Raw genomic sequence first — 56,188 nt, 5'->3', positions numbered from 1 at the left:
GCAGTCGTCGCCGCTGCCGATGAGGATCATCTCGCGCGCCGCCAGCGGGCGCAGCGCACCGGCATGCAGGCCCGAGACCACGCGCAGCACCTTGTCGACCCCGCCCTCCGTCCCGTTGTCCCGTGCCACGTTCATTGCCGACCCTCCCGTCTTCCATCCTGCGACTGCATCGTTGCCCGGCGGCGGAGCAGCCCGACGGTCATGCGTTGACCTGCCCGGCCTGCACGATGCGCAGGTCGGGTGCGAGTTCCTGGTACGACAGCACCGGCAGCTCGAAGAAATCGACTTCCATCAGCTTGCGCAGGTGGCGGCGCACATCGAGCGAGCACAGCAGCACCGGCTGGACGCCGGGCGCCTGGCGGGCGAGGTGCGCGCGCACTTCGTTGCCCAGCCGCGCGGCGAGCTCGGGCGAGATGGCCAGCTGGCTCGCGCCGCCGGCCACGCGCACCGACTGGCGCAGCTTGTCCTCGAGTTCCGGATGGATCAGCAACACGTGCAGCGTGCGTTCGACATCGGCATGGCGTTCAGCGATCTCGCGCTTGAGCGCGACGCGCACGTATTCGGTGAGCAGCACCACGTCCTTCTCGCGGCCGCCGACGTCGGTGATCGCCTCGAACACATCGCGCAGGTTGCGCACCGGCACGCCTTCCTCGGCCAGCCGGCGGAGCACGTCGGCGACGCGTTGCGGCGCGACCACGCGCAGCATTTCCTTGACCAGGTCCGGGTAGTCGCGCTGCATGCGCGCGAACAGGTTGGCGGTCTCCTGGATGCCGATGAATCCGCCAAGGCGGCGCTGCAGCGCGGCGCTGCAATGCGATGCAAGCAGGTCGTCGGGTGCCAGCGCGCCGGCCTCGCCGCGGGCGACCCAGTCACCGGCGAGCGTGGGAAAGAAGCCGGGCTGGCGATTGCCGTCGGTGGGCACGGCCGCGCGGCGGAAGTCCTCGTCCATGCGCAGGTGGCCCGCCGCCAGGCGCGCGCCGAACGCGGTCAGGCGGTATTCGCCAGGGCCCAGGGCTTCGGAGACGCGCAACTGCGGCACGGGGACAGGCACGCCGTATTCCTCGCGCATGCGCTGCGCCACGCCGGCCACGCGTGCGAACAGCGCGTCCTTGCCGGTCGCCGCGAGCAGCGCCGGTGACAGTTCGAGCTGCAGCGGCGCGGGTGGCGCCAGGTCGTCGACCGGCGGCAGGCGGTCGGCTTCGGCGACTTCGTCCTCGGGCACGCGGAACGCGCGGCGCAGCACCACGAAGCCGTGCCGGTAGCGCCAGGCGCTGATACCAAGCAGCGAGACGCCGAGCGCGGCGAACACCATCTTCGGGAAACCCGGCACCAGCGTCATGAGCAACGCGAGCAGGCCGGTGATCAGCAGCACGCGCGGCTGGCCGCTGACCTGGCGGGTGATGGCGTCGCCGAGGTGGCGGTCGTCGACCTCGCCGGTGGTGCGCGTGACCACCAGGCCCGCGGCGATGGTGGCGAGAATGGCCGGGATCTGCGAGACCAGGCCGTCGCCGATGGTCAGGATGCTGTAGGTGCGGGTGGCGTCGGCCAGTGACATGTCGCGCTGCATGACGCCGATCGCCAGTCCGCCGAGCAGGTTGATGATGATGATGACGATGCCGGCGATCGCGTCGCCCTTGACGAATTTCATGGCGCCGTCGAGCGCACCGTGCAGCTGGCTCTCGGACTCCAGCAGGCGGCGCCTGCGCTTGGCCTCGTCCTTGTCCATCAGCCCGGAGCGCAGGTCGGAGTCGATCGACAGCTGCTTGCCGGGCATCGCATCAAGGGTGAAGCGCGCCGCCACCTCGGCGACGCGTTCGGCGCCCTTGGCGATGACGATGAACTGCACCACGGTGATGATCATGAACACCACGAGGCCGACCACCAGGTTGCCGCCGGCCACCAGGCTGCCGAAGGTCTCGACGATGTGCCCGCCTTCGGCATCGAGCAGGATCGAGCGGGTGATGGCGATCGACAGCGCCAGGCGGAACAGCGTGGTCAGCAGCAGCACGCTCGGGAAACTGGAGAACGCGACCGGCGTGGGGATGTAGATCGCCAGCAACAGCAGGCCGAAGCCGATGGAGATATTGACCGCGACCAGCGCGTCGATCACCACCAGCGGCAGCGGCAGGATCATCACGCTGATGATCATCACCGCCGCGAACGCAAGGATGATGTCGCTGTAGCCGAGCTTGACGCGCGGTGCCGCGTTGCCCGGTGCCGCGAACAGCGAGCCGATCAGCGCACGCATGTCACGCACCACGCACGGCGCGCAACCGGCGTGCAACTGCCGTGCGTCCGTCCGCTGTTATCGATGCATCGCCCTCGCCACATCGCACTGACCCCATGCGTCACTTTGTGGCAAATTACGATAGTCTCGACACAAGAGCAACGTGGGAAATATTGCAGGACGCGATGGCGGCGAAGGCGTTGCCGATTCAGTGAAATGAACGCAAGCCGCTGTAATTGAGGCGTAATTTTGCCGTCACGGAAATTTCGCCAGTGCGGTGCATCACTTGATCGAGGTCTGCGGCGTGGCCGCTGGATGGATTGGCGCGACGTCGTCGGCGTCCAGTTCGGTGACGAAGTTCACGCTTTGCGCGCTGACTCCAATCGTGAATACGCGACCGGAGCGCAGTTTCACCAGCACCAGGCGCTCGCGTGGCCCGAGCGGCAGGATTTGCAGGATCGACAACGGGGCATCGGGACCGGTGAGGCCATAGCGCCGACGGAGCAGGCGCAGCACCACCAGCAGGCCCACGATGATGAAGGCCAGGGGCAGCAGGATGGCCATCAGTTCGGCGCCGAAGGACGAGGCGGCGGGCGCGGCATCGGCAACCACGGGCTCGGCCGACATGGCGCGGCCACAGGCGAGGGACAGGATGGCGGGTATGGCAGTCAGCGATCGCTTGGACATGGCGGGATGGAAGGCCCTGGGGATTGGCGCGGGACGCGCGGCGTCAGCCTACAACAGCGCTCCCGCCCGCCAGCGCCGTGGAATGCGCGCGCGATGACGGCGAACGGCGCGGTCGCGGCCCTGCTCGAAGCGATCCCGGTGCCCTGCGCCGCGTTCGCGCGAGGCGACGGGCGGCTGCTCGCCAGCAACAGCCCTTACCGTGACGCGTTCAGCGGACTGCCTGGCCATGTGCATCGCACGCGCCTGCTCGCCGAACTCGGCGACGACGACCACGACAGCGGCAGCGGCGGTGCCGCGCCGCGCGAAGTCCATGCCGCGCACAGCAATCGCTGGTATGCCCTGCACTGGGGCGAATCCGATGCCGGCGGCGAGCCGCTGTCGCTGCTGACCGCGGTCGACATCAGCGCGCGCATCGAGGCGCTGGATTCGCACCGCAGCCGCCAGGAAAAGCTGCTCTTCACGTCCCGGCTGATGTCGGTGGGCGAAATGGCGGCGATGCTCGCGCACGAGTTGAACCAGCCGCTGGCGGCGATCGTGAACTACCTCAACGGCAGCCTGCGCCTGGTGGACCAGGCCGGCGGACCGGTGCAGGTGGAGCGCGCGCTGCTGGCCGCGCGCACCCAGGCCGAGCACGCCGCCGCGGTGATTTCGCGCGTCCGCGAGTTCATCCGCGCCCGCGAACCCCGGCGCGACGCGCGCGACCTGGCGCAGATCACCGGCACCGTGCTCGAGCTGCTGCGGCTGGAGGCGGACCGCCAGCAACTGCGCATCGAACTGGCACTGGCGCCCGACCTGCCCGCGGTCTACGCGGACCGGGTGATGGTCGAGCAGGTGCTGCTGAACCTGGTGAAGAACGCCATCGAGGCGATGCGCGAGGTGCCGGCGGCGAAGCGCGGGCTGCGCATCGAAGGCCGCGTGAATCTGGACGGCGAGGTCGAGGTGCGCGTCTGCGACCGGGGCGAAGGCCTCAGCGCGGAGCAGGGCCAGCAGCTGTTCTCGCCGTTCTTCACCACCAAGAGCGACGGGCTGGGCATCGGGCTCGCCATCTGCCGCTCGATCATCGAATACCACGAGGGGCGGCTGTTCTTCGAGCCGCGCGACGGCGGTGGCAGCGTGTTCGGCTTCACGCTGCCGATCGCGGACGGAAGGGGATGAGGATGCCGGCTACGCGTGTCTACCTGGTCGACGACAACGACGGATTCCGCGATTCCACCGCCTGGCTGCTGGAGACCTCCGGCTACGAGGTGCTGCCATTCGCCTCCGGCGCGGCGTTCCTGGCGGCCTATGCCGGCAATCGCCACGGCGACGTCGCCGAGTGCCTGGTGTCGGACATCCGCATGCCGGAAATGAGTGGGCTGCAGTTGCAGGACGAACTCATCCGCCGCGGCATCCACCTGCCGCTGGTGTTCGTGACCGCGCACGGCGATGTGCCGCTGGCGGTCGAGGCGATGCGCAAGGGCGCGTCGAACTTCCTCGAGAAGCCGTTCAGCGAGGAGGCGCTGGTCGGCGCGCTGCGCACCGCGCTGGCCAGCGCACGCAGCCGCGGCAATGGCGGCGGCGCGATGGCCGGCGAACTCCTCGCCCGGCTCAGCCCGCGCGAACGCCAGGTGCTCGACCTGGTGGTGGCCAGCAAACCGAACAAGATCATCGCCGACATCCTCGGCATCAGCATCAAGACCGTTGAACTGCACAGGGCGAACATGATGGCGAAGCTGGGCGTGCGCTCCGTGCCGGAGCTGATGAAGGTGGCGCTTGGCCACGGTTGAGCGCGGCGCGCGCAAGGCCCGCGCGCGCACCGGCGACGCCGTGCGCGTGCCGGCAGCGGTTGTCGCGGCACGTTCACCGCGCGGCCTGCTTCCGGTGCTCGACGCGCCGGTGGCCGAAGCGCTGCGCGCGTTCTTCGCCGAACCGCGCTGGTGGATGCTCGCCGACCGCAGCGCGGTCGAGGTGCGCTTCGGCCGCGCGCCGAGCGCCGCGTTCGAGATCGACGCCGAGGGCACGCGCCTGGCGCTGCACGTCGAGGGTGCGGCGGGCGACGCCGACGACGGCCGCATGCGCTGGAGCGACCACAGCGGCCGCGCGCGCGTGCTCGCCTGGAGCCTGGCCCACGAGTCGCTGCTGATGCGGCTGAGCGAATGGCTGGGCGTGTCGCTGCTGCCGGTGGTGGATGACGCCCCCGGCGACGCCACGACAGCGCTGGCCGCGCCCGGGCTGTGGCTGGACGTGGCCATCGAGGACGATGCGCCGCTGCCGGACGACGCGGCGCCCGCGGCGCCGCCAGCGCGCACCCGCGCCTGCCTGTGGCTGCCGGCCGCCTGGCTGCACCGCCTGGCTGCCCGCGCCGAACCCGCGCATGACGGCGAGCCGCCGAAGGGCGCAGGGCGCTGGCGCGCGCTGCCGGTCGCGGTATCGCTGCTGCTCGCGGCGCCCCCGCTTTCCGCTGGCGACTGGCGCGCGTTGCGCCCGGGCGACGTGATCGTCGCCGGCCGCAGCAGCCAGCCCCACGTGATCGCGCGCGCCGCCGGCCAGGACTGGCCGCTGGCCCCGGCCGCCGGCGGCTGGTCCGTGCGCGGCACACCTATCCCGACCGCCATGTACCAGGAGGACAGCACCATGACCGATCACGAGGGCAGCCCGACGGCGGCCGATGCCGACCCCGCGCGGCGCCTGCCGGTGCGCCTGGAGTTCGAACTCGGCCGCAGCGAACTGAGCGTCGGCGAACTCGCCGACCTGCAGCCCGGCCATGTCTTCCCGCTGGCAACCGCGCTCGAGGGCGCGAACGTCGCGATCCGCGCCAACGGCCGCGACGTGGGCCGCGGCGAACTGGTCGCCGTGGGCGACACCCTCGGCGTGCGCCTGGTGTCCTGGAGCTGACCGGGCATGGACTTCACCACGTTCTCCCCCGCGGTTGTCCTTGTCACCGTGGTGTTCATCGGCCTCGCGCCCTTTGTCGCGGTGATGGTGACCTCGTTCACCAAGATCGTGGTGGTGCTGAGCCTGCTGCGCAATGCGCTCGGCCTGCAGCAGGTGCCGCCCAACGTGGTCATCAACGGCCTGGCGATCGTGCTGTCGATCTACGTGATGCATCCGGTGCTGCTGGAGACGCATGCATCGGTGACGGCCTACATGGAAGGCAAGCCGCCGCCGGCATCGGTGCAGGCGCAACTGGAGGCACGCGCGGCGGGACGCGCGCAGCGCGCGGCGAACCGCGAACTGGAACGCCTCCGCGCGGAGCGGGCGGCGGGCGGTCCCGCGGCGGCGCCCGCGGCCACAGCGGCCGAACCGCCGCCCGCCAGCCCGGCCGCGGCGGATGCGCTGCGTGCCGAGGCCGAGGCGATCGCCGCGGGCACGGCCGCGCAGGGCGCCGCGGAGCCTGATGCCCAGGCGCCACCCGCGCCACGGCGCGGCCCGCTGTTCGCCAACGTGCGCAACGGCAGCGAGGAACCCGGCGCCGGCGAGCCTGACGGAAGCGGCGACGCGCAGGCCGGCGACGGCGGGCCGGTGGTGGTAACCGCGGTCGGCACGCCGGCAGCGAAGCCCGCCGCCGACGGCCCGATGGATGCGGCACGCATGCTGGGCATCCTGGATGCCGGCAAGGAGCCGCTGCGCGGCTTCCTGATCAACCACTCCAATGATGCCGAGCGGGCGTTCTTCCTGCGCAGCGCGCAGCGGCTGATGCCCGCCGAGCGCCGCGACGAGCTCGACGTCGACGACTTCATCGTGGTCGTGCCGGCGTTCACCGTCAGCGAGCTGGCGGCGGCGTTCCAGATCGGCTTCCTGATCTTCCTGCCGTTCCTGGTGATCGACCTGGTGGTGGCCAACATCCTGCTGGCCCTGGGCATGATGATGCTCTCGCCGACCACCATCTCGCTGCCGTTCAAGCTGCTGCTGTTCGTGCTGATCGACGGCTGGGCCAAGCTGGTGCACGGCCTGGTGCTGACCTACGGGAGCGCCTGGTAGTGAACGAGGTCCTGGAGCTCACCAGGGAGGCGCTGTTCCTGACCATGCTGCTGTCGGGGCCGCCGATCGGCGCCGCGGCGCTGGTGGGGCTGGTGATCGCGTTCCTGCAGGCGGCCACCCAGCTGCAGGAGCAGACGTTCGCCTACGCCTGCAAGTTCCTGGCGATCGTGCTGATGCTGTTCGTGACCGCGGCGCTGATCGGCGGCTCGCTGTACAGCTACGCCGACCGGATCTTCCGCGACTTCCCGGGACTGGTGCGGCAGTAGCGCGTGTTCGACTTTCTCGGCAATCCCCTGCTGGCGCTCGCGCTGACGCTGCCGCGCGTGGTGGGCGCGTTCGTGGTGCTGCCGCTGATGACCCAGCAGACGGTGCCGGCGATGGTGCGCAACAGCTTCATGGTCAGCCTGGCCATCATCGCCCTGCCCGTCGCGCTGGCCGGCATGCCGATGGAGTCGCTGGGCGCGGCCGAGTGGCCGGTGATCGTGCTCAAGGAGCTGTTCATCGGCGTGGCGATCGGCTTCTGCTTCGGCATCGTGTTCTGGGCGATCGGCGCGGTCGGCAACGTGGTCGACACCCAGGTCGGCATGTCGATGGCGTCGGTGTTCGATCCCATCCAGGGCCACACCGTCACCGTGCACGGCGAGTTCCTGTCGCAGCTGGCAGCGTGGCTGTTCATGGCCAGCGGCGCGTTCCTGGTGTTCCTCGACCTGCTGATGTCGAGCTACCTGCTGTGGCCGGTCACGTCGTACTTCCCCGACCTGCCGGCCGCCGGCATGAACCTGTTCGTCGGCCAGTTCAGCTACATGATGACGGCGGTCCTGGTGATGGCCGCGCCGATCATGGTGATCCTGCTGATCATCGACCTGTCGTTCGGGCTGGTGAACCGCTACGCGCCGCAGCTCAACGTGTTCGCGCTGACGCTCCCGATCAAGGCCTGGCTGGCCACGGCGCTGATCCTGATGCTGCTGGGCGTGTACATCGAGATCGTGCTGGAGCGCCTGGGCAGCAACCGCCATCTGCTCGGCGTGCTGCAGCAGGCCTTCGGCACCTGACCTGACCCGCGCCGCCGGGCTCAGTCGCCGCGACGGATGCCCTCGGCCCAGTGCAGCACCTCGGCCACGGCGTCGAAGAACTCGCCGCCGATGTACTCGTCCAGCGCGACCTTCTCGTTGAGCCCGCGCGCCAGCGGGATGTTCTGCAGGATCGGCACGCCGGCCTCTTCGGCGGCGCGCTTGATCTCCTCGGCCTGGTGGCCCTCGCCCTTGGCGACGACCACCGGCAGGTCGTTGACCCCGGACTCGAACTGCAGCGCGACGGCGATGTGGGTGGGATTGGTCACGACGACATTGGATCCTCGCACGGCATTGAGCATCGTCTGCTGCGACCACTCCTGGTGCAACTGCTTGCGGCGCTGCTTGATGTAGGGGTCGCCCTCGTTCTCCTTGACCTCCTGGCGGATGTCACGGCGGCTCATGCGCAGCTGCTTGAGGTAGGAGAACTTCTGGTACCAGGCGTCGAGCACCGAGACGAAGAAGAACACGAAGATCGTCCAGATGCCGATGCGCAGCAGGCCGTGCCAGATCGCGGTGGCCATCGCCTCGGGCGGGGCATGCGGCAGCAGCAGCAGGCTGTGGCGCATGCCGTACAGCACGAAGCCGCCGATGAAGATCAGGCCTGCGCTCTTGAAGAACGCCTTCACCAGCTCGACCAGGTTGTCCATCGAGAACATCTTCTTGATGCCCTCGACCGGGTTCAGCTTGGCCAGGTCCGGGGTGAGCTTCTTCATGCTCGCCACCGGCCCCGTCTGCAGGAACTCGGTCACCAGGCCCAGGAACACCGCCAGCAGCAGCAGCGGCAGGCACAGCCACAGCAGGGTCCAGACGGCGAGCATGCCGACATCGGGCAGCGCCTCGGCGAACGGGCGGCCGATCGAGGCCACGCTGGCCTCGAACAGCTGGCGCATGCGGTCCCACATGAAGTCGAGCATCATCCACGCGCCCACCAGCCAGCCGAGCACCAGCACGGTGCTGGTCAGCTCCTTGCTCTTGGTGACGTTGGCGTCCTTGCGCGCGTCACGCAGCTTCTTGGAAGTGGGCTGCTCGGTCTTGTCGGCGCCCTGATCCTTCGCCATCCCGTTCCCTGCCTGCAGTGCCGGTGCACGCTACCATGCGCGCCCGCCAGGCCCGCGCCATCTAGGGTTGCCCCGAGCTGGCATGCGCGGGGTGGGGGCGTAGAGTTCCGGCATCGCCCCTCGTCCGTGCAGGTTCCACGCAGCGCAATGAGCATCACCGGCCCCGATTCGCGCCTCGACGTCGCCTCCGCCCTGCACCGGATCGACAGCCCGCTCGACGACCTCCGTCGCCAGCAGGGCGGGGACGCGCATGAGGTCCAGGGCACCGTACCGCTGGTCGAAGCCGAGGTTGCACCGACCCCGCAGGCCGATGCCGGCGAGTACATGCTCAATGCCCCGGCGTGGGAGTCCGGCCACGACCGCCTGCTGGCCGGGGACCTGGCGCTGGAGGCGAGTCTGGGCGGCATGCCGCTGGCGCAGGCCGCCGAACACGCCGTCGACGCCGTCCTCGACGCCTTCGCCTGAATCCCGTGCACGGCGGCGACTGGCTGCCCGCCGCGCCAGGCCGTGATAATGCCGGCGCCATGACCGACCCCCTGCCCACCCCGGCCGCCCTGCGGACCGCGGCCGACCGCCTGGTCTCGGCGCTGGCCGCGCACGCCGATCCGGAGTACCGGCTGGCCGTGCTCAAGCGCCTGGTGCGCCGGCTGGGCGAGGAGCAGTACCCGCTGTTCCTGCGCCTGGTGGGGGTGGTGGCGGAGAGCGACGACGAGCGCGCGCAGCGCATCCTCGCCGAGACCTTCGGCACCGCCCTGCGGCGCATGGACCTCCCCGGCGGCGCGCTGAGTTCGTGGGGCGCGACCGGCCTCCCCGACCATGGCGCGCCCATGGCGGCCAGCGCGCTGTCCGGGCATTTCTTCGGTGCCACGCCACGGCGCATGCTGGGGCCGGTCGAATACCTCACGGTCTGGCACCTGCAGCGCACCCAGCGCACGGCGCTGTCCGCAGACACGTTCCGGAACAGCCTGGCGCGCATGATCACCATGCTCAACCGCAGCGACGATGCGCGCACGCTGTACCCGCAGAAGCTCGCCGCCGACGCGCAGAACGAGCTCGAGGGCGCCTACACGCGCGTCACCCGCGAGCGCCTGGCGGCGATTGCCGCGGCCTGGGCCGCCGGGTACCCGCCCGACAGGGTGGCCGAGGCGGCCATCGACAGCGGCGCCGCCGCCAACCCGCATGGCTGGGTCGTGCGCGACCTCTGAGCCGTCCGCGCTTGCCGCCGGCGTCGGCGCGCGGCCAAGATGCCAGCAGCTTCCGGGGAGGGACGCCACGTGCCGCCACCACGAACCATCCTGCTGCGCGTGTTCGCAGCCGCCGCGCTGGCCTGCGCGGTCTCGGCCTGCAAGCCCGCGGCTGAGGCACCCGCCACGGCGGCCGGGCGCGGCGATACCAGTCGTCCGGTGCTGGCGGTGCAGCTGCTGAGCCGGCACCTGCGCGACAACGATTTTGCCGCCTTCGCGCGTGACGCCGTGCCTCCCGCGCTGCACACCCGCCTGGAACGGGCCTGGCGCGACGGCCGCAGCCGTTGGCCGCTGGACGAGCTGCCCTTCAATGACCGCATCCCGTCGGTGCTCGCCGCGCTCGCCGCGCCGGACGCGGACACCGCGCTGCGCAAGGACTTCGACCGCCAGTTCTCGGGTGCGGGCGGTGAGATCCGCGCCGCCGCGACCACGCTCGGGGTGTTCGGCGTTCAGTACGTGGATCACCAGGGTGATTTCAGCCCCGCCGAACGCGCCCACTACGCGCAGCTGGTGACCGCCGCGGCACGCTGGGCACAACGCGCGCCGCTGGCCGACCGCGCACGCGCGCACGCGGCCATCGCGCGCCTGGCGGCCGCGGCCCGTGCGGCGGAACTGGACAACGCCGACAAGGAGGCCTGGTCGGCGCTCGGCATGGACGCCACGCTGCGTCGCATCGGCCGCTTCAGTGGCGAGGCGAAGGCGGTGCTCGCCGGCTACGGGCTGGGCGTTGACGACAGCCTGGACGGGCTGGAGGCGAGCCTGCACATGCAGGCCGGCGATTACGCCGAGGTCCGCCTGCGTTACCTGCTCGCCGGCGACCCGATCGATGCGCTGATCCCGGTCGAACGCCTGGGCGGCCAGTGGTACGTCAGCGACTTCCTGCGCCACGCCCAGGCCGCCGCGGGCGTCCCGGCCCGCCCCGCCAGCCCGCAGCGGACCGCGCCGCTGCCCGACGGCCCGGCCGCCGCACCCTGAACGCGGGCGACCGGGCGATCGGCGCGCTTGGGCATAATGCCGAAGATGCCTGACCAACCTTCCCTGTTCGACAGCAGCCCGGAGCCCGCAAGGCCCGACAGCACGGATGTCCCCGGCGCTGCGGCGCAGGAGGATCCCGTGCCTGGTGCCGCCGCGCCGGACACACGCCACGGAAGCGACGCGCGCGACACGGTGCAGCCCGGCGATGCGGACGTCCTGCGCGCCCCCGCCCGCCCGCGCGCCGCGCCGCGTGCGCAGCGTTCGCTCCGGGCGCGGCTGCTTGGCGGCATGCTCGCGCCATGGATCGGGCTCAAGATCGAGCCGGCGTCCCCGGGCGCCGGCATCGACACGCGCCTGGTCTGCTATGTCCTCGAGGATTACGGCCTGTCCAACGCCCTGATCCTGGACCGCGCCTGCCGCGAGGCCGGCCTGCCATCGCCACTGCGGCCGCTGCCGGGCGATCCGCTGGGCCGCAAGCGTGCCTACGTGGCGCTGTCGCGACGCAATGCCGGCAATGCCCTGGCGCTGGCGACGCAGATCGCCACCCAGCAGCCGAAGCCGCCGAAGAAGAACCATTCCGACTCGCTCGCCCGCCTGCTCGCGGCGCACCGCCTGGATCCCTCCCTCGACGTGCAGCTGGTGCCGGTGTCGATCTTCGTCGGGCGCTCGCCGGACAAGAACAGCGGCTGGTTCTCGGTGCTGTTCTCGGAGAACTGGACCATCGTCGGCCGTTTCCGCAGGCTGCTGGCGATCCTGCTCAACGGCCGCGACACCCTGGTGCGGTTCTCGCCGGCGATCGACCTGCAGGGCGTGATTGCCGAAGGCCTCGATGCCGAACGCGAGGTGCGCAAGCTCTCGCGCGTGCTGCGCACGCACTTCAACCGCATCCGCGCGGCGGTGATCGGTCCGGACCTCTCCACGCGCCGCCTGCTGGTCGACAAGGTGCTGTCCGCGCAGCCGGTGCGCGACGCGATCGCCGACCAGGCGCGGCGCGAGGGCGCGCCCGGCGACAAGGCCCAGGCCGAGGCCTGGAAGAAGGCGCACGGCTATGCCTACGAGATCGCGGCCGACTATGCGCATCCCGTGGTGCGTTCCGCCAGCTTCCTGCTGTCCACGGTGTGGAACCGGATCTTCCGCGGCGTGCTGGTGCACCACCTCGACAACCTCAAGGCCGCGGCCCCGGGCCATGAAGTGGTCTACGTGCCCTGCCACCGCAGCCACATGGACTACCTGCTGCTCAGCTACCTGCTGTACACGCGCGGCATCGTGCCGCCGCACATCGCCGCGGGCATCAACCTCAACCTGCCGGTGATCGGCACCATCCTGCGCAAGGGTGGCGCGTTCTTCATCCGCCGCAGCTTCCGCGGCAACGCGCTGTACTCGGCGGTGTTCACGGAATACGTGGCGCAACTGGTGGCCGGCGGCTACTCCATCGAGTACTTCATCGAGGGCGGGCGTTCGCGCACCGGGCGCCTGCTGCAACCCAAGGGCGGCATGGTGGCGATGACGGTGCGCGCGTTCCTGCGCCAGCCGACGCGGCCGGTGCTGTTCCAGCCGGTGTACATCGGCTACGAGAAGCTGATGGAGGGCAACAGCTACCTCGACGAGCTGTCCGGCAAGCCCAAGCAGGGCGAGTCCATCTGGGCCCTGCTGTGGGGCATCCCCAAGGTGCTGCGGCAGAACTACGGCCAGGTGGTGGTGAATTTCGGCCAGCCGATCGCGCTCGCCGACATGCTGGCCGAACACGCCGCCGCCTGGGACGGCAAGCCCCTGCCCGACGAGGAAAAACCCGCCTGGCTGTCGACCACGGTCGATGCCACCGCGCAGCGCATCCAGGAGCGCGTCAACTCCGCCGCCGACGTCAACCCGATCAACCTGCTGGCGCTGGCCCTGCTGTCCACGCCCAAGCACGCGATGGGCGAGGCCGACCTGGTCGCGCAGATCGTGCTGTCGAAGAAGCTGCTGGCCGAGGTGCCCTACAGCCCGCTGGTCACCGTGACCCCGCACGCGCCGGAGCAGATCATCGCCCACGGCGAGGAGATCGGCGTGCTGCACCGCGTGGCGCATCCGCTTGGCGACGTGCTGCGCGTGAACGGCGATACCGCGGTGCTGCTGTCGTACTTCCGCAACAACGTGGTGCATCTGTTCACTGCTTCGGCGTGGATCGCGTGCTGCTTCCTGCACAATCGGCGCATGGCGCGCGACAGCCTGCTGCGCATCGGCCGCGCGATGTACCCGTTCCTGCAGGGCGAACTGTTCCTGCCCTGGGACGAGGACGGCTTTGCCGCGCGCATCGACCAGACCATCGCGCTGTTCATCCGCGAGGGCCTGCTGGAGCGCGTCGGCGACGACGACGGCGGCATCCTCGCCCGCCACCCGGGGCAGTCCGACGAGGTCTTCCGCCTGCGCGCGCTCGGCCATCCGCTGCAGCAGGCGTTCGAGCGCTACTACATCGCGATTTCGGTGCTGGCCAAGAACGGCTCCGGCGCGCTCGGCACCGGCGAACTGGAAACCCTGTGCCAGCTGGCGGCGCAGCGCCTGAGCCTGCTGTACGCGCCGGCGGCACCGGAGTTCTTCGACAAGACGCTGTTCCGCGGCTTCATCCAGAAGCTGCGCGAGCTCGGCCTGGTGAAGCTGGACCACAACAGCAAGCTCGCCTTCGACCAGCGCCTGGACACCTGGGCCAAGGACGCCAAGGTCATCCTCGGCCGCGAGCTGCGCCACACCATCGAGAAGATCAGCCCCGAGGCGGTCAAACCCGTGCCGCAGCCGGGCCCGGCTGCGCCGGAGCCCGCCGCCGCGACGGACGACCCGCCCGCGCGCTGACCGGCGCGCACTCTCGGCGGCGCGGGGGCGCCGGCACCTCGACGCCGATGCCTGTCGCTACTGGCGCAGCAGCGCTGCCCTGACGCTGCGCTGGTGACGGCCCGCCGCGGCTCAGGCGGGTTGGTCGGGAATCAGCGCCGACTCCATCCGCTCGATGCAGTCCTTGATCTGCAGCTTGCGCTTCTTCAGGCGCTTGAGGACCAGTTCATCGGTCTGGATGTCGATGTGCAGGCGCTCGATGGCCAGGTCGAGGTCACGGTGTTCGACGCGCAGCGCGACGAGGCGTTGCGTGAGGCGGGCCAGTTCGGTGGTGTCCGGCGGATGCATCTGCGCTCGAGATTACACGGCGGGCGGCGCCGGCGCGACGGCCGCGGCCCGACGGTGGGCAGCCGGTAGAATGGCCCGCTGATGAGTACCGTCCTGCCCCTCGCCACCCCGACCCCGCGCAAGCCGCGCGCCGACGCACCGGCAGCGCAGCTGGCCAGCCGCCTGCGCCACCAGGTCGGCCGCGCAATCGCCGATTTCGGCATGATCGGGGACGGCGACCGGGTGATGGTGTGCCTGTCCGGCGGCAAGGACAGCTACACCCTGCTGGACATCCTGCTGCAGCTGCAGAAGAAGGCGCCGGTGTCGTTCTCGCTCACCGCGGTCAACCTCGACCAGAAGCAGCCCGGGTTTCCGGCGCATGTGCTCCCCGCTTACCTGCGCGCGCGCGGCGTGGACTTCCACGTCATCGAGCAGGACACCTACTCGGTGGTCGCGCGCGTGGTGCCGGAAGGCAGGACCATGTGCGCACTGTGCTCGCGCCTGCGCCGCGGCGCGCTGTACGCGCACGCGGCCGAGCATGGATTCACGCGCATCGCGCTGGGCCACCACCGCGACGACATGGTGGCGACGTTCTTCCTCAACATGTTCTTCCACGCGAAGCTCGCCGGCATGCCGCCCAAGCTCCTGAGCGACGACGGCCGCCACGTGGTGATCCGCCCGCTGGCCTACGTGGCCGAGGCCGACATCGCCGCGTATGCGGACGCCATGCGCTTCCCGATCATTCCCTGCAACCTGTGCGGCTCGCAGGAGAACCTGCAGCGCGTGCAGGTGCAGCGGATGATGGCGGACTGGGAGCGCGCGTCGCCCGGCCGCATCGACCAGATCGCGCGCGCCCTGGGCGACGTCCGCCCCGCGCAACTGGGCGACCCGGCGCTGTTCGACTTCGCCGGCCTCGGCTGCGGCGATTCCGGGCCCGCACCCCGTACCGAGCACTGACCCCACGCACGATGGCCGGCTTCCCGCACACGCGGGAACGACGCGCCATTGCCCCCGACACACCGATCCTGGATTGCCCCCGCATGTTCTTTCGCAACCTCACGCTGTTCCGCTTCCCCACCTCGCTCGATCTTGCCGCACTCGATGACGCGCTCGCCGCGCAGCCGCTGAAGCCGGTCGGCCCGCTGGAACTCTCCTCGCGCGGCTTCGTCGCGCCGCTCGGCCGCGACACCGAAGCGCTCGCGCACCGCGTGCCCGACGCCATCTGGGTCGCCGTGGGCGGCGAGGACCGCCTGCTGCCGTCGGCGGTGGTCAACGACATGCTCGCGCGCAAGCTCGACGAGCTGGAAGAACGCGAAGGCCGCCGTCCGGGCGGGCGCGCGCGCAAGCGCCTGAAGGACGACCTGGTGCACGAGCTGCTGCCGCGCGCGTTCGTGCGCCCGACCCGCACCGACGCGATGATCGACCTGCGCAACGGCCTGTGCATCGTCGACTCCTCGTCGCGCAAGAGCGCCGAGGCGGTGGTGTCGCAGCTTCGCGAGGCGCTGGGCAGCTTCCCGGCACTGCCGCTGAACGCGGAAGTCGCGCCGCGCAGCGTGCTCACCGGCTGGATCGCCGGCGAGACGCTTCCCGACGGCCTGACGCTCGGCGAGGAATGCGAGATGAAGGACGCCAACGACAAGGGCGCGGTGGTGAAGTGCCAGCGCCAGGACCTCGGCAGCGACGAGATCACCCACCACCTGGAGGCCGGCAAGCAGGTCACGCGCCTGGCGCTCACCCTCGACGACCACGTGTCGTTCGTGCTCGGCGAAGACCTGGTGGTGCGCAAGCTGAAGTTCCTCGACGGCGTGGTCGACCAGCTCGACAGCGGCGACCGTGCCGACCAGCGCGCCGAACTCGACGCGCAGTTCGCGTTGATGTCGGCGGAGGTGCGCCGCCTGTTCGAAGTGCTGGAGCCCGCGCTCAAGCTGTCGCGCGTCGACGCCTGAACGCGTGCATCGCAACGGCGCGCGCGCATCCGTCGCGCGTGCGCGTTGCGTGCGCGCACCGGTAGAATGCGCGCATGTCGTCCCTGCTCCGCCTGCTGCTTCCGAAGTCCATTGCACCGGGCACCCGCAACGTCCAGCGCGACACCGTCGCGCTCGCGATGGACGATGGCAGCTCCATCGATGTGCTGCGCGTGCGCGATCCGCGCGCGCGCCGCGTGCGCCTGTCGGTCGATGAACGCGGCGCGCGCCTGACGCTGCCGCCGCGCGCCAGCCTGGACGCGGGCGAACGCTTCCTGCGCGAACACAGCGACTGGCTGCAGGCGCAGCTGCGGGCGCACGCCATCGACCACATCACGCCGCTGCAGCGCGGCGTCACCGACACGCTTCCGTTGCGGGGCGAACTGCTGCCCCTGCGCTGGGAGCGCGGACGCTTCGCCTGCGTGGTGCGCGATGCCGACGGCCTCGTGTTCCGCGATACCGCGCGTGGCGGCGGCACCGCGCTGCGCCGCGCACTGCGCGAGTTCTACGAGAGCGAAGCGCGCGCCGACGTCGGCCGCTGGCTGCCCGGCTACCTGCCCGGACTGCCGCGCGCGCCCGCGCGCCTGCGCCTGAAACCGATGTCCTCGCAGTGGGGCTCGCTGGCGCCGGACGGCACGCTCGCGCTCGACCTGGCGCTGGTGCTCGGCCGTCCCTCCGCGTTCGAATACGTGCTGGTGCACGAGCTCTGCCACCTGCTGCGCGCCGATCATTCCCCGGCGTTCTGGCACGAGGTCGAGGCGCGCTGCCCGGGCTGGCGCGCCGAGCGCGACTACTTCCGCAGCGAGGGACGCCAGCTCAAGGCGGCGCTGCGCGTGCTGCTGTCCGTGGACACCATCTCCCTGCGTTGACGGGCGGCAGCGGCGCGCTCAACGGACGAGGAAGTCGCCGATCGCGTCGGCCACCGCCTGCGGGTCTTCCATGTGCAGGTGGTGGCTGCCGGCGATGATGGTCACGTCGCCATCGGGCAGGCGCGCTGCGCGCGCGCGGCGCAGCGCATCGGGCAGGTAGGCCTGCGCGGGGTCGGCGAACACCACCCGCGTCGGACAGGTGATGCCGGCCACCAGGTCGTCGACCTGCGCCTCGGTCATGCGCACCATGGTCGGCAGGGTCAGGCGCGGATCGCTGCTCCAGCTCCAGCCACCCTCCACCGCCACCACGCCGCGCTCCACCAGCAGCCGCGCCACCGGCTCGGTGAGGCCGTTGGCCTGCATGCGCGCGCGCACCGCGACTTCGAGGTCGGGGAACACCCGCAGGCGCTTGGCGGGCAGCGCGCGCGTCGCGCCCACCGCCTGGCGCAGCCGGGACACGGTGTTGTCCGGGGTTTCCGAGAGCGCACCCAGCGCCTCGATCGCCACCAGCCGCGTCACCCGCTCCGGGCATGCCGCCGCCACGAGGCTGGCGATACCGGCACCCATCGAATGGCCGAGCAGCGCGAAGCGCGCCCAGCCGAGCGCGTCGGCGATGTCGAGCACCGAATGCACGGCACCGGCGAACGAATAGTCGGCGCCCGCGCCGAGGTGGTCGCTGGCGCCATGCCCGGGCAGGTCGACCGCGCGCAGGTCCACGCCGGGAACGTGCGGTGCGAGCGGGATGAAGCTCGCGGCGTTGTCGAGCCAGCCATGCAGCGCCAGCACCGGCGGCGCACCGGGCGTTCCGGCGCGCAGGCCGCGCACCTTGCCCAACGGCACGTCGAGTTCGAAGGCTTCCATCAGCGCCAGGTTGCCAGTTCGCGCGCGGCGATCGCCGCGATCGCGTCCGCATGCGCCGGCGCGTCGTTTAGGCAGGGGATATAGGCGAGTGTCTTGCCGCCATGTTCGCGGAACAGCTCCGCGTTCTGGATCGCGATCTCCTCGAGCGTCTCCAGGCAGTCGGCCGAGAAACCGGGGCAGACCACGTCGACGCGGCGCGTGCCCGCCTGCGCCAGCGCGCGCACGGTGGCGTCGGTCGCCGGCTTCAGCCACGCGCCCGCGCCGAAGCGCGACTGGAACGCCGTCTTCCATTCGCCGTCCTCGAGTCCGAGCGCGGCGACGATCGCCCGTGCACCGGCGTGGCACTGGCGTTCGTAGGGATCACCGGCATCCACCAGCCGCTGCGGAATGCCGTGGAACGAGAACAGCAGCAGTTCGCCGCGGCCGTTGGCCTGCCAGTGCGCACGGATCGATGCGGCCACCGCGTCCACCCAGCCGGGATCGACGGAATACTCGTCCACCACGCGCACCTGCGCGGCCGGCATCACCCGCTCCACCACGTCGACCACCGAGGCGGTGGTGGTGGTGGAGTACTGCGGATACAGCGGCAGCACCAGCGCGCGTCCACCGGCATCACGCACGGCAGCGAGTGCGTCGGCCAGCACCGGCGCGCCGTAGCGCATGGCGTGCACCACGCGCACGCCGGGCATGCGCGCCTGCACCGCTTCTGCCAGCCGGCGCGTATGCACCGCCAACGGCGAGCCGCCGTCCATCCACACCTGTTCGTACTTGTGCGCGACCGCCTTCGAGCGCCGTGGCAACACCGCCAGGCGCAGGATCGGCTGCCACAGCCAGCGCGGCAGCGCGACCACGCGCGGGTCGGACAGGAATTCGCCGAGGTAGGTGCGGATCGCTTCGGGCGTCGGCGCGGCGGGCGTACCGAGATTGACCAGCAACAGCGTGTCGCCGGCGGCGGGATGGGATTCGGTCATGGGGGATGGCTTCGCGGGATGCGCGTGGCGTTCGGCAACAGGCTGCAGTTTACGGGTTCGCCGCCTCATCGCCGATTCATCGCCGCGCGCATAGCCTGACGGCCTGCGCGACGCGGTCGACATCGTGCGCCGCCCGCCGCATCCTCGTGCCATCCCTTTCCGGAGTCCGCCATGTCCGCCACGCGTAACCAGCTCCGCTTGCCCGCGCTTGCCGCCGCGCTCGCGCTCGCCCTCGTCGCCGCGCCCGCCGTTGCCGGGCCGGACCAGGATGCGCGCGCGCTGAACGCCGTGCGCGTGCTGACCGACATCCAGCAGATTCCGGAGTCGGGGATCCCGGACAAGCTGTTCGACGAGGCCCGCGCGATCGTGGTGGTGCCCGACACCATCAAGGCCGGCCTGGTGCTCGGCGGCCGCCGCGGCCGCGGGCTGATGTCGGTCAAGAATCCCGACGGCACCTGGTCCAACCCGAGCTTCGTGACCCTCACCGGCGGCAGCATCGGCTTCCAGGCCGGCGTGCAGTCGGCCGACGTGGTGCTGGTGTTCCGCAGCGACCGCGGCCTGGAATCGATCGTCAACGGCAAGTTCACCCTCGGCGCCGACGCCGCGGTGGCTGCCGGCCCGCTCGGCCGCAATGCCTCCACCGCCACCGACGGCGAACTCAAGGCCGAGATCTGGTCGTGGTCGCGCGCGCGCGGCCTGTTCGCCGGCGTGGCGCTCGACGGCGCGGTGCTGTCGATCGACGACTCCGCCAACGAGTCCGTCTACGGCCGCGACACCACGCCGCGGATGATCTTCGAGGGCCGTGCCAGGGGCCAGCCGTCGGCCGCGGTCGTGGATTTCCGCGACCGCCTGGAAGAAGCCACCGCGCTGGCGCGCAGCAACCGCGGCACGACCGCGGGCGCGCCCCGCACGGCCCCGGCCACCCTGCCGGCCGCTGCCGGCACCGCGGTGGTCGACACCCGGCCCATCGACGCGGGCAACACGCTGGCGGCGCCTTCCGCGTTCGAACCGGTCGAGGACAGCCCGGTGCTTGCCGAGCCGCTGCCCGAATCGCTGCCCGAGCCGCTCCCCGAACCGGGCTGGTGAGCGCGCACGCCCCGCCGGCACGCGTCGCGCGGGGCGTCTTGTTATCCTGAGCGCCCGACGCATTCCAGGTAGAGCAGCATGGGCAGTTTCAGCATCTGGCATTGGATCATCGTGCTGGTGGTCGTGCTGCTGATCTTCGGCACCAAGCGCCTGCGCGGCGCCGGCCGCGACCTGGGCGAAGCGGTGAAGGGCTTCAAGAAGGGCATGTCCGACGACGACGACAAGCCGGCCGGCCAGCTCGGCGACCAGTCGCGCCCGAGTGACCAGTCGCGCGAAAGCGACAAGGCCCCCGACCAGCACGACGACAGCGTCAAGCGCTGAGCCCCCGGGCCGGCGCTTCGCGAACGCACACATGTTCGACCTCGGCTTTGGCGAGTTGCTGCTGATCGCAGTGGTCGCCCTGGTGGTCCTCGGCCCCGAACGGCTGCCCAAGGCGGCGCGCTTCGCCGGGCTATGGGTGCGCCGTGCGCGTGCGCAGTGGTATTCGGTGAAGTCCGAACTCGAGCGCGAACTCGCCGCCGAGGAGCTGAAACGCAGCATCCACGAGACCCGCGAAGCCGCGGGCAGCCTGCGCGACCGCGTGCGCGCCGGCGGCGACGAGATGCAGCGCGATTTCGAACGAATGCGCGATGAAGTCAGCGACGCGATCGAGCCGTGGGCACACCCCGCAGCGCCCGCTGCGGCCGCCGACGCGGACCCGGAGCCGGCGGATGCGCACGGGCCCGCACGCGACGTCGCCCACGACGGGCCGGTGCGCGGAGACGACGCGTCGGATCCGGGCGCCAGCAACGGCGACGCGCCCCCTGCCGCGGGAGACGCGCATGTCCGCGGAGACCGATAGCGGCGAAAGCCAGCTGTTCGACCACCTGCTGGAGCTGCGCGCGCGCATCATCCGCGGCCTGGTCGGCTTCGGCGTGGCGCTCTTGGCGTTGCTGCCGTTCGCCAACCGCCTGTACGCATTGCTGGCGCAGCCGCTGATCGACAAGCTGCCCGAAGGCGCGCACCTGATCGCGGTCGAAGTCGCCTCGCCGTTCTTCGCGCCGCTGAAGCTCGCGTTCTTCGCCGCGCTGGTGGTGAGCATGCCGTGGCTGCTGTACCAGGCCTGGGCGTTCGTGGCGCCGGGTCTGTACCGCCGCGAGAAGCGCCTGGCGCTGCCGCTGCTCGCGACGTCCCTGCTGCTGTTCTATACCGGCTGCGCGTTCGCGTTCTTCGTGGTGCTGCCGTCGGTGTTCAGCTTCCTCACCGCGGTGACGCCCGAGGGCGTGGCGATGATGACCGACATCAACGCCTACCTCGATTTCGTGCTGGTGATCTTCCTGGCGTTCGGCATCAGCTTCGAGCTGCCGGTGGCGCTGGTGATCCTGGTGCTGCTGGGCTGGGTGACGCCGGCGCAGCTGCGCGAGTCGCGCGGCTACGCGATCGTCGGCATCTTCGTGCTGGCGGCGGTGATCACCCCGCCGGACGTGATCTCGCAGCTGATGCTGGCGATCCCGATGTGCCTGCTGTACGAGGCGGGGATCCTGGCGGCGCGCGCGGTGTCGCGACGCGCGCCCGCGGCGGGCGACGGCAGCGGCTGATGCGACCCGCCGGCTTCTGGCGGCGCGCCGCGGCGTGGAGCCTGGATGCCGCGCTGGTGGCGTTGCCGGTGCTGGGCGTTGTCTGGAACCCGCTGCGGCGTTCGATCGGCGCGCTCGGCGCCGCGACCGACACGCTGCTCGAAGCCACTGTCCTGCGCATGGCCGACGCGCTGCAGACCCTGGAGTCGCCGCTTGCGCTGGCCCAGGGCTGGTTGCGCGACCCGGAACTGCTGGCCGCGGCACACGGGGTGGAGTCGGCCCTGTCCGCGATGCTGCTGCCGCCGCTGGCGGCGTTCGTGGTCGCCTGGCTGGCGTGGTGCGTCGGCTTCGAGCGCACGCCCTGGCAGGCGACGCCCGGCAAGCGCGCGCTCGGCCTGCGCGTGGTGGATGCGGCGGGCCAGCCGCCGGGCATCACGTCCCTGCTGGTGCGCTTCCTCGCCGGCGGCCTGTCCTGGCTCACGCTCAACCTCGGCCATCTGCTCGCGGCGCTGCCGCCGCGCCATGCCGCGCTGCACGACCGCATCAGCCGGACGCGCGTGTGCCTGGCCGACGACGCACCGGCGCGCATGCCCGGTTGGGCAGGCGCATGGCTGTGGTTGCTCGCGGCCGCGACGCTCGCGGCGAACATCTGGCTGGTGTCCGCGGCGGGTGGCGTGCTGCGCGCCGCGCTGCAGCGCGCGCCGGGTTGAGCCGGCGGCTCAGGCGGCGACTTCGTGCCCGCCGCCGGCCGCCGTGTCCACGCCGCCACCGCAGATGTCGCGCCACATCGCATAGATCACGCCGAACATCACCACGTACAGCGCGACCATCGCCGCGAAATACAGCGGTGCCGCCAGCACCATGCCCAGCGCCGGATTGATGAACGAACCCAGCGCCATGAGCAGGGCCACGCCCAGCGCCAGCACGAACAGGGCGATCAGCCCGGCCACCAGCACCGCCACGGTCAGCACCAGCAGCGGCAGCAGGTTCTTCAGCGCGCCCAGCAGGCCATCGGCCAGCGACTGGCCCACGCCCGCGCGGCCCAGCGCGGCCTGGCCCAGGGCGAGCGAGTACAAGCCGTTGAAGAACACCCCGACGATGAACAGCAGCGCGAACAGCGTGCCGGTGCCGCTGGGCAGCGCCGGGATCACCGGTGCCTCGCCCGGCTCCGCCGACTCAAGCGCCTGCATCACCACCGCCATCTCGGCGAAGAAGTCGCCGCCGAACGCCAGCGCGATGGCGCCGAACAGCAGCAGGCCGAGCACGAGCACCAGCAGCAGCACCCCGATCACCCGGCCCGCGCCCTGGCCCGCCTGGAAGATCTGGAAGATCGAGGTGGCGTGCACCGGCGCGCCGGACTCGTTGGCGTGCAGCAGGCGCAGGTAGCCGGCGAAGAGCGGGCCCATGACCAGCAGCGAATACAGCACCGAAAAGCCGAGCAGCCCCACGGTCGCCGTCGCGCTGACCGCACCCATGCCACCCTGCACCACGATCTGCACCAGGGTGGGGACCAGCGCGACCAGCATCAGCAGCCCGGCGCCGCCGAACACCGCCTTTGGGTTGCCACCCCCCTGGTTGATCGCCTGCTTCAGCCAGCCGAAACCCGCAACCGGGCCCATCGCGCGCGTGGTCATGCCTTTCCCCGTCCCCAGCGTATCCGTGGCGGTCGCCACCCAGGCGACATTCTACTGGACGGCCGCCTGCCCGACGGCCGCGCCGCGCCGCGCGTGGCGCACGAAGCGACGCAGCACGTCGCGCGCGCGCGGTGCCGCCCTGACCGCGTCGCGCACCGCCACCGGGTCGTGGCCCTCGCCGGCCAGCGCATCGCGGCGGGCATGGATGTAGCCGCGCATGTGGGTGCCGCTGAACTCGGGGTGGAACTGCACGCCCCAGGCCGCATCGCCCCAGCGGAACGCGTGGCAATCGTCGAGCGCGGACGCAGCCAGCACGGTGGCGCCGTCGGGCGGCGCCAGCACGCTCTGCAGGTGCGTGGCCTGGGCGAGGATGGTCGGCGGCAGGCCCGCGAACAGCGGGTCGTCCGCCGCCTGCGGGTGCAGGTCCACGGCCACGGTGCCCATCTCGCGGCCGCGCGGGTTGTCGCCGACCGCGCCGCCCAGCGCGTGCGCCAGCAGCTGGTGGCCATAGCAGATGCCGAACACCGGGGTACCGGCGCGCGCCGCGGTGCCCAGCCAGTCGGCGCTGCGCTCGCTCCAGTCCTCGCGGTCGCTGACCATCGCGCCGGACCCGGTGACCAGGATCCCGGCAAAGCCGCGGTGCGACGGCGGCGTGGCACCGGCCTGCACGTCGACCACCGTCACCTCGCCGGGCGCGAGTCCGGCCGCGGTGCGGATCCAGTGCGGGAAGCGGCCGTGGCGGCGCATCGACGCGACCGGGCGGCCGGTCTCGAGGACCAGGAAGGGGGCGTGGCGGCGACTCATCGGCATTGATCCATGGACACGCCGCTACTCGCGCGGCGGCAGCACCGAGACGACCTCGGCAATCGTGGTGAGGCCCTGCGCGACCTTCTCGGCGCCGGCCATGCGCAGCGTGCGCAGGCCTTCCGCGGCACCCGCGCGGGCGAAGCCGGCGAGGTCCATGTCGGCGCTGATCTTCGCGCGCAGGGCGGGTGACACCGGCATCAGTTCGTACAGGCCAACCCGGCCGTAGTAGCCGGTGTTGCGGCATTCCAGGCAGCCGACCGGGCCGAACGGGGTGCCCTCGGGGATGCGCGCGCCTTCGCCGAGCAGCGCGCGCCAGTCGTCCGCGGGCACCTCCGCCGGCACCTTGCAGTGCGGGCACAGCGTGCGCACCAGGCGCTGCGCCAGCACGCCGTTGAGCGTGGACGCGATCAGGTAATGCGGCAGGCCGAGGTCGAGCAGGCGCGTGACCGCCGAGGGCGCATCGTTGGTGTGCAGCGTGGACAGCACCAGGTGGCCGGTCAGCGAGGCCTGCACCGCCATCTGCGCGGTGTCGAGGTCGCGGATCTCGCCGATCATGATGATGTCCGGGTCCTGGCGCAGCAGCGTGCGCACGCCCTGCGCGAAGCCCAGGTCGATCGCGTTGTGCACCTGCATCTGGTTGAGCTCGGGCGCGATCATCTCGATCGGATCTTCGACGGTGCACACGTTGAGGTCCGGCGTGGCCAGGCGCTTGAGCGTGGAATACAGCGTCGTGGTCTTGCCCGAGCCGGTCGGCCCGGTGACCAGCACGATGCCGTGCGGGCGCGTGGTGAGGTCGTTCCAGGCCGCGGCCTCGCCGGCGTCGAAACCCAGCGCCTCGAGCGGCTTGAACGCGGTGTCCGGGTCGAAGATGCGCAGCACGCACTTCTCGCCGAACGCGGTGGGCATGGTGGAGAGGCGCATCTCGACCTCGCGCCCGCCCGGCGAGCGCGTCTTGATGCGCCCGTCCTGCGGGCGCCGGCGCTCGGCCAGGTCCATGCGCCCGAGCACCTTGACCCGGCTCACCACGCCCACCATCACCGGCGGCGGCAGTTCGAACACCTTGTGCAGCATGCCGTCGATGCGGAACCGCACCTGGCTGGCCTCGCGCCGCGGCTCGAGGTGGATGTCGCTGGCGCGCTGCTCGTAGGCGTACTGCAGCAGCCAGTCGACGATGTGCACCACGTGCTGGTCGTCGGCGTTGACGTCGCCGGCGCGGCCCAGCTCCACCAGCTGCTCGAAGCTCGGCAGCCCGGCGTCGCCACCCTCGCGGTTGTCGCGCGCGCCGCGCACCGAACGCGTGACGCCGTGGAACTCCATCGCATAGCGGCCGATGTCGAGCGGGTTGGCGACCACCAGCGAGACTTCGCGGCGCAGCAGGCGTTGCAGGTCCGGCAGCCAGGCGGTATCCAGCGGCTCGCTGGTCGCGAGCACCGCGTGTGTCGGGGTGACTTCGACGGCAAGGATGCGGTGGCGCCGCGCGTAGGCCTGCGACACCAGCGCCGTGGTCACCGCCACGTCGACGCGGGTCGGATCGATGCGCAGGTAGGGCAGCCCACACACACCGGCCAGCCACTGCGACAGCCGTTCGAGGCTGAGGTCGGTGCCCACCGGCACGCGCGCGGGCAGCTTGAGGTTGGCGAGCAGCACGAGCGGATGGATGCCGTCCAGCGCGCGCGCCTGGCGCGACGCGGTGCGCGCGCGCTCGGCATCGTTCTCCGCAAGCAGGCCGTCGGCGACCAGCGCGGCAAGCACCGGCTCCAGTGCCAGGCGCCCCTGCGGCAGGCGTGCGGGCGAGGGCGTGGCGGCGTGTTCGCGAAAGGGAGAAGGCGGCTGCAACATCGCTCCGGCATCCGCATGGGGGCGTGCGGGGGCGCCGCTATACTAGCGCGCCCCGCCACGCGGCCTTTCCCCGGGCACCGAACGCGCATGACCGCACCGACCTTCCAGCAGCTGATCCAGCGGCTCAACGAATTCTGGGCCGCGCAGGGCTGCGTGCTGATCCAGCCGCTCGACCTGGAGGTGGGTGCCGGCACCTTCCATCCCGCGACCTTCCTGCGCTCGCTGGGCCCGGAGCCGTGGAACGCCGCCTACGTGCAGCCCTGCCGCCGCCCGACCGACGGCCGCTACGGCGAGAACCCCAACCGCCTGCAGCGCTACTACCAGTACCAGGTGGCGATGAAGCCCAGCCCCGACAACATCGTCGAGCTGTACTTCGACTCGCTGAAAAGCCTGGGCGTGGATCCGCTGGTGCACGACCTGCGCCTGGTCGAGGACAACTGGGAGTCGCCCACGCTCGGCGCCTGGGGCCTCGGCTGGGAAGTCTGGCTCAACGGCATGGAGGTCACCCAGTTCACCTGGTTCCAGCAGGCCGGTGGCCTGGAGTGCCGGCCGGTGCTTGGCGAAATCACCTATGGCCTCGAGCGCCTGTGCATGTACCTGCAGAACGTCGACAACGTGTTCGACATCGTGTGGACGCACGGGCCCGACGGCACGCCGGTGACCTACCGCGACGTCTACCACCAGAACGAAGTCGAGCAGAGCACCTACAACTTCGAACACGCCGACGTGGCCGAGCTGTTCCACCGCTTCGACGCCTGCGAAGCCGAGGCGCTGAAGCTCGTCGCACTCGACCTGCCGCTGCCGGCCTACGAGCAGGCGATGAAGGCCAGCCACAGCTTCAACATGCTCGACGCGCGCCGCGCGATCGGCGTCACCGAGCGCCAGCGCTACATCCTGCGCGTGCGCCGGCTGTCGCAGGCGGTGGCCGAGAGCTACCACGCACAGCGCGAGAAGCTGGGCTTCCCGGGCCTCAAGCAGGCCCCGGCTTCGGCCGCCTGACGCACCAAGGCACAGCAATGACCGATACCGCACCGCTGCTCATCGAACTCGGCACCGACGAACTCCCGGTCGCCGCACTGCCCGGCCTCGCGCAGGCGTTCCTCGCCGGCGTGCAGGATGCGCTCACGCGCCGCGGCATCGCGTTCACGGCCGGCGCGCGCCCGCTGTACTCGCCGCGGCGCATCGCCGCACTGCTCGACGGCGTGGCCGTGCTGCAGCCGGAACAGGCCAGCGAGGTGCCGGGACCGTACCTCAACATCGCGCTCGACGCCGACGGCCAGCCGACGCGCGCGTTGCAGGGCTTCGCGCAGAAGGCCGGCGTCGACTGGACCGCGCTCGAGCGCACCAGCGACCAGAAGGGCGAGCGTTTCGTGCACCGCGCGGTCACGCCCGGCGCGGCCACCCGCGACCTGCTGCCCGCGGTGCTCGCCGACGCCCTCGCCGCGATGCCGATCCCCAAGCCGATGCGCTGGGGCGCGCATGGCCACGCGTTCGCGCGCCCGGTGCACTGGCTGGTGGTGCTGCTCGGCGACGCGGTGGTGCCCGCCCAGGCCTTCGGCATCGATGCCGACCGCATGAGCCGCGGCCACCGTTTCATGCATGACCGGCCGGTGTGGATCGGCCAGCCGGGCGACTACGTCGACGCCATGCGCGCGGCCAAAGTGCTGGTGGACCCGGTGGAGCGCCGCGCGCGCATCGTTGCCGAGGTCGAGGCCGCGGCCACGGCGGCCGGCGGCCGCGCGCGCATCGAGCCCGGCAACCTCGCCGAGGTGGAATGCCTGGTGGAGTGGCCCAAGGCGGTCGCGTGCTCGTTCGACGCCGGGTTCCTGGCGGTGCCGCATGAGGCGCTGATCGCGACCATGGAAGCCAACCAGAAGTTCTTTCCGGTGCTCGACGCCGATGGCCGGCTCGGCGAGCACTTCATCGGCATCGCCAACATCGAATCGAAGGACGAGGCCGAGATCCGCAAGGGATACGAGCGCGTGATCCGCCCGCGCTTCGCCGACGCGCGGTTCTTCTTCGTCGAGGACATGAAGCAGGGCCTGGCGTCGATGAATGCCGGCCTCGCGGGCGTGACCTTCCAGGCGCGGCTGGGCAGCGTGGCCGACAAGGCCGCGCGCGTGGCGGCGCTGGCGCGCGACATCGCGCGCCCGGTGGGCGTGGATCCGGATCTGGCGGCACGCGCGGCGCTGCTGTCCAAGGCCGACCTGCAGTCGCGCATGGTCAACGAGTTCCCCGAGCTGCAGGGCATCGCCGGCCGCTACTACGCGATGCAGGACGCCTCGCTCGACGACCTCGCGCACGACGATCGCCTCGCGCTCGCGCATGCCATCGACGAGGCCTGGCAGCCGCGCCATGCCGGTGACGCCATCGCGCCGTCCGCGGCCGGCCGGGTGCTGGCCATCGCCGAGCGCCTCGACACCCTGGCTGGCGGCTTTGCCGCGGGCCTGAAGCCGACCGGCAACAAGGATCCCTTCGCCCTGCGCCGCGCCGCGCTGGGCCTGGCGCGTACCGTCATCGAAAGCGGGCTGGAGCTCGACCTGCCGGCGCTGGCCGCGCTCGCGGCGCGCCACGTGGTCGACGGCATGGCGGCGGTCGATGCCGCGCAGCTCGCCGCCAAAGCCGACGCCGGTGGCGACGCGGCCAGGGCCGGCAAACCCGCCGCGCCACCACCGGCGCCGGACGCGCTGGCCACGGAGCTCTACGACTTCATCCTCGAGCGCCTGCGCGGCTACTACGCCGACCGCGGCGTGCCGCCGCAGCACTTCGCCGCGGTGGCCGAGCTGCGCCCGGCATCGCTGCGTGACTTCGACCGCCGCATCGCCGCCATCGGCACGTTCGCGGCACTGCCCGAGGCCGAGGCGCTGGCCGCGGCCAACAAGCGCATCGGCAACATCCTGAAGAAGGCCGAGGGCACCCGCCCCGACCAGGTCGATGCGTCGCTGCTCGCCGAGCCCGCCGAGCGCGCGCTGGCCGAAGCGGTCGCCGAAGCCGAGGCCGACACCGCGCCAGCACTGGCCACCGGCGACTACGTCGCGGCACTGGAGCGCCTGGCGCGCCTGCGCCCCCAGGTGGACGCGTTCTTCGACGAGGTGATGGTGAACGTCGACGACACCGCGCTGCGCGACAACCGCCTCGCCCTGCTTGGCCGCCTGTCGGCGCGCCTGGGCGCGGTGGCCGCGATCGAGCATCTGTCGAGCTGACGCCCGGCGCCGTTAATCGTGGCTTGACGCCGGACCGGTATCCTCGCGCGATGCATCCAGCCTCCCGCGCCGCCATCGCCGTCTTCCTGTTGTCGATCGGCGGCCTTGCGCATGCGGTGAAGGTGTCGTCGGTGGAGATCCGCGGCCTGGACGAGGAGCTCGAGGACAACGTGCGCACGGCGCTGTCGCTGGGCGGCGCGATCGGCAGCGACGTCACGGCGCGGCGCCTCGGCTACATGCTGCGCGCCGCGGGCGACGAGACGCGCGAGGCGCTGGAGCCATTCGGTTACTACTCGCCGCGGATCGTGGTGGAACGCGAGCGCGACGGCGCCCGCCGGGTGGTGCTGGATACCGCCGCCCCGCCCGAAGACGAGGCCGAGAGCGTGGCCACGGTGGCGCGCGAGGTGCGCGCCGGCGATGGGGCCGGCGCGGACAGCCGCGGCCCGGTCGCGGTGGTGATCACCGTGGAACCGGGCGAGCCGGTGCGCGTGCGCCGCGCCGACATCGCCATCCTTGGCGAGGGCCACGACGACCGCTACCTGGAAGAGGAGCTCGACGCCTTCCTGCCGCGGGAGGGCTCGATCTTCCACCACCCGACCTACGAATCCAGCAAGACGCGCATCAGCCGCCGCCTCGCCGAGCGCGGCTACTTCGACGCCGACTTCTCCGCGCGCCGCGTGGAGGTCACCCGCGCCGATCACGCCGCCGACATCGAACTGGTGTGGACCAGCGGCGCGCGCTACGACATGGGCGCGACGCGTTTCCTGCAGCAGCCCAGGGGGGTGGTGCGCAACGACCTGCTCGAGCGCCTGATGTACTGGAACGAGGGCGACTACTACCACCAGGGCCGCCTCGACCGGCTGCGCACCTCGCTGGCGCGGCTGGACTACTTCAGCCGCATCGACATCCAGCCGCGCATCGAGGAAGCGGTGGATGGCGCGGTGCCGGTGGACGTGGTGCTCACGCCCGCCAAGCGCGACGTGTACACGGCCGGCCTGTCCTACGGCACCGACAGCGGCCCGGGCGTGCGCCTCGGCCTGGAGCGCCGCTACGTCAACGACCGCGGCCACAAGGCGCTGGCGCAGCTCGACTACGCGCGCAAGCGCAAGACGCTGACCCTGCAGTACCGCATCCCGGCCTTCCTTTGGCTTGACGGCTGGTACACCGCCAGCCTGCAGGCCGCCGACGAGCAGACCGACTACATCGACACCCGTCGCGTCGAGTTCGTGGCCAGCCGCAGCGGCCAGTACAACCGCAACCTCAACCTGGTCGCCGCGGTGCACGCACTGCGCGAGCGCTGGGCGTACGAATACGAGGACGACAACGATCCCGGCACGCCGGCGCTGTACCGCTACGCCACCTTTACCTATCCCTCGCTGCGCGCCAGCTACGTCGACCTCGACGACCCGCTGTTCCCGCGCAGCGGCTACAGCGGCCACCTGCTGCTGCGCGGCGGCGCCGAGGGCCTCGGCTCGGAGGCGAGCTTCGCCCAGGTGCACGCGCGCGGGCACTGGTACCTGGGGTTCGGCGACCTCGACCGCCTGATCCTGCGCGGCGAGTTCGGCCAGACGTCGACCAGCGCGCTGGTCGACATGCCGCCGAGCCTGCGCTTCTACGCCGGCGGCGACGGCAGCGTCCGTGGCTACGAATGGCGCGAGGTCGGCCCGCGCGTGGTCGATGCCGATGACGACAGCTTCGCGCTCGGCGCGCGCCACGTGTTCACCGCGAGCGCGGAATACGAGCACTATTTCCGCGGCAGCTGGGGCGTGGCCGCGTTCGTCGACGCCGGCAGCGCCTACGACAGCTCACCCGACATCCGCACCGGCGTCGGCATCGGCCTGCGCTGGCGCTCGCCGGTCGGGCCGCTCCGCCTGGACATCGCACGCGGCCTCGACGATCCGGACTCACCCTTCACCCTGCACCTCAACATCGGCGCGGACCTGTAGCCATGGCGCAGGCACCCGACGTGACCGGCGAGGACCGCGAGGCGCGCATCGCCGGACTGCGCGCGCGCCGCCGCGCGCGGATGCGCGTGCTGGCACGGCGCAGTGCAATCGGCACCGCGGCGCTGGTGGTGCTGCTGCTGGTGGGGGGGTACTGGCTGCTGTCCACGTTCGGCGGCCGTGATTTCCTGCTCGCCCAGGTGGTGGCGCGATTGCCGGCCGGCACCACGCTCGCCTGGCGCGCGGCCGAGGGCCCGGCATCCGGCCCGCTGACCATGCATGACGTGGTGTTCGAGCAGCTGGTCTGCCCGGACATGGACGGCGAACAGGTGCCCTACGGCGGCTGCGCTGCGCCACGCGCGCTGCGCTTCAGCGCGCGCCGGGTCACCCTGGACCCCGACATCCGCCCGCTGCTCGGGCGCCTGCTGCGCCTCGACCGGCTGGAAGTCGAGGACGCGGTGCTGGAACTGCCGCCGGCTGTCGACGAGCCGTTTTCGTTGCCGCAGTGGCCCGAGGTGTTGCCGCAGGTCAATCCGCCGATCGGACTGCAGGCGGACGCGATCGCGGTCGACGGCTTCCGCGTGCTGCGCGGCGGCGAGGCGCTGGTCGACGTCGCCACGCTGCGCGGCAGCCTGGATGCACGGCGCGGCGCGCTCAAGCTGGGCGACGTGGTGGTGGAGAGCGACCGCGGCCGCTTCGCCGCCAGCGGCGAGTACGCGCCGGGCGACGACTACCGCATGGATCTGACCGCGTCCGCGCTGCTGCCGGCACCCGCCGGCCGCACCCGGCCGCGCTTCGGGCTGGTGGCACGCGGCGACGTGGCGGCGCTCGACATCGCGCTGACCGGACACGCCCCGGCACCGCTGCGCGCGCGCCTCACCCTGCGCGGCGCCGGTGCGCCGCGCTGGTCGCTGGCCGCGGCCAGCGAGCAGCTCGACCTGGCGCTGCTCACCGGCACCGGCAGCAGCGCCACGCCGCTGTCGTTCGACCTGCGCGCCGACGGTACCGGCGGCTCGGCCACGCTGCAGGGGCGGCTGGCGCAGGGCACGCTGCGCGCCGTGCTGCAGCCGTCGCAGTTGCGCCTCGAGGAGCAGGTGCTGGCGTTCGAGCCGCTGGTGCTGGACGTGTTCGACGGCCGCGTCACCGTTACCGGCCGCGGCGACTTCAAGGACCCGCAGGCGGCGACGTTCCGCTACGCGGTGATCGCGCGCGGCCTGTCGTGGGCGCCGACACCCGAAGCCGGCGCCAGCGCCGACCCCGCGGCCACCGTGCGCGGCGATGCCGACTTCGGCATCGCCGGGCGCAGCGATGCCTGGGCGCTGACAGGTACCGCGGCGCTGCAACGCGGCACGCAGTCCGCCGGGCTGGAGCTCAAGGGCCGCGGCGATCACGGCCACCTGCAGCTGCAGACGCTGCGCGCGAGCATGCCCGGCGGACGCCTCGACGGCACTGGCGACCTGACATGGGCACCGGCACTGGGCTGGACGCTGGACGCCACCCTCGCCGGCTTCGACCCCGGCTACTTCATGCCGGCCTTCGACGGCGCCATCGACGGGCGCATCGCCAGCACCGGCACCACCCGCGGCGATGGTGGCCTTGACATCACCGTCGACGCCCGCGACCTCGGCGGCCAGCTGCGCGGCCGTCGCCTGGCCGGCAACGCGCGCTTCGCGATGCAGGGCGCGGCGAGCGCCGCCGCCGAGGCACGCTATGAAGGCGAGGCCGCGCTGACCGTCGGCGCCAGCCGCATCGACGCCAGCGGCCGCCTCACCGACACCATCACCGTCGACGGCGCGCTCAGCCCGCTGCGGCTCGACGACCTGCTGCCCGGTGCGTCCGGCGAGCTGCGCGGCACGTTCGCCGTCAATGGCGCGCGCACCGCGCCGGACATCCGCGCCGACCTGACCGGTACCGGCCTGCGCCACGGCGACTACCGCGCCGACCGCCTGCGCCTGCAGGGCCAGCTGCCCTGGCGCGGCGGTGGTGGCGAACTCGCCATCGATGCCGGCGGGCTGCAGGCCGGCATCGCGTTCGACACCCTCGCGGTGCGCGCGCGCGGCGCGGTCGAAGACCTCGAGCTCGACGCCGAAGCACAGGGCGAGATCGGTCGCATCACGCTGGCCGGCAGCGCGCAGCGCGCGGGCAGCGGCCAGTGGCGCGGCGCGCTGGCATCGCTGGATGCCGCGCCGGCACGTGGTGCCAGCTGGCGCCTGCAGGCGCCGGCGACGTTCGCGCAGGCCGGCAGTGGCTGGACGCTGTCGCGCACCTGCCTGGCGTCCACGGCCGGCGGCAACCTGTGCGCCAGCGCCGACTGGCCACGCCAGGGGCTGGCGGTCAGCGGCGAAGGCCTGCCGCTGGCGCTGGCGCTGCCCTACCTGCCGGAGCAGGACAACGGCCGCCCCTGGGCGCTGGACGGCAACGTCGACCTCGACGGCCGCCTGCGTCCGGCAGGCCGCGCCTGGCAGGGCCATGTCGACCTCACCTCGGCCAGCGGCGCGCTGCGCACGCGGCCGGGCGCGCGGCGCAGCGTGCTGTCGTACGAGCGCCTGGCGCTGGCGGCGACGTTCGACGCCAACCGCATCGACGCCACGCTCGGCAGCGCGTTCAACGGCGACGGTCGCATCGACGCGCGCCTGCGCACCGGCTGGGACGCCTATGCGCCGCTCGACGGCGAGATCGCGCTGGCCACCAGCGAGCTCACCTGGATGGAACTGTTCTCGCCCGACATCGTCTCGCCCACCGGCAGGCTGACCGCCGACATCCGCCTCGGCGGCACGCGTGCGCAGCCCGCGCTCGGCGGCCAGGCGGCGCTGAGCGGCTTCAACGCGGAGCTGCCGGCGCTCGCCATCGCGATCGTCGACGGCAGCGCGCGGCTGGATGCCCTGCCCGACGGCTCGGCGCGCATCACCGGCACGCTCGGCACCGGTGGCAGCGGGCGCCTGGCGATCGACGGCAGCCTCGGCTGGCGGAACGCGGACGCACCGCTGCTGCTGCGCGTGCGCGGCAACGACGTGCTGGTCTCCGACACACGCGACCTGCGCGCCGTCGCCAGCCCCGACATCGAAGTGCGCTACGCCGCGCGCCAGCCGCTGCGCGTCACCGGCACGGTGACCGTACCCAGCGCGCACATGGACCTGGAGCGCCTGAGCGACGGCGTCTCCACGTCGCCCGACGTGGTCATCCTCGACCCGGTGGACCCCGGGAAGGGCCCGGCGATGGCGATGGAACTCGACCTGTCGCTGGTGATGGGCGACGACGTGACGCTCAACGGCTTCGGCCTCGAAGGCACCCTCGACGGGCGCCTGCGCGTGCGCTCGCGCGCCGGCCGCGAAATGACCGGCGACGGCATGCTCGAGGTCGGTGGCCGCTACGAGGCCTACGGCCAGGAACTCGACATCACCCGCGGGCGACTGGAGTGGTCGAACACGCCGGTGGCCGACCCGGTGCTCGACATCCGCGCCGAGCGCCGCGTGGGCGAGGTGACCGCCGGCATCGACGTCGACGGCCGCGCCTCGGCGCCGCGCGCGCGGGTCTGGACCGATCCCGCCAGCGATGAAGCCGAAGCGCTCGCCTACCTGGCGCTGGGCCGGCCGCTGTCGAGCCTCAGCGGCAGCCAGGCGCGCGACCTCGACGCCGCCTCCGCCGCCCTCAACGCCGGCGGCAGCCTGCTGGCCTCGCAGCTGGGCAAGCAGATCGGCCTGGACGACGCCGGGGTGATGCAGTCGCGCGCGCTCGGCGGCAGCGTGCTGGGCGTGGGCAAGCAGCTGTCGCCGCGGCTGTACGTCGGCTTTGGCGTGTCACTGCTCGGCACCGGCCAGGTGCTGACGCTGAAGTACCTGCTGCGCCGCGGCTTCGACATCGAGATCGAATCGAGCACGCTGGAAAGCCGCGGCTCGATCAACTACCGCCACGAGCGCTGAGGCGAGACGCCAGGGCGACTTCCGCACGCGCGCTCAGCGTGCCAGCACGCGTGCCCCGCGCAGCTGCGCCACGCCGTCGACGACGTCGGTCCACACCACGTGCGCCACGCCGTTGGCCACCTGCAGCTTCGGGAAGCCGGTGCCGCGGCCGCGGCCGGCGACCCGGGCCACCTGCAGGCGCTGGTATTCGGTGGCGAGGTCCGGCGAGCGGCGTGACAGCCACAGCGACTGGCCGTCGCCGTCCTCGCGCAGCCACAGAAGCCAGGCCTGGCCGTCGCCGAGCGCGACATCGACGCGGCCCTGCACCGCTTCGCCGCGGTCGAGTTCCACCGGTAGCGCGAACGTGGTGCCGGCATCATCGCTGTACGCGGCGCGCAGCTGCACCACGCCAGCGGGCGCGGTGTACCAGGCCACCACCGCCGAGTCGCCTTCGGCGGCCACGGCCGGGCCGTTGACCGGGCAGGCCGGCATGGTCCAGTTGTCGGCATGCACGCGCACGGGCGTCGTCCACGCATCGCCGATCAGGCGCGTGGTCATGATGTCGCGCACTTCGCCGGCGGTGCGGCCGCGGTACACCAGCAGCGCGCCGCGCCCGGTCACTGCCACCGAGGTCTGGCAGCAGTCGCAGACGCTGGCGTCGATCTCCGTGTCCAGCGTGCGACGCAGCGTGGGGCCATAAACGGCGGCGCGCAGGGTCATCGCGCCTCCCGCGACCGCGCCGTGGGCATCGGCGTGGCCAGTGCCAGCCGCGTCCCCGCCGGGCGCATCCCCGCCGGCCGCCGCCGCCGCGCTGTTGCGGCCATCCAGCCAGGCGATGCCGAGGCTGTCGGGCGACTGCGGCCACAGCGACACGAAGCCGTGCTCGCTGGCGGTGCCGTCGTCGTGCGGGCTGAACGGCGTGCTCCAGCGCATGCCGCCGTCGCGCGAGTTGCTGAGCGCCACATCGTAGGCGTGCGGCGCCGTGCCGTTCTTCTGCAGCCAGTGCGCCCACAGCGTGCCGTCGGCGGTGGCGGTGATGTGCGGCGTGTCGGCCCAGTTGACGAACATGCTCTGGCCGATGGCGATGGTGACCGGCGCGGTCTGCCAGCGCAGGTCGCCGGGGTGGTAGCTGGAGAACTGCAGGATGTGGCGGCGCCCGGGCTGCGAGTTGGTCCACGCCAGCAGCAGGCGGCCGTCGGCGGCGCGTGCGAGGTCCGGCAGCGCCGAGCCCGGCTGCGTGGCCGGCAGCGGCCAGTCCTCGACCACGCGCGCCACGGCGGGATCGATGCCCGACGACGGCGCGGCAGCGGCGGGAGCCTCGGCCCCGCCGCCACATCCGGCGGCAAGGCCCAGCACGGCAAGGGCGAGGATGGCGATGCGCATCACCGCAGCGTACCGTGGGCCGCACCATGTTCACCACCGTCGCCAGCTACAGCGATCCGCTCGAGGCGCACCTCGCCTGCGGGCTGCTGCAGGCCGAGGGCCTCGACGCGCGCCTGGACGACACCGGCACCGCGATCGCCAACTGGGAATGGCGGCTGGCGATCGGCGGCATGCGCCTGCGGGTGCCCGACGCGCAGGCGATCCACGCCCGGCGCGTGCTCGCCGAACTCGATGCCGGCGCCTACGCGCTCGACACCGCCGAAGACGAGGCCACCGACGCGGCCGAGGCGGCCGCCGACGACGCGCGCCTGCTGCCGCCCGACCGCGAATCGGTTTCCAGCCGCCTCGCCTGGGCGGCACTGATGCTGCTCGGCCTGCCGCTGCCCTGGCGCCGGCGCCGCGGCGCTGCCGACGAGGTCGTGCGCAAGGCCTGAGCGGCCGGCGCTGTCAACGGGTTACGCGCACCCGCGACGCGGGGGACAATCACCGGTCCGCGGCGCTGTGCAGCCGCTGCATGCAGGACACGACGCTGGACATCACGCCCGCGCTCGCGCGCAAGATCGCCGCCACCATCGCCGACGAGATCGGCGCCCGCCCCGCCCAGGTCGACGCCGCCACGGCGCTCCTCGACGGCGGCGCGACCGTGCCGTTCATCGCGCGCTACCGCAAGGAGGCCACCGAGGGCCTCGACGACACCCAGCTGCGCAACCTCGAAACGCGCCTGGCCTACCTGCGCGAGCTCGAGGAGCGGCGCGCGGCGATCCTGGCCAGCATCGACGAGCAGGGCAAGCTGGATGACGCGCTGCGCGCCGACATCGACGCCGCCGACAGCAAGGCGCGGCTCGAAGACCTCTACCTCCCGTACAAGCCCAAGCGCCGCACCCGCGCGCAGATCGCGCGCGAGGCCGGGCTTGAGCCGCTGGCCGACGGCCTGCTGGCCGACCCGACGCAGGTCCCGGAGGAGTTCGCGCTGCGCTTCGTCGATGCCGACAAGGGCATCGCCGATGCCAAGGCCGCGCTGGAAGGCGCGCGCGCAATCCTGATCGAACGCTGGGGCGAGGACGCGGCGCTGATCGGCGAGCTGCGCGAATGGCTGTCGACGCAAGGCGTGATCCGGTCGAAGGTGGCCGAGGGCAAGGAGGCGGCCGGCGAGAAGTTCCGCGACTACTTCGACCACGCCGAGCCGCTGGCAAAGATCCCCTCGCACCGCCTGCTGGCGCTGTTCCGCGGCCGCCGCGAGGAGTTCCTGCAGATCGAGCTGGAACCCGGCAGCGATGTCGAGGCCGGCAACGCCTACGCCGAGGGCCGCGTCGCGCTGCGCGCCGGCATCCGCGCCGCGGGCCGCGCCGCCGACGCCTGGCTGCTCAATGCCTGCCGCCTGGCGTGGCGCGCCAAGCTGCAGCTGCACCTGATGCTCGACCTGTTCGCGCAGGCGCGCGAGAAGGCCGAGGCCGAGGCGATCACCGTGTTCGGCGACAACCTCAAGGATCTGCTGCTGGCGGCGCCGGCCGGGCCGAAGGCGGTGCTCGGCATCGATCCGGGCATCCGCACCGGCTGCAAGATCGCGGTGGTCGATGCCACCGGCAAGCTGGTCGCCACCGACACGATCTATCCGCACGAGCCACGCAAGCAGTGGGACCAGTCGGTGCACGTGCTGCGCAAGCTGTGCGCCGAGCACGGCGTGCAGCTGGTCGCGATCGGCAACGGCACCGCCTCGCGCGAGACCGACCGCCTCGCCGCCGACGTCATCAAGGCCGCGCCGGAATTGAAGCTGCAGAAGATCGTGGTCAGCGAGGCCGGCGCGTCGGTGTATTCGGCATCGGAGACCGCGGCCCGTGAGTTCCCCGGCCTGGACGTGTCGATCCGCGGCGCGGTGTCGATCGCGCGCCGCCTGCAGGATCCGCTGGCCGAGCTGGTCAAGATCGAGCCGAAGGCGATCGGCGTCGGCCAGTACCAGCACGACGTCGACCAGTACCGGCTGGCGCGCGCGCTGGATGCGCGCGTCGAGGACTGCGTGAACGCCGTCGGCGTGCACGTCAACACCGCGTCGGGCGCGCTGCTGGCACGCGTCGCCGGGCTGTCGGCCACGGTGGCCGAGAACATCGTCGCGCACCGCGACGCCAACGGCCCGTTCAAGCGCCGCAAGGACCTCCTGAAGGTGCCGCGCCTCGGCGAGAAGACCTTCGAACAGTGCGCCGGCTTCCTGCGCATCGCCGACGGCGACGAGCCGCTCGATGCCTCGGCCGTGCATCCCGAGGCGTACCCGCTGGTCGAGCGCATGGTGCAGGCCTGCGGGCGCGAGGTGAGAGCGCTGATCGGCGACGCCGCGTTCGTGCGCACGCTGAAGCCCGCGCAGTTCACGGACGCGCGCTTCGGCGAGCCGACCGTGCGCGACATCCTCGCCGAACTGGAGAAACCCGGCCGCGACCCGCGCCCCGAATTCAAGGCCGCGACCTTCGCCGACGGCATCGAGGACATCAAGGACCTGCGCGAGGGCATGATCCTCGAGGGTGTGGTCAGCAACGTCGCCGCCTTCGGTGCGTTCGTCGACATCGGCGTCCACCAGGACGGCCTGGTGCACATCTCGGCGCTGGCGGACCACTACGTGAAGGACCCGCGCGACGTGGTCAAGGCCGGCGACATCGTCAAAGTGAAGGTGCTGGAGGTCGACGTGGCGCGCAAGCGCATCGCGCTGACGCGGCGGCTGGATGATGCGCCGGCGCCGCGCGAGGAACGGCAGGACGCGCGCCGCGATGGCGGTGCCCGCGACCCGCGATCGCGCACCGGCCCGCGCGGCGCTGGCGGACCTGGCAATGGTCCACGCAGCGGCGCCCCGCGCGCAGACGCCCCGCCAGCGAACAGCGCACTGGCCGACGCCTTCTCCCGCGCGAAGCGCAGCTGAGGATTTCGGCCTCCGGCCACGTCGGCCCGCCACGCCGGACGTGGCGGGCGCGACGCGTGCACGCTGCTGGCACGCCATGTTCAGCGCGGCGGAACCTTCGCCCGGGCGCTGCGTGGGACAATGGCGGGCGATGAAAACGCTCCATCCCGTCCCAGACCGCGACCCGCGCCCGGTGCCGCCCGAGCCGCCGCTCCCCAGCGACTGCTGCGACAGCGGCTGCGACCCGTGCGTGAATGACAGCTACAGCGACGAGCTGCAGTTCTACCGCGAGCAGCTCGTACGCTGGCTCGAGCGCCACCCCGACGCCGGCTGACGGCGGCGCATCAGCGCCTGATGGCCCGATGCCGCAACGCGCGGCACGCGCCCGGTTGACGCGGGTCAAGGACCCGCCGCAGGCGCGTATCCATACTCCTCCCACGATCCGGCGCAGCCTGTTTCCGCCCTGCCCCGGCACCCGCATGGCCCGGAGGTCGACGACGTGCACGCGATTCAAGGCCGGCTCGCCCGGCGAACCCCGGCACGTCACGCCGGACGCACTGCCCTGGCGCTCGCCCTGGCACTCGCCGCTGGCGGCGCGCAGGCCAGCGACGCGTGGCAAACCAGCGGCGACGTCCGCTTCGGCTACGTCGGCTCCGAAACGCGCGCCCGCAGCGGCGCCACCGCCGACGCCGACAGCGTTCGCGCCAGGGTGCGCTTCCGCGTGCGCGGCGACCTCGGCGGCGACTGGCATGCCAGCGGCCGTGTGGTCGCGCGCCTGGACAGCGACCAGGACAGCGAGGAGTTCTGGATGCGGACCTACGCCCCGGGGCCCTCGGGTCTCGAGGACGGCCAGGCGACCATCGACGAGGCCTACCTGGAATACCGTCCCGCGGAATCGCCCTGGAGCCTGCGCCTGGGCCGCTTCCAGGCCGCGTTCGCGATCGACGACATCATGAAGAAGTCGCTGGACCAGAACGACAGCACCAATTTCGACATCACCTGGACCGACGGCGCCTGGTGGCAGCGGCGGGGCCAGGACTGGACCACGCACGTGATCGCGCGGCACAACGACCGCCGCGGCCCCACCGGCGCGTTGCGCCGCCCGCTCGACTTCGCCGATGGCGGTTCGCGCGTCGGCCTGTTCGCAGCGGCGGAATCGAAGACGGCCGTCGGCCCCGTGGTGCAGCGCATGCTCACGCTGACCTGGCTGCCGTCCGCGCTGCGCACCAACGGCCTCGCCGACCCGGCGCTCGAGGACTACCTGGCGGTGACCGCCAAGGCCGCCGCCGAATGGCCGCTGGGCGACGGCGGCACCAGGTTCCGGCTCGGCGGCGAGATCGGTTGGGCGCCGGACACGCCGCGCCGCGAGGCGGTGAACTCCGGCACCGGCGAAGCCGACGCGCTGTCGTGGCAGGCCTCCTTCAGCTTCATGGACGTGCTGCCCGACCACGACTTCGGCATCGTCTACGGGCGCGTTGCCGACGGCTGGCTGCTGTCGAGCGACTTCCGCCCCAACGACGAGCTGCTCGAGGCGCGCTGGGTGTGGCAGGCCTCGAAGGCCTGGCAGATCGACGCGCGCATCCGCCGCCGCGAGGAGATCGACCTGCCCGCGAGCGCCGCCGGCCCGCGCCGGGACGACGACGTGTACGCGCGGGCGACGTGGAAGTTCTGAGCGGCGCACAGAACCTGCGCAGCGCGGACTGAGCCGCCGGCCCGCACCCGCAGCCGCGGATGCCGGCCGACCCTGGCCTTGGCGCGGCGTTATCCGCCGTTCTGTTGCGTCGTGGTGCGTGCACCCACCTGGATCCGGCGCGGGGTGGTTTCCGGCCGCTTCGGAATGACGATCTCGAGCACGCCGTGCTCGCCGCTCGCCGAAATTCGGTCCGGATCGGCGCTGTCGGGCAGTGCAAACCGGCGATGGAAGATGCCGTGGCTGCGCTCGATGCGCGAGAACTGCTCGCCTTCTTCGCGGGTCACGCTGCTGCGCTCGCCCTTCAGCGTGAGCAGCCCCTTGTCCATCTGGATCTCGATGTCCTTGGGGTCGACGCCGGGAATGTCGGCATAGAGCACGAAGCGGTCGTGTTCTTCCTTGATGTCGACGCGTGGCGCCCACTGGCTGGTGACCACCGACGACTCGTCGTTGCCGGTTTCGCCCATCAGGTTGCCGCCGAAGAGGCGGTCGAAGAGCTGGCCCATCGGGTCCTGGGCGCGCGGCCACTGGTCGCGCTGGCGGCTGATCTGGTTCATATGTTCTCCTCCGTTGTTGCCGGGCGGGCACGTCAGCCCGCCAGTGGCGGAGATAGGAACGGCGGAACCGTGATCAAGGTGGCGGCGGCCGCATCGCGCGTCCACCGTTGCCTGCCGTTAAGCCACGCGCCGGCGACGCTCCAGGTGCACCAGCAACAGCGAGATCGCCGCCGGAGTCATGCCCGGGATGCGCTGCGCCTGGCCGATGGTGCCGGGCCGCACCTGCTCCAGTTTCTGGCGCAGTTCCGACGACAGGCCGCGGACCACGGTGTAGTCGAACGCGTGGTCGATCGTGGTGTCCTCGCTGCGCCGCTGGCGCGCGATCTCCTCGCGCTGGCGCTCGAGGTAGCCGGAATACTTGGTCTCGATCTCGACCTGCTCGGCCACGGCCGGATCGGCCACCGCCGGCCCGAATGCCGGCACCGTGACCAGCCGCGCGTAGTCGAGCTCGGGCCTGCGCAGCAGGTCGAGCGCGCTGGATTCGCGGCTCAGTTCGATGCCGAGCGTGGCCACCGCTTCGCGTCCGGTCGCGTTGTTGGGCGACGCCCGCAACGCGCCCAGCCGGGCGGTTTCGGCCGCGACCGCGTCGCGCTTGCGTGCGAACGCGTCCCAGCGCGCGTCGTCGACCAGGCCCAGGTCGCGGCCGAGCGCGGTCAGCCGCAGGTCGGCATTGTCCTCGCGCAGCTGCAGGCGGTACTCGGCGCGCGAGGTGAACATGCGGTACGGCTCGACGGTGCCGTGGGTGATCAGGTCATCCACCAGCACGCCGATGTAGGCCTGGTCGCGGCGTGGCGACCAGCCGTCATGGCCATGCACCAGGCGTGCCGCATTGGCGCCCGCGAGCAGGCCCTGCGCGGCCGCTTCCTCGTAGCCGGTGGTGCCGTTGATCTGGCCGGCGAAGAACAGCCCCGCCACGGCCTTGGTCTCCAGCGTGGCCTTGAGGCCGCGCGGGTCGAAGAAGTCGTATTCGATCGCATAGCCCGGGCGGGTGATGTGCGCGCGCTCGAAACCCTGCACCGACCGCACCAGCGCCAGCTGCACGTCGAACGGCAGCGAGGTGGAGATGCCGTTGGGGTAGATCTCGGCCACGTCCAGCCCTTCGGGCTCCACGAATACCTGGTGGCTCGCCTTCTCCGCGAAGCGCACCACCTTGTCCTCGATCGACGGGCAGTAGCGCGGGCCGGTGCCTTCAATCTGCCCGGAATACAGCGGCGAGCGGTGCAGCGCGGCGCGGATGATGTCGTGCGTGCGTTCGGTTGTCTGCGTGATCCAGCACGACACCTGGCGCGGCTGGTCGGCATGCGAGCCCATGAACGAGAACACCGGGCGCGGGTCGTCGCCGGGCTGCTCCACCATCACCGAGTAGTCGAGGCTGCGGCCATCGATGCGCGGCGGCGTGCCGGTCTTCAGGCGGTCGACCACGAACGGGCCGTCGCGCAGGCGCGCGGCCAGCGTGGTCGCCGGCGGGTCGCCCATGCGGCCGGCGGAGTACTGGGTCTCGCCGACATGGATGCGCCCGGCGAGGAAGGTGCCCGCGGTCAGCACCACCGCCTGCGCATCGAAGCGCAGCCCGGTGTTGGTGACCGCGCCGCGCACGCTGCCGGCGTCGATCACCAGGTCGTCGACCGCCGCCTGGAACACGGTGAGGTTGGCCTGCGCTTCCACTGCGCGACGGATGAAGGCGCGGTACAGCGCGCGATCGGCCTGGCAGCGCGTGGCGCGCACCGCCGGGCCCTTGGATGCATTGAGTCGGCGCCACTGGATGCCGGCGGCATCCGCCGCACGTGCCATCACGCCGCCAAGCGCATCGACCTCGCGCACCAGGTGGCCCTTGCCGATGCCGCCGATGGCCGGGTTGCAGCTCATCGCACCGACCGTCTCGATGTTGTGCGTCAGCAGCAGGGTGCGCGCACCGGCGCGTGCGGAGGCCAGCGCGGCTTCGGTGCCGGCGTGGCCACCGCCGATGACGATGACGTCGTAGCGATGGAAGTCGTGATGCATGTCGCGATTATCGCGTTTGCCCGTGGCGTGTACACGCGCGCGCGGAAAGTTGGCACGCAACCTGCATTCTGTTCTGGCGCACCCGGAATGGCCAACGACCCCGAAGGGACGTGGCCGGAGATTGGAACAGGGCTGGCCAGGCGCATTCCGGGGAAGCGAAGGGGCCGAACGTCGGGGGACGTTCGGCCCCGTTTTTTTGGCCGGAGAACGGGCCAGTGGCGCCGGTGAGGCGCCGACGCCCGGCGGGAGCGGAACAGGGGGGATCCGGGATCCCCCGCCGGGTGTCGACAATCGTCAGACCAAATTACGTCCCAAAGCGACGCATCGGGTCAGTTGGCCTAGCTTGCGACCATGGCGGCCACCTTTGCAAGCGGCAATATGTTTCAAGGACGCGACGCAGGTCGCGTTACGGGGCCTCGGTCAGCACCTCGCGCGTGCTGCGGCGCTCGCTCGCGCCACGCGCCGGCGCGCGCACGGCGGGTCGCGCAGCCGACGTGCCGCTGCGCTCCACCTGGCGCGACGGCATGGCGCGCCGTGCCGGCGCCTGCTGCCGTGCCGCCGGTGCCGGCATCGCCATCGCGTCGGGGCGCTGACGCATTGCCGGCGCGCGCAGCCTGGCACCGCCAGCCTCGGCGCCGCCAGCCTGCAACCGGGACTCCGGCATCCGCAGCGACGCGCGCGGGTCCGGCGCCGGCCGTTGCAGCGGGCGCTCACGCATGCGCGAAGGCTGCCGGTCCACGGGGGCCGGTGCGCCCAGGCGTCCGGGCGTGGGCGTGATCGTGCGCCCGGGTCGCGTCTGCCAGCCGTCGCGGATCACGGGTCGCGCCTGCGACTGGCTCGGACCTTGGGGAATGCCCATGCCCGGCCGATCCGGCCGATCCGGACGCCCCTGGTGCGGTGGACGGTGTGGCGGGCGGTACGGCGGGTAATAGCCGTAGCCAGGCCAGCCGTACCACGAGGCGCCGCCGTACCACGGCGATCCGTATCCGCCGTAATAGCGATCGTACGCGCCGTAGCCGAAGCCGCCGTAGGGCACGCCATACCCGTAGCCGCCGTAGCCGTAGCCGCCATAGCCGTAGCTGGAGCCGCCGCCGTGGTAGTAATCGCCGTAGGCGTCGTATCCACCGTGGCCGCTGTAGCCGTAGCCGGTTGCGCAGCCGCCGAGCACGAGCGCGGCGCCGGCGGCGAGAAGGAACTTGCGGATCATGACCATTCCCCTGCAGGTGTGCCGGACCAGAGTCGGCCCAAGCCGTTGAATTGGCGCTTAACCCACCCCCGTTTGCAAGGAATTCAGCTGAACGGCTCAGTCATCCCGGTTAATCTGGCGACATGCCCGACGCCCTGCCCAGCTTCGACGACGTGCTTGGCGCCGCCGCCCGCATCGCGGCGCACGCCTGCGTCACGCCGGTGTTCCGCTCGCGCGGCCTGGATGCCGTAGCCGGCTGCACCCTCGCGTTCAAGGCCGAGCACCTGCAGCGCGCGGGCGCGTTCAAGTTCCGCGGCGCCTGCAATGCGGTGTGGTCACTGCCCGAAGCTCTGGCCGCACGCGGCGTGGTGACCCACTCGTCTGGCAACCACGGCGGCGCGCTGGCGCTGGCCGCGGCGACCCGCGGCCTGTCCTGCCACGTGGTGGTTCCGGCGGATGCGGTGCGCACCAAGCTGGCGGCGATCGCCGGCTACGGCGCGGTGCTGCACCGCTGCGCGCCCGGCATCGCCGCCCGCGAGGCGGCCTGCGCCGACATCCAGGCCGCCAGCGGCGCGACGCTGGTCCACCCCTACGCCGATCCGATGGTGATCGCCGGCCAAGGCACTGCGGCGCTGGAGCTGCTCGCCGAGGCCGGCGCGCTCGACGCCGTGGTGGTGCCGGTGGGCGGCGGTGGCCTGGCCGCGGGTACCGCGCTCACGCTGGCCGCGCGCGCACCGGACTGCCGCCTGGTACTGGCCGAGCCACGTGGCGCCGCAGACACGCAGGCGTCGCTGGCGCGCGGCGAGCGGGTCACCGGCCTGGTGCCGGACACGGTCTGCGACGGCCTGCGCGGCACGCTGGGCGCCCCCGGCTTCGCGCTGCTGCGCGAACATGGTGCCGAGGTCATCCTGGTCGACGATGCCGACACGATCGCCGCGATGCGCCTGCTGTGGCAGCGCCTGAAGCAGGTCGTCGAGCCGTCGTCGGCGATCGCGTTGGCCGCGGTGCTCGGCCAGCGCGAGCGCTTCGCCGGCCAGCGCGTGGGCGTGGTGCTGTCGGGCGGCAACGTCGATCTCGACGCATTGCCGTGGCTCGCATGAGCCGACGCCGCACCGCGCGCCGGCGGCAGCCGCGCCGGCACGGCTTCCGCTGGCTGCCGCGCCTCGTGTTGCTGTGCCTGCTGTGGCTGGCGGGGGTGGCGGCGTGGATCGTGTACGTGGGCGGCCGCGACCAGGCCGGGCCGGCCGATGCCATCGTGGTGCTGGGCGCCGCCGCCTACGACACGCGGCCGTCGCCGGTGTTCACCGAGCGCATCCGCCACGGCATCGCGCTCTACGAGCGCGGCTTCGCGCCGACCCTGCTGTTCACCGGCGGCTACGGCAGCGGCGCGCGCTTCTCCGAATCGCAGGTCGCGCGCACCTACGCGCTGCGCCAGGGCGTGCCGGGCGACGCGATCCTGATCGAAACCCTGTCGCGCACCACCTACCAGAACCTGGCGCAGGCGCGCGATGTGCTGAGCGAACACGGGCTGCAGCGCGTGATCGTGGTCAGCGACCCGCTGCACATGGCGCGCGCGCTGCGGCTGTGCCGCCGGCTCGGCATCGATGCGCTCGGTTCGCCCACGCCGAGCAGCCGCTTCCGCAGCTTCCGCACGCAGTGGCGGTTCCTGGCGCGCGAGGTGTACTTCTTCCACCGCGACCTGGTGGTCAAGCCCGAGTAGGCGGCAAGGTTGCCCGCTCAGGGCGCCGCGGACACCAGCGTCAGGCCCTCGCGCAGCAGCCAGCGGGTCGCCGCGGCACGCTCGGCCAGCGGCACGTCGACCAGCACGCCCACCAGCCAGCGGAACGAACGGCAGCGCGCCTCGCGGCTGGCGGCATCGCGGCCTTCGGACATCAACCCGGCCATGAAGCCGTCATGCAGGAAGGTCGCGCTGACCGCCGCGGACTTCAGTACCTGCCGCGCCTGCACCGGATCATAGGGCTGCGGCTGGCCCTGCAGGCCGGCGAGTGCGACGTCGGTGAAGGCGAGCGCGAAGCGCTCGCGGCTGGCGCTGCCGAGGCGGTCGACCGTGCGCTGGAACGCGGGGACATCGCGCGCCGCGTCGGGTTCGAACAGCGCGCACAGCGCCTGCGATTCATCGGGCAGGCGCGAACTGGCGTGCACGGCATGGAACAGCCGGTCGATGGCCGCATCCGGCGCGCGCAGCAGCACGTCCTCGCCCAGCGCCAGCACCTGGCTGGCATCGATCCGCGACAGGTCGATGTTGTAGCGCTGCGCGCTGGCGGTTGAGGCGGCGCCGGCCAGCAGCACGGCCACGGCGGCGTGGCCGGCGAACCGGCGCAGCGACCGGCGCGGTGCGCGGGCGGCGAGGGTGCCGGTTGCGACGCGCGCGTTGCGCACCGCGATGTTGCGGGATGTGTGGTTGCTCATCCGCGGAGTGTAGGCAGCGCCGGTGTGCGTTCGCTGAACCCGCGGCTCACGCGGTGCGGCGGCGCACCGGGATGCCGCTCGCCGGGAAGCGCGCGATCTCGGCGCCGGCCTCGCGGATCGGCGCGCCGTGCGCGGGCGACCAGGCCATCGCGGTGATTGTTTCCCAGGTGGCCGGCAGCAGGTTGTCAGCGCCGCGCCACTCTTCGTACGCAGCCTGCGCCGCGGCAAAGCGCCCGCGCCCGGTGAGCGCGCGCCGCCGGCCGGCCAGCGCATTGGTCGCGCCCAGCGCGCGCAGTTCGCGCATCAGGGCCGGCATGTCATGGTGGCCGTGCACTTCGACCTCGCGGTCGAGCACCGGATCGCGGAAGCCCGCCCGCATCAGCGCGTCACCAAAGCCCGCGATCGGCACGAACGGCGACACGTGCGCCTCGTCGTCGGCCGCCGCGAACGCCGCACGCAGCTCATGCAGGGTGTCGGGGCCGAACGTCGAGCACAGCAGCATCCCGCCCGGGCGCAGCACGCGGCGGAAGCCGGCAAACAGCGCGTCGAGGTCGTCCACCCACTGCACGCACAGGTTGCTGAACAGCAGGTCGACGCTGTTGTCGGCCAGCGGCAGCAGGCGCGCATCGGCGCAGACGCGGTCGATGCGGCGCTGCAGCGGGTTCCAGCCGCGGCGCGGTGCCAGCTGGTGGAGCATCGGCAGGGCGAGGTCGATGGCGAGCACGCGCGCCTTGGGCCAGCGCGCGCGCAGCGCCAGCGCGGCGCTGCCTGGCCCGCTGCCGACATCGACCACCGTGTCGGGCACGCGCTCGCCGAGGTATTCCAGCGATTCCATGAGCCGCGATTCCACGTCGCGCTGCAGCGCCGCCGCGGCGCCGTAGCCGGCGGCGGCGCGCGAGAAGGCGCGGCGCACCTGGCGGGTATCGAAGGTGTCGGTCATGGCATTGGTTCGGAGTCTGATGCGGCGCGGTCGATCGCAACGTGGCCGGGCATCGCACCGACGGCATCAAGGAATCCGGCGATCGCGGCCGCGACTTCGTCGGCATGGGTGAGGAACGGTGCGTGGCCGCCGTGTTCGACCTGGACGAAGCGCGCGCCCGGCGTGCGCGCCGCTGCGGCGCGCATCGCGCGCGGGTCGACCACGCGATCGCGGCGCCCGGCCAGCCACAGGCTGGGCACGCGCAGCGTCGGCAGCAGGGCGCGCTGGTCGACGCTGCCGAGCAGGTCGAGGCCGTCGGCCAGCGCCGCCGCCGGCGGCTCGCCGCGCACGAACAGTTCCGCGCGCAGGGCGCGAAGCTCGCCCCTGGGGTCGTCCGAGCCGAACGCTTCCAGCGCGATGAAGCGGTCGAGCGTGCCGTGGTAATCCTCGCGCAGGCCGCGCGCGAAACCGGCGAAGATCTCCGCCGACATGCCGAAGCGGCCATCGTCGTCGCCGGCGGCGTCCGGGTCGCGCACGAAGCGCGGCGCCGAGCACACCATCGCCAGCGCCGGCACGCGCTCCGGGCGCGTGGATGCGGCGTGCAGCGCGACCATGCCGCCCAGCGACCAGCCCAGCCACGGCGCCACCGGCACCCGCGCGGCGATCGCGGCGGCGCAGGCTTCCGGCGCGAGCGCGACCGTACTGTCGCGGCTGCGGCCGTGCCCGGGCAGGTCCACCACGTGCAGGGTGAAGCGGTCCTCGAGGCGCGCCACCAGCGGCGCGAACACGCCGCCGTGCATCGCCCAGCCGTGCAGCAGCACCAGCGGCGCGCCCTGGCCCACGACTTCGATGTGCAGCTCGCCGCTCATGCGCCCTTGTCCCCGCGCAGTGCCTGCGCGCGGCGCGGACTGCCGGCCTGCGGCCGCGCCACCACCCAGGCGAAGGCGACGATGCCGGCCACGATCAGCGCGGCGCCCCACAGCCCAAGTGCGCCCGGCAGCGGCTCGCCCAGCAGCCACGCACCGATGCCGATCGCGAACAGCAGCTCGGCGGCCTGCATCGCCTCGACCGCGCCGAGCGCGGTCGGGTTGTTGCGCACCATGCCGGTGGCCTGGAAGAACAGGATGGTGGCGATCACGCCGGCGCTGAGCGCCACGCCGGCGGCCAGCCAGACCTGGTCCATCGGCGGCGCGCCGCTGCGCGTCCAGGCCCAGGCCGCCACCAGCCACCACAGCGGCTGGCTGGCAAGCGTCATGCCGAACACGCGCTGCGCCGCGTTGAGCGTTTCGCCGCTGCGCTCGAGGTGCAGCAGCAACAGGCGGTTGCCGAGCGGATAGGCGAATGCCGCGCCCAGCACGCAGGCCAGCGCGATCCAGCCGGCGCGGTCGATCGCGCCGCCGCCGTAGCCGACCTGCAGCAGCAGCACGCCGGTGAAGATCAGCGCGGCCACCAGCAGTGCCGCCCGCGGGATGCGCCGGCGCGCATCGCTGTAGAGGAAGGGCGCGCACAGCATTCCGGCGATCACGGTGAACTGGAAGGTGCCGGCGACCAGCCACGACGGCCCGCTGGACGCCGCGAACGTCAGCAGCACGCAGAACGCCACGAAGCCGATCGCGCTGCAGCGCAGCCATGCCCAGGGATGCGCGCGCAGCGCGCGCCCCACCGGCCCCATGCCGCCCATCCACGGCATCAGCGGCAGCAGCAGCGGCAAGGTGATGAGGTAGCGCAGCGCCGCCGTCCACGTCCAGTCACCGCCCCCGCCCACCGCGGCGCGATTGAGCACGTAGGTCATGGTGAAGAACAGGGCCGATGCCAGCCCGATGCCGACGGCGGCCAGCGGGCGGCTGGGGGCGGACGCATGCGCCGGCACGCCGATCAGGCCAGGTGCAACGCGTCGACGTGGTCGCGCGCGCGCGCCAGCGCCTCCACCAGCGCATCCACCTGCCCGTCGAGGTGGACCGTACTCAGCGTGACCCGCAGGCGTGCGCGGCCTTCGGGCACCGTCGGCGGGCGGATCGCGGCCACCCAGATGCCGTCGGCCTCGAGGCGTGCGGCCATGTCCAGCGCTCGGGCGTTGCCGCCACAGAGCACCGGCTGGATCGGGGTGTCGGACGGCAGCAGCTGCAGGCCTGCGCGGCGCGCACCGTCGCGGAAGCGCTGCACGTGCGCGGCAAGCTTGTCGCGGCGCCAGTGCTCGCGGCGCGCCAGCTTGACCGCGGCCAGCGAGGCCGCGGCCTGCGCCGGTGGCAGCGCGGTGGTGTACAGGTACGGCCGCGCGGTACCGGCCAGGTGTTCGATGAGATCCGCATCGCCGGCGACCACGGCACCGTAGCCGCCGAGCGCCTTGCCTAGCGTGGCCAGTTGCAGCGGCACTTCTTCGACGCCCAGCTTCGCTTCGGCGACGCTGCCGCGCCCGCCCGGGCCAAGCACGCCCACGCCATGCGCATCGTCGACATACAGCAGCGCCGACTGCATGCGCGCGGCCAGCGCCAGCTGGCGCAGCGGCGCGACGTCGCCGTCCATGCTGAAGACGCCGTCGGTGGCGAGCATCGCCGCGCCAGCCGGCACGGTCTTCAGCTGCCGCAGCGCACCTTCGGCATCGGCATGCGGGTAGCGGCGCAGGCGGCAGCCGGCCAGGCGCGAGGCGTCGATCAGGCTGGCGTGATTGAGGCGGTCCTGCACGCAGGCATCGTCATCGCCCAGCAGCGCCTGCTGCACCGCGAGGTTGGCGAGGTAACCACTGCCGAACAGCAGCGCGCGCGGGGTGCCAAGCCAGTCGGCGACCTCGCGCTCCAGCGCGTCATGCGCCACGTGGTGGCCGCAGACCAGGTGCGAGGACACGCCACCGGCGCCGTCACGCGAGGCCGCGTTCTGCAGCGCGTCCACGACCTGGAACTGCTGGGCCAGGCCGAGGTAGTCGTTGCCGCAGAAGTTCAGCAGCCAGCGGCCGTCGACTTCCAGGCGCACGCCGTCGCGGCGGCCCACCACGCGGCGGCGCCGCACCAGGTCGTCGGCCAGTGCGTCCGCGCGCAGCGACTGCACGCGCCGGCGCAGGTCGGGGCGCTGCTCAGCCAACGGCCTGCCTCCGCGGCTGGCAGGCGACGATGTCGGCATGCACGGTGCCGCCGTGGTCATGGTCGGGTGCGTCCACGGTGACCGCCATCGCGCGCAGGCCGAGGCGCGCGAACAGCGCTTCGTCGTGTGCGGTATCTGGGTTGCCGGTGGTCAGCAGCTTGTCGCCGTGGAAGATCGAATTGGCGCCGGCGGCGAAACACAGCGCCTGCAGCTCGTCGCTCATCTGCTCGCGGCCGGCGGACAGCCGCACCATCGACTTCGGCATGAGGATGCGCGCCGCCGCGATCGTGCGCACGAACTCGAACGGATCGAGCTCGGCGGTGCCGTGCAACGGCGTGCCTTCCACCTGCACCAGGCGGTTGATCGGCACCGAATCCGGGTGCGCCGGCATGGTCGCCAGCGTCTGCAGCAGGCCGGCGCGCTGGCGCCGCGACTCGCCCATGCCGACGATCCCGCCGCAGCAGGTCTTCAGCCCGGCATCGCGCACGTGGCCGAGCGTGTCGAAGCGGTCCTGCAGCTCGCGGGTGTGGATGATGTTGCCGTAGTGCTCGGGATCGGTATCGATGTTGTGGTTGTAGTAGTCCAGCCCGGCCATCTTCAGCGCCTGCGCCTGCGTGCCGGTGAGCATGCCGAGCGTGGCGCAGGTCTCCAGGCCGAGCGCCTTCACGCCGGCGATCATCTCGGCGACCTTGGGGATGTCGCGGTCCTTCGGCGAGCGCCACGCCGCGCCCATGCAGAAGCGCGAGGCGCCGGCGGCCTTGGCCTGGCGCGCCTTCTCCATCACCGCCTCGGTTTCCATCAGCTTCTGCGCGTCGACGCCGGTGTCGTAGCGCTGCGCCTGCGGGCAGTAGGCGCAGTCCTCGGGGCAGCCACCGGTCTTCACCGACAGCAGGGTGCTGACCTGGACTTCGGCGGGATCGAAATGCAGCCGGTGGACGCTCGAGGCGCGGTGCAGCAGCTCGGTGAACGGCAGGTCCAGCAGGGCCTCGACCTCGCTCCGCGACCAGTCGTGGCGCGGAATGGCGGCGTCACTGGCGCGGAAGTCGCTGACGTCGGGCATGGCGGAGTCCTGAGGGCGCACGTATTGCGGACCCGGCAGTCTGGAAACCATGCCTGCGCCTGTCAACCGCAGCCCGGCCACCGCGGTTGACGGCTGGCTTGCGCGCATGGGCCGCAGCCTGTGGGCGCCGCGCTGCCTCGTCTGCGGCGAGCTGGCCAACGGCCGGCGCGACCTGTGCCAGCCCTGTGCCGCCGCGCTGCCGTGGAACCGCCTGGCCTGCCCGCGCTGCGCGGCGCCTGGCCCACCGGCCGCGCCCTGCGCCGCCTGCCTCCGCCAGCCACCCCCGCTCGATACCGCCCACGCCGCATTCGTCTACGCCTTCCCCCTCGACCGGCTGCTGCCGCGCTTCAAGTTCCACCGCGACCTTGCCGCGGGCCGGCTGCTGTCGGCGGCGATGGCCGGCGCGTTCGCGTCGCTGCCGCGGCCGGACGCGCTGCTGCCGATTCCGCTGCACCGCGCGCGCCTGCGCGAACGCGGCTACGACCAGGCGCTGGAGCTTGCACGGCCGCTGGGGCGCGCGTTGGCGCTGCCGCTGTGCGACGGCCTGCTGCTGCGCGCGCGTGCCACCACGCCGCAGTCGCGGCTGCATGCCGACGACCGCCGGCGCAACCTGCGTGGCGCATTCGCGGCGCAGCCGTCGGGCGGCGCGCTGCCGCGGCACGTCGCCCTGGTGGACGACGTCATGACCACCGGTGCCACCCTGCATGCCGCCGCGATCGCCCTGCGCCGGGCCGGCGTGGCCCGGGTCGACGCCTGGGTCGCGGCCCGGGTGCCGTGAGCGCCGCGCGCCGGGTGCCGCACCTAGGGGGACCGGTTCGGATCGATCAGCGTTTCGCCGATCGCCGATGACCCGGCGCTGGCCACCGTGTGCAGCGCGGAGGTCTGGCGCTCGATCATCCGCCGCACCCGGGGCGCCCCCGGCCCCTGGTGCAGCGCACGCAGGTGTTCGGGAATGGTCGCGTCGTCGTGGGTGAGGCGACTGTTGTGGCGGATGTACTCAAGCCAGGTGGATGTCTCGTAGCGCTCGATCCACACCTGCGGATCGGCGAGATCGCGCAGCACCCGCCAGTTACGGGCGCCGTCGCGGCGGCGGATGCGCCGCCGTTCCGCCATTGCACCGAGGAACTCCAGCACGTCCTGTTCGCGGATCACGTACTCGATGGTGATCACCACCGGACCGGTGCGCGGCTGCACCGGGACCGCGGTGGCGGGCTCCTGCCAGCGGCGCAAGGGATCGAGGTTGAGTTCGGTCAGTTTTGCCAGTGGCAGCCAGCGGCCAAGCGCCGCACAGGCGAGCATGACCACCGCCGCGCCGAGCAGCGCCGTGCGCACGTCGTCGCGCGCGGCCACGGAACCCCACAGCCAGCTGCCGGTCGCCATGCCGCCGAACGCCGCCATCTGGTACAGCGACAGCGCGCGCGCCACGACCCAGCGCGGGGTGGACAGCTGCACCGTGACGTTGAAGGTCGACATGGCCAGCACCCACGCCGCACCGCCAAGCAGCAGCGCCGCCATGGTCAGCGGCAGCCACGTGCTCATCGCCGCACCTGCCGCGGCCACCGCGAAGGCAACGCAGGCACAACGGACCAGCGACTCGGTTGTCAGGCGCTGGCGCAGGTGCGCACTGCCCATCGCGCCGGCGATCGCACCCACGCCGAACGCACCGAGCAGCAGGCCATAGGTCAGCGGGCCGCCGGCGACCAGGTCCCTAGCCACCAGCGGCATCAGTGCCATGACCGCGCTGGCGCCGACGCCGAACACGGCGCTGCGCACCAGCACGGTGCGGATGGCGGGTGACATCGCGACGTAGCGGATGCCCGCGGCGATCGCCACGCCCAGGGTTTCCCGCGGCAGCAGGCGTGGCTCGGCGGGCCGGCGCCAGCGCGCCAGCACCACGATCAGCGCGATGTAGCTGACGGCATTCACCGCGAATGCCGCGGCGGCACCGGCGGCGGCGACGATCGCACCGCCGAGCGCCGGCCCCACGCTGCGCGCGATGTTGAAGCCCATGCTGTTGAGGGCCACCGCGCCCGGCAGTTCCACGCGCGGCACCATGTCGCCGACCGACGCCTGCCAGGCCGGCGCGTTGAACGCCGCGCCGCAGCCGATCAGGAAGGTGAACAGCAGCAGCAGCCACGGCGTGATCAGCCCCGACCAGGTGCACAGCGCCAGCGCCACCGACACCAGCAGCATGAACAGCTGCGCGCCCAGCATCATCTTGCGCCTGTCGAAGCTGTCGGCCATCGCGCCGGCCACCAGCGAGAACAGCATCACCGGCAGCGCGATCGAAGCCTGCACCAGCGCGACCATGTCGGCCGACTCCGCGATCGAGATCATCAGCCACGACGCGCCGACCGACTGGATCATGCCGCCGAAGTTGGACGAGGCGCTGGCCAGCCAGACCTTGCGGAATACCGGATAGCGCATGGCCGACAGCGCCGACGGGCGCTGCACGTGATCGGGTGGCGGCGGCGGAGCGGGCGCGCGTTCCACGACGCTCAGCCCGGGCGCCGCAACGCGAAGTCCGCGGCAATGCCCGCGAACACCGCCATGCCCACCCAGTGGTTGTGCAGGAACGCGCGGAAGCAGGGCTCGCGCTGGCGATGGCGGGCAATCCAGAACTCGTACGCCACCAGCAACAGGCCGACGCCCAGCCCCGCCCAATAGAACCGGCCCAGCCCCGCCTGCCGTCCGACCAGGGCCAGCGCCGAGAACGCCAGCGCGTACAGCACGCCCTGCGCCACCAGGTCGAGGTCACCGAACAGGATCGCGGTCGACTTCGAGCCCACCTTGATGTCGTCGTCGCGGTCGACCATCGCGTACCAGGTGTCGTAGGCGGTCGACCAGAAGATGTTGGCGACGTACAGCACCCAGGCCACCGCCGGCACTTCGCCCTGCACCGCGGCGAACGCCATCGGGATGCCCCAGCCGAAGGACATGCCCAGGTACACCTGCGGCAGGTGCGTGTGGCGCTTGAGATAGGGGTAGGTCGCCGCCAGGAACAGCCCCACCCCGCTGAGCAGGATGGTCAGGCGGTTCATCGTCAGCACCAGCGCGAACGCGACGAGCATCAGCACCGCGAACAGTGCAAGCGCCTCGCGCCCGGAAACCGCGCCGGTCGCCATCGGCCGCCCACGCGTGCGCTCGACATGCGGGTCCAGCCAGCGGTCGGCGTAGTCGTTGACCACGCAGCCGGCCGCGCGTGTCAGCCATACGCCGGCGCTGAACACCACCAGCGTCCACAGCGGCGGCACGCCCTCGGCGGCGATCCACAGCGCCCACCATGTCGGCCACAGCAACAGCAGCCAGCCGATCGGGCGGTCGGCGCGCATCAGCCGCCAGTACAGGCCCAGGCGCGTGCGCCAGCCGGGCGTGGTGGCGGGTTGCGGGTCGAAGCGTTCGTAGGACATGGCGGGCATGGTACCGCCGGGTGCCGATGCGACGGCGCTGGCTCCGTCACCGGGGCGTTCCGGCCGGGCGCTCGCTTCGCGCGGCGCGATAGTGGAAAATGCCGCACTGCGCGCCTGTAGCTCAGCCGGATAGAGTAGTGGCTTCCGAAGCCATTGGTCGGGGGTTCGAATCCCTCCAGGCGCACCATTCGCGGCATCCCCGGCCTTCGCACGGGCCCCACGCGCGAGCACCATGCAGCCGCGTCACGCCGGCGTTGCAACCTTGCCGAGCCCGGATTCGATCAGCCCGCGGGCAAGCCTGGCCCAGGCGCTGGTCGAGTAGCGCGCGTACTTTGGCTCATGGCGCATCAGGCGGCGGATCACGATGCCGCGATAGATGTTGTGGGTGAGATAGAGCACGGTGCGCGCGGTGTCTTCCGGCATGCCCGACGCACACAAGGCCCGCAGCCACTCGCCCTCGATCGGCAGGCGGAACCTGCGCGAGACCAGTTGCACCTGCCTGCGCAGCTCCGGCTCGTAGTCGCCGAGCCCCATCATGGTGATCGAGATCGCGAAGGTCGGGCCGAGATAGAACTGTTCCGAATCCTTGACCAGCGCCGCGAACACAT

Annotated in this window: 52 protein-coding genes, 1 tRNA gene and 1 pseudogene (2 of these 54 only partly in view); 31 read left to right on the top strand and 23 right to left on the bottom strand. The window is 72.2% G+C overall.

Annotation, left to right across the window (positions count from 1 at the left end; genetic code table 11):
• The 3 genes from H5368_RS09980 to H5368_RS09970 form a co-directional block, all read right to left on the bottom strand.
• Positions 1-135, bottom strand: partial view of an FHA domain-containing protein gene (locus H5368_RS09980; protein WP_182824170.1) — the 5' portion only. The gene continues 1,050 nt to the left of window position 1, outside the view; the window shows 135 of its 1,185 coding nt (coding positions 1-135); its start codon is at positions 133-135; its stop codon lies beyond the left edge, outside the window.
• A 64-nt stretch (positions 136-199) separates the two neighbouring features.
• On the bottom strand, positions 200-2,248 hold the full coding sequence (gene sctV / locus H5368_RS09975; RefSeq protein ID WP_182824167.1) for a type III secretion system export apparatus subunit SctV: 2,049 nt from the start codon (positions 2,246-2,248) through the stop codon (positions 200-202).
• Positions 2,249-2,509: 261 nt separating this feature from the next.
• Entirely contained in the window at positions 2,510-2,854 is a 345-nt protein-coding gene (locus H5368_RS09970; RefSeq protein ID WP_182824165.1) for a flagellar biosynthetic protein FliO, read from the bottom strand.
• A 153-nt stretch (positions 2,855-3,007) separates the two neighbouring features.
• Between H5368_RS09970 and H5368_RS09965 the strand changes: the two genes are divergently transcribed.
• The 7 genes and pseudogenes from H5368_RS09965 (at position 3,008) to sctT (ending at position 7,926) form a co-directional block, all read left to right on the top strand.
• Positions 3,008-4,069, top strand: coding sequence for an ATP-binding protein (locus H5368_RS09965; protein ID WP_182824163.1), 1,062 nt, complete (start codon positions 3,008-3,010; stop codon positions 4,067-4,069).
• 2 nt (positions 4,070-4,071) lie between these two features.
• Positions 4,072-4,680, top strand: coding sequence for a response regulator (locus tag H5368_RS09960; protein WP_255486505.1), 609 nt, complete (start codon positions 4,072-4,074; stop codon positions 4,678-4,680).
• Positions 4,667-5,788 (top strand): type III secretion system cytoplasmic ring protein SctQ, encoded by a 1,122-nt coding sequence (sctQ, locus tag H5368_RS09955; protein ID WP_182824159.1) that lies wholly within the window; start codon positions 4,667-4,669, stop codon positions 5,786-5,788. The genes H5368_RS09960 and sctQ overlap by 14 nt, the downstream gene beginning before the upstream one ends.
• Positions 5,789-5,794: 6 nt before the next feature.
• A pseudogene (locus tag H5368_RS09950) lies at positions 5,795-6,040 on the top strand (hypothetical protein); the annotation flags it as partial.
• A complete protein-coding gene (locus tag H5368_RS09945) occupies positions 6,041-6,874 on the top strand; it encodes an EscR/YscR/HrcR family type III secretion system export apparatus protein (RefSeq protein ID WP_182825232.1) in 834 nt (277 codons plus the stop codon).
• Positions 6,874-7,140, top strand: a complete 267-nt coding sequence (gene sctS, locus H5368_RS09940; RefSeq protein WP_220486625.1) for a type III secretion system export apparatus subunit SctS — start codon at positions 6,874-6,876, stop codon at positions 7,138-7,140. The genes H5368_RS09945 and sctS overlap by 1 nt, the downstream gene beginning before the upstream one ends.
• A gap of 3 nt (positions 7,141-7,143) precedes the next feature.
• Positions 7,144-7,926, top strand: coding sequence for a type III secretion system export apparatus subunit SctT (sctT, locus tag H5368_RS09935; protein WP_182824157.1), 783 nt, complete (start codon positions 7,144-7,146; stop codon positions 7,924-7,926).
• A gap of 20 nt (positions 7,927-7,946) precedes the next feature.
• Here the strand turns inward: sctT and sctU are convergent, their stop codons facing one another.
• Positions 7,947-9,005, bottom strand: coding sequence for a type III secretion system export apparatus subunit SctU (sctU, locus tag H5368_RS09930; RefSeq protein WP_182824155.1), 1,059 nt, complete (start codon positions 9,003-9,005; stop codon positions 7,947-7,949).
• A 147-nt stretch (positions 9,006-9,152) separates the two neighbouring features.
• Between sctU and H5368_RS09925 the strand changes: the two genes are divergently transcribed.
• The 4 genes from H5368_RS09925 to plsB all read left to right on the top strand — a co-directional run bounded on the left by H5368_RS09925 (position 9,153) and on the right by plsB (position 14,050).
• Positions 9,153-9,470 (top strand): hypothetical protein, encoded by a 318-nt coding sequence (locus tag H5368_RS09925; protein WP_182824153.1) that lies wholly within the window; start codon positions 9,153-9,155, stop codon positions 9,468-9,470.
• 59 nt (positions 9,471-9,529) lie between these two features.
• Positions 9,530-10,210 (top strand): hypothetical protein, encoded by a 681-nt coding sequence (locus H5368_RS09920; protein WP_182824151.1) that lies wholly within the window; start codon positions 9,530-9,532, stop codon positions 10,208-10,210.
• A 69-nt stretch (positions 10,211-10,279) separates the two neighbouring features.
• Positions 10,280-11,224 carry a hypothetical protein gene (locus H5368_RS09915; protein ID WP_182824149.1) on the top strand — a complete coding sequence of 315 codons (945 nt, stop codon included), beginning with the start codon at positions 10,280-10,282 and terminating at the stop codon, positions 11,222-11,224.
• Between the two features lie 36 nt (positions 11,225-11,260).
• A complete protein-coding gene (gene plsB, locus H5368_RS09910; RefSeq protein WP_182824147.1) occupies positions 11,261-14,050 on the top strand; it encodes a glycerol-3-phosphate 1-O-acyltransferase PlsB in 2,790 nt (929 codons plus the stop codon).
• A 111-nt stretch (positions 14,051-14,161) separates the two neighbouring features.
• On the opposite strand, the gene H5368_RS09905 is transcribed toward plsB, so the two are convergent.
• Entirely contained in the window at positions 14,162-14,377 is a 216-nt protein-coding gene (locus H5368_RS09905; RefSeq protein WP_182824145.1) for a YdcH family protein, read from the bottom strand.
• An 81-nt stretch (positions 14,378-14,458) separates the two neighbouring features.
• Between H5368_RS09905 and ttcA the strand changes: the two genes are divergently transcribed.
• From ttcA to H5368_RS09890, 3 genes are all read left to right on the top strand, one after another.
• Positions 14,459-15,313 carry a tRNA 2-thiocytidine(32) synthetase TtcA gene (ttcA, locus tag H5368_RS09900; protein WP_182824143.1) on the top strand — a complete coding sequence of 285 codons (855 nt, stop codon included), beginning with the start codon at positions 14,459-14,461 and terminating at the stop codon, positions 15,311-15,313.
• 83 nt (positions 15,314-15,396) lie between these two features.
• A complete protein-coding gene (locus tag H5368_RS09895) occupies positions 15,397-16,302 on the top strand; it encodes a recombination-associated protein RdgC (RefSeq protein WP_182824141.1) in 906 nt (301 codons plus the stop codon).
• Between the two features lie 74 nt (positions 16,303-16,376).
• Positions 16,377-17,189, top strand: a complete 813-nt coding sequence (locus H5368_RS09890; RefSeq protein ID WP_182824139.1) for a SprT family zinc-dependent metalloprotease — start codon at positions 16,377-16,379, stop codon at positions 17,187-17,189.
• A gap of 18 nt (positions 17,190-17,207) precedes the next feature.
• On the opposite strand, the gene H5368_RS09885 is transcribed toward H5368_RS09890, so the two are convergent.
• The gene (locus H5368_RS09885; RefSeq protein ID WP_182824137.1) at positions 17,208-18,050 is read right to left on the bottom strand and encodes an alpha/beta hydrolase; all 843 of its coding nucleotides are present in this window, start codon (positions 18,048-18,050) and stop codon (positions 17,208-17,210) included.
• A complete protein-coding gene (hemH, locus tag H5368_RS09880; RefSeq protein WP_182824135.1) occupies positions 18,050-19,021 on the bottom strand; it encodes a ferrochelatase in 972 nt (323 codons plus the stop codon). Before hemH ends, H5368_RS09885 begins: the two co-directional genes overlap by 1 nt.
• A 171-nt stretch (positions 19,022-19,192) precedes the next feature.
• Between hemH and H5368_RS09875 the strand changes: the two genes are divergently transcribed.
• The 5 genes from H5368_RS09875 (at position 19,193) to H5368_RS09855 (ending at position 22,373) form a co-directional block, all read left to right on the top strand.
• The gene (locus H5368_RS09875; protein WP_182824133.1) at positions 19,193-20,107 is read left to right on the top strand and encodes a lipid-binding SYLF domain-containing protein; all 915 of its coding nucleotides are present in this window, start codon (positions 19,193-19,195) and stop codon (positions 20,105-20,107) included.
• A gap of 78 nt (positions 20,108-20,185) precedes the next feature.
• Positions 20,186-20,428 carry a Sec-independent protein translocase subunit TatA gene (gene tatA, locus H5368_RS09870; RefSeq protein WP_182824131.1) on the top strand — a complete coding sequence of 81 codons (243 nt, stop codon included), beginning with the start codon at positions 20,186-20,188 and terminating at the stop codon, positions 20,426-20,428.
• A gap of 31 nt (positions 20,429-20,459) precedes the next feature.
• Positions 20,460-20,948 (top strand): Sec-independent protein translocase protein TatB, encoded by a 489-nt coding sequence (tatB, locus tag H5368_RS09865; RefSeq protein WP_182824129.1) that lies wholly within the window; start codon positions 20,460-20,462, stop codon positions 20,946-20,948.
• Positions 20,929-21,684 (top strand): twin-arginine translocase subunit TatC, encoded by a 756-nt coding sequence (tatC, locus tag H5368_RS09860; protein ID WP_182824127.1) that lies wholly within the window; start codon positions 20,929-20,931, stop codon positions 21,682-21,684. The genes tatB and tatC overlap by 20 nt, the downstream gene beginning before the upstream one ends.
• On the top strand, positions 21,684-22,373 hold the full coding sequence (locus tag H5368_RS09855; protein ID WP_182824125.1) for an RDD family protein: 690 nt from the start codon (positions 21,684-21,686) through the stop codon (positions 22,371-22,373). Before tatC ends, H5368_RS09855 begins: the two co-directional genes overlap by 1 nt.
• A 9-nt stretch (positions 22,374-22,382) precedes the next feature.
• Here H5368_RS09855 and H5368_RS09850 read toward each other — a convergent pair whose 3' ends face one another.
• Genes H5368_RS09850 through H5368_RS09840 form a run of 3 tightly spaced genes read right to left on the bottom strand, consistent with a single transcriptional unit; the run spans position 22,383 to position 25,943 of the window.
• Positions 22,383-23,297, bottom strand: coding sequence for a hypothetical protein (locus tag H5368_RS09850; RefSeq protein WP_182824123.1), 915 nt, complete (start codon positions 23,295-23,297; stop codon positions 22,383-22,385).
• 51 nt (positions 23,298-23,348) lie between these two features.
• On the bottom strand, positions 23,349-24,101 hold the full coding sequence (locus tag H5368_RS09845) for a glutamine amidotransferase (RefSeq protein ID WP_182824122.1): 753 nt from the start codon (positions 24,099-24,101) through the stop codon (positions 23,349-23,351).
• A gap of 24 nt (positions 24,102-24,125) precedes the next feature.
• Positions 24,126-25,943 (bottom strand): GspE/PulE family protein, encoded by a 1,818-nt coding sequence (locus H5368_RS09840; RefSeq protein WP_182824120.1) that lies wholly within the window; start codon positions 25,941-25,943, stop codon positions 24,126-24,128.
• An 87-nt stretch (positions 25,944-26,030) separates the two neighbouring features.
• Between H5368_RS09840 and glyQ the strand changes: the two genes are divergently transcribed.
• The 4 genes from glyQ to H5368_RS09820 are packed head-to-tail and all read left to right on the top strand — an operon-like array spanning position 26,031 to position 35,009.
• The gene (gene glyQ / locus H5368_RS09835; protein WP_182824118.1) at positions 26,031-26,942 is read left to right on the top strand and encodes a glycine--tRNA ligase subunit alpha; all 912 of its coding nucleotides are present in this window, start codon (positions 26,031-26,033) and stop codon (positions 26,940-26,942) included.
• Between the two features lie 17 nt (positions 26,943-26,959).
• Entirely contained in the window at positions 26,960-29,146 is a 2,187-nt protein-coding gene (gene glyS / locus H5368_RS09830; RefSeq protein WP_182824116.1) for a glycine--tRNA ligase subunit beta, read from the top strand.
• Positions 29,147-29,196: 50 nt separating this feature from the next.
• Positions 29,197-31,092, top strand: a complete 1,896-nt coding sequence (locus H5368_RS09825; protein ID WP_182824114.1) for an autotransporter assembly complex family protein — start codon at positions 29,197-29,199, stop codon at positions 31,090-31,092.
• Positions 31,093-31,094: 2 nt separating this feature from the next.
• Positions 31,095-35,009 (top strand): translocation/assembly module TamB domain-containing protein, encoded by a 3,915-nt coding sequence (locus H5368_RS09820; protein WP_182824112.1) that lies wholly within the window; start codon positions 31,095-31,097, stop codon positions 35,007-35,009.
• A 33-nt stretch (positions 35,010-35,042) separates the two neighbouring features.
• On the opposite strand, the gene H5368_RS09815 is transcribed toward H5368_RS09820, so the two are convergent.
• A complete protein-coding gene (locus H5368_RS09815) occupies positions 35,043-36,371 on the bottom strand; it encodes a hypothetical protein (RefSeq protein WP_182824110.1) in 1,329 nt (442 codons plus the stop codon).
• 14 nt (positions 36,372-36,385) lie between these two features.
• Between H5368_RS09815 and H5368_RS09810 the strand changes: the two genes are divergently transcribed.
• The 4 genes from H5368_RS09810 (at position 36,386) to H5368_RS09795 (ending at position 40,924) form a co-directional block, all read left to right on the top strand.
• The gene (locus H5368_RS09810) at positions 36,386-36,805 is read left to right on the top strand and encodes a DUF2007 domain-containing protein (protein WP_182824108.1); all 420 of its coding nucleotides are present in this window, start codon (positions 36,386-36,388) and stop codon (positions 36,803-36,805) included.
• A gap of 80 nt (positions 36,806-36,885) precedes the next feature.
• Positions 36,886-39,273: a Tex family protein gene (locus H5368_RS09805; protein ID WP_182824105.1), complete on the top strand. Its 2,388-nt coding sequence runs from the start codon at positions 36,886-36,888 to the stop codon at positions 39,271-39,273.
• Between the two features lie 130 nt (positions 39,274-39,403).
• The gene (locus H5368_RS09800) at positions 39,404-39,586 is read left to right on the top strand and encodes an oxidoreductase-like domain-containing protein (RefSeq protein ID WP_182824104.1); all 183 of its coding nucleotides are present in this window, start codon (positions 39,404-39,406) and stop codon (positions 39,584-39,586) included.
• Positions 39,587-39,751: 165 nt separating this feature from the next.
• The gene (locus H5368_RS09795) at positions 39,752-40,924 is read left to right on the top strand and encodes a porin (protein ID WP_182824102.1); all 1,173 of its coding nucleotides are present in this window, start codon (positions 39,752-39,754) and stop codon (positions 40,922-40,924) included.
• 89 nt (positions 40,925-41,013) lie between these two features.
• Here the strand turns inward: H5368_RS09795 and H5368_RS09790 are convergent, their stop codons facing one another.
• From H5368_RS09790 to H5368_RS09780, 3 genes are all read right to left on the bottom strand, one after another.
• Positions 41,014-41,499: an Hsp20/alpha crystallin family protein gene (locus H5368_RS09790; protein WP_182824100.1), complete on the bottom strand. Its 486-nt coding sequence runs from the start codon at positions 41,497-41,499 to the stop codon at positions 41,014-41,016.
• 117 nt (positions 41,500-41,616) lie between these two features.
• The gene (mnmG, locus tag H5368_RS09785) at positions 41,617-43,500 is read right to left on the bottom strand and encodes a tRNA uridine-5-carboxymethylaminomethyl(34) synthesis enzyme MnmG (protein ID WP_182824098.1); all 1,884 of its coding nucleotides are present in this window, start codon (positions 43,498-43,500) and stop codon (positions 41,617-41,619) included.
• Positions 43,501-43,906: 406 nt separating this feature from the next.
• Positions 43,907-44,707 (bottom strand): hypothetical protein, encoded by an 801-nt coding sequence (locus tag H5368_RS09780; RefSeq protein ID WP_182825335.1) that lies wholly within the window; start codon positions 44,705-44,707, stop codon positions 43,907-43,909.
• Between the two features lie 122 nt (positions 44,708-44,829).
• On the opposite strand from H5368_RS09780, the gene H5368_RS09775 reads away from it, so the two are divergent.
• Together H5368_RS09775 and H5368_RS09770 are read left to right on the top strand one after the other, a co-directional pair.
• Complete coding sequence (locus tag H5368_RS09775) at positions 44,830-45,786, top strand: pyridoxal-phosphate dependent enzyme (RefSeq protein ID WP_182824096.1); 957 nt, start codon at positions 44,830-44,832, stop codon at positions 45,784-45,786.
• Positions 45,783-46,406 (top strand): YdcF family protein, encoded by a 624-nt coding sequence (locus H5368_RS09770; RefSeq protein ID WP_182824094.1) that lies wholly within the window; start codon positions 45,783-45,785, stop codon positions 46,404-46,406. Before H5368_RS09775 ends, H5368_RS09770 begins: the two co-directional genes overlap by 4 nt.
• A gap of 17 nt (positions 46,407-46,423) precedes the next feature.
• Here the strand turns inward: H5368_RS09770 and H5368_RS09765 are convergent, their stop codons facing one another.
• Genes H5368_RS09765 through bioB form a run of 6 tightly spaced genes read right to left on the bottom strand, consistent with a single transcriptional unit; the run spans position 46,424 to position 52,170 of the window.
• On the bottom strand, positions 46,424-47,116 hold the full coding sequence (locus H5368_RS09765; RefSeq protein WP_182824092.1) for a hypothetical protein: 693 nt from the start codon (positions 47,114-47,116) through the stop codon (positions 46,424-46,426).
• 46 nt (positions 47,117-47,162) lie between these two features.
• Positions 47,163-48,056, bottom strand: a complete 894-nt coding sequence (gene bioC, locus H5368_RS09760) for a malonyl-ACP O-methyltransferase BioC (RefSeq protein WP_182824090.1) — start codon at positions 48,054-48,056, stop codon at positions 47,163-47,165.
• Complete coding sequence (gene bioH / locus H5368_RS09755) at positions 48,053-48,892, bottom strand: pimeloyl-ACP methyl ester esterase BioH (protein ID WP_182825228.1); 840 nt, start codon at positions 48,890-48,892, stop codon at positions 48,053-48,055. Before bioH ends, bioC begins: the two co-directional genes overlap by 4 nt.
• An 8-nt stretch (positions 48,893-48,900) precedes the next feature.
• Positions 48,901-49,905, bottom strand: coding sequence for a multidrug resistance efflux transporter family protein (locus H5368_RS09750; protein ID WP_182824088.1), 1,005 nt, complete (start codon positions 49,903-49,905; stop codon positions 48,901-48,903).
• A 5-nt stretch (positions 49,906-49,910) separates the two neighbouring features.
• Positions 49,911-51,110, bottom strand: coding sequence for an 8-amino-7-oxononanoate synthase (bioF, locus tag H5368_RS09745; RefSeq protein WP_223877980.1), 1,200 nt, complete (start codon positions 51,108-51,110; stop codon positions 49,911-49,913).
• Complete coding sequence (gene bioB, locus H5368_RS09740) at positions 51,103-52,170, bottom strand: biotin synthase BioB (protein WP_182824084.1); 1,068 nt, start codon at positions 52,168-52,170, stop codon at positions 51,103-51,105. The genes bioF and bioB overlap by 8 nt, the downstream gene beginning before the upstream one ends.
• Before the next feature lie 49 nt (positions 52,171-52,219).
• Between bioB and H5368_RS09735 the strand changes: the two genes are divergently transcribed.
• Entirely contained in the window at positions 52,220-52,948 is a 729-nt protein-coding gene (locus tag H5368_RS09735; protein ID WP_182824082.1) for a ComF family protein, read from the top strand.
• A 23-nt stretch (positions 52,949-52,971) separates the two neighbouring features.
• On the opposite strand, the gene H5368_RS09730 is transcribed toward H5368_RS09735, so the two are convergent.
• Together H5368_RS09730 and ubiA are read right to left on the bottom strand one after the other, a co-directional pair.
• Positions 52,972-54,663, bottom strand: a complete 1,692-nt coding sequence (locus H5368_RS09730; RefSeq protein ID WP_220486624.1) for an MFS transporter — start codon at positions 54,661-54,663, stop codon at positions 52,972-52,974.
• A gap of 5 nt (positions 54,664-54,668) precedes the next feature.
• A complete protein-coding gene (gene ubiA / locus H5368_RS09725) occupies positions 54,669-55,589 on the bottom strand; it encodes a 4-hydroxybenzoate octaprenyltransferase (protein WP_182824080.1) in 921 nt (306 codons plus the stop codon).
• Positions 55,590-55,690: 101 nt separating this feature from the next.
• On the opposite strand from ubiA, the gene H5368_RS09720 reads away from it, so the two are divergent.
• Positions 55,691-55,767, top strand: a tRNA-Arg gene (locus tag H5368_RS09720).
• A gap of 56 nt (positions 55,768-55,823) precedes the next feature.
• Here the strand turns inward: H5368_RS09720 and H5368_RS09715 are convergent.
• A protein-coding gene (locus tag H5368_RS09715) for a TetR/AcrR family transcriptional regulator (protein WP_182824078.1) crosses the window boundary here: on the bottom strand, positions 55,824-56,188 show its 3' portion. The gene runs 307 nt beyond the window's last position; 365 of the gene's 672 nt are visible here — the last part of the coding sequence; the start codon falls outside the window, past its right edge; it ends in the stop codon at positions 55,824-55,826.

This window comes from Luteimonas sp. MC1782, from assembly GCF_014164605.1.
Taxonomy (GTDB): domain Bacteria; phylum Pseudomonadota; class Gammaproteobacteria; order Xanthomonadales; family Xanthomonadaceae; genus Luteimonas.
Note: the sequence above shows the minus strand (reverse complement) of the source record. Positions and strands in the feature narration are given on the sequence as shown.

Bases quoted from the DNA above. Each gene is read 5' to 3' on its own strand.
- sctV (WP_182824167.1), bottom strand. From the start codon at position 2,248: ATGCGTGCGCTGATCGGCTCGCTGTTCGCGGCACCGGGCAACGCGGCA.
- H5368_RS09970 (WP_182824165.1), bottom strand. From the start codon at position 2,854: ATGTCGGCCGAGCCCGTGGTTGCCGATGCCGCGCCCGCCGCCTCGTCC.
- H5368_RS09965 (WP_182824163.1), top strand. From the start codon at position 3,008: ATGACGGCGAACGGCGCGGTCGCGGCCCTGCTCGAAGCGATCCCGGTG.
- H5368_RS09960 (WP_255486505.1), top strand. From the start codon at position 4,072: ATGCCGGCTACGCGTGTCTACCTGGTCGACGACAACGACGGATTCCGC.
- H5368_RS09945 (WP_182825232.1), top strand. From the start codon at position 6,041: ATGGAAGGCAAGCCGCCGCCGGCATCGGTGCAGGCGCAACTGGAGGCA.
- sctU (WP_182824155.1), bottom strand. From the start codon at position 9,005: ATGGCGAAGGATCAGGGCGCCGACAAGACCGAGCAGCCCACTTCCAAG.
- H5368_RS09925 (WP_182824153.1), top strand. From the start codon at position 9,153: ATGAGCATCACCGGCCCCGATTCGCGCCTCGACGTCGCCTCCGCCCTG.
- H5368_RS09920 (WP_182824151.1), top strand. From the start codon at position 9,530: ATGACCGACCCCCTGCCCACCCCGGCCGCCCTGCGGACCGCGGCCGAC.
- plsB (WP_182824147.1), top strand. From the start codon at position 11,261: ATGCCGAAGATGCCTGACCAACCTTCCCTGTTCGACAGCAGCCCGGAG.
- H5368_RS09905 (WP_182824145.1), bottom strand. From the start codon at position 14,377: ATGCATCCGCCGGACACCACCGAACTGGCCCGCCTCACGCAACGCCTC.
- ttcA (WP_182824143.1), top strand. From the start codon at position 14,459: ATGAGTACCGTCCTGCCCCTCGCCACCCCGACCCCGCGCAAGCCGCGC.
- H5368_RS09895 (WP_182824141.1), top strand. From the start codon at position 15,397: ATGTTCTTTCGCAACCTCACGCTGTTCCGCTTCCCCACCTCGCTCGAT.
- H5368_RS09890 (WP_182824139.1), top strand. From the start codon at position 16,377: ATGTCGTCCCTGCTCCGCCTGCTGCTTCCGAAGTCCATTGCACCGGGC.
- H5368_RS09885 (WP_182824137.1), bottom strand. From the start codon at position 18,050: ATGGAAGCCTTCGAACTCGACGTGCCGTTGGGCAAGGTGCGCGGCCTG.
- hemH (WP_182824135.1), bottom strand. From the start codon at position 19,021: ATGACCGAATCCCATCCCGCCGCCGGCGACACGCTGTTGCTGGTCAAT.
- H5368_RS09875 (WP_182824133.1), top strand. From the start codon at position 19,193: ATGTCCGCCACGCGTAACCAGCTCCGCTTGCCCGCGCTTGCCGCCGCG.
- tatA (WP_182824131.1), top strand. From the start codon at position 20,186: ATGGGCAGTTTCAGCATCTGGCATTGGATCATCGTGCTGGTGGTCGTG.
- tatB (WP_182824129.1), top strand. From the start codon at position 20,460: ATGTTCGACCTCGGCTTTGGCGAGTTGCTGCTGATCGCAGTGGTCGCC.
- tatC (WP_182824127.1), top strand. From the start codon at position 20,929: ATGTCCGCGGAGACCGATAGCGGCGAAAGCCAGCTGTTCGACCACCTG.
- H5368_RS09855 (WP_182824125.1), top strand. From the start codon at position 21,684: ATGCGACCCGCCGGCTTCTGGCGGCGCGCCGCGGCGTGGAGCCTGGAT.
- H5368_RS09850 (WP_182824123.1), bottom strand. From the start codon at position 23,297: ATGACCACGCGCGCGATGGGCCCGGTTGCGGGTTTCGGCTGGCTGAAG.
- H5368_RS09845 (WP_182824122.1), bottom strand. From the start codon at position 24,101: ATGAGTCGCCGCCACGCCCCCTTCCTGGTCCTCGAGACCGGCCGCCCG.
- H5368_RS09840 (WP_182824120.1), bottom strand. From the start codon at position 25,943: ATGTTGCAGCCGCCTTCTCCCTTTCGCGAACACGCCGCCACGCCCTCG.
- glyQ (WP_182824118.1), top strand. From the start codon at position 26,031: ATGACCGCACCGACCTTCCAGCAGCTGATCCAGCGGCTCAACGAATTC.
- glyS (WP_182824116.1), top strand. From the start codon at position 26,960: ATGACCGATACCGCACCGCTGCTCATCGAACTCGGCACCGACGAACTC.
- H5368_RS09825 (WP_182824114.1), top strand. From the start codon at position 29,197: ATGCATCCAGCCTCCCGCGCCGCCATCGCCGTCTTCCTGTTGTCGATC.
- H5368_RS09820 (WP_182824112.1), top strand. From the start codon at position 31,095: ATGGCGCAGGCACCCGACGTGACCGGCGAGGACCGCGAGGCGCGCATC.
- H5368_RS09815 (WP_182824110.1), bottom strand. From the start codon at position 36,371: ATGCGCATCGCCATCCTCGCCCTTGCCGTGCTGGGCCTTGCCGCCGGA.
- H5368_RS09805 (WP_182824105.1), top strand. From the start codon at position 36,886: ATGCAGGACACGACGCTGGACATCACGCCCGCGCTCGCGCGCAAGATC.
- H5368_RS09800 (WP_182824104.1), top strand. From the start codon at position 39,404: ATGAAAACGCTCCATCCCGTCCCAGACCGCGACCCGCGCCCGGTGCCG.
- H5368_RS09790 (WP_182824100.1), bottom strand. From the start codon at position 41,499: ATGAACCAGATCAGCCGCCAGCGCGACCAGTGGCCGCGCGCCCAGGAC.
- mnmG (WP_182824098.1), bottom strand. From the start codon at position 43,500: ATGCATCACGACTTCCATCGCTACGACGTCATCGTCATCGGCGGTGGC.
- H5368_RS09780 (WP_182825335.1), bottom strand. From the start codon at position 44,707: ATGATCCGCAAGTTCCTTCTCGCCGCCGGCGCCGCGCTCGTGCTCGGC.
- H5368_RS09775 (WP_182824096.1), top strand. From the start codon at position 44,830: ATGCCCGACGCCCTGCCCAGCTTCGACGACGTGCTTGGCGCCGCCGCC.
- H5368_RS09770 (WP_182824094.1), top strand. From the start codon at position 45,783: ATGAGCCGACGCCGCACCGCGCGCCGGCGGCAGCCGCGCCGGCACGGC.
- H5368_RS09765 (WP_182824092.1), bottom strand. From the start codon at position 47,116: ATGAGCAACCACACATCCCGCAACATCGCGGTGCGCAACGCGCGCGTC.
- bioC (WP_182824090.1), bottom strand. From the start codon at position 48,056: ATGACCGACACCTTCGATACCCGCCAGGTGCGCCGCGCCTTCTCGCGC.
- bioB (WP_182824084.1), bottom strand. From the start codon at position 52,170: ATGCCCGACGTCAGCGACTTCCGCGCCAGTGACGCCGCCATTCCGCGC.
- H5368_RS09735 (WP_182824082.1), top strand. From the start codon at position 52,220: ATGCCTGCGCCTGTCAACCGCAGCCCGGCCACCGCGGTTGACGGCTGG.
- ubiA (WP_182824080.1), bottom strand. From the start codon at position 55,589: ATGCCCGCCATGTCCTACGAACGCTTCGACCCGCAACCCGCCACCACG.